This window comes from Erwinia psidii (assembly GCF_003846135.1).
Lineage (GTDB): Bacteria > Pseudomonadota > Gammaproteobacteria > Enterobacterales > Enterobacteriaceae > Erwinia > Erwinia psidii.
The window spans coordinates 1-57671 of record NZ_RHHM01000002.1; the positions used below are offsets into that span (position 1 = coordinate 1).

Below are 57671 nucleotides of genomic sequence, written 5' to 3' on the forward strand. Positions count from 1 at the left end.
AGCATTGCCGCGATGGTTACCACCAAAGGTATAAAACTGAGCCGCTGGCGGGCAACAAAGCTGATGAAAGCGCTCAATATTGTCAGCTGTCAGCAACCTGGGCATCGTTATAAGAAGGCGTCTGAGGAACACTTTGAGGTCCCTAATTATCTGGATCGCCAGTTTACTGTTACCGAGCCTAATCAGGCCTGGTGCGGTGATGTGACTTATATCTGGACGGGCAAACGCTGGGCTTATCTGGCTGTAGTACTCGATTTGTTTTCCCGTAAACCGGTTGGCTGGGCGATGTCATTTTTCCCTGATTCAGCACTGACAGGTAAAGCCCTGTCGATGGCCTGGGAAGCACGGGGAAAACCGGCTAATTTACTGTATCACCCGGATCAAGGCAGTCACTATACCAGCAGGAATTTCAGACAGTTACTGTGGAGATATCAGATAAAGCAAAGCCTCAGTCGCCGGGGAAATTGCTGGGATAACAGCCCAATGGAACGGTTTTTCAGAAGCCTGAAAACAGAGTGGGTGCCGGATAAGGGTTACGTAAATTTTAGCGAAGCCAGCACAGCGATAACGAATTACATCACGGGATATTACAGCCAGCTCAGACCTCATCAATATAATGGAGGTCTGACGCCGAATGAATCAGAGCGATTGTTCTGGAAAAACGCTAAAACCGTGGCCAGTTTTAGTTGACCACTACACATGCCCTCTGACAGCTTAAGCTTTCTGCCCAGCGCCCGCTTCGAAATATCCTTAACGTAATGACTAAATAACAGGTCATACGCATCCGGGCGCTTCTGTTTCATTGGGTTCTGCGATGGCATTATGTCCAGAACTTTCTTGTCGCTGCCATTGAGAGCCTGTGGCCCCTGCTTATCCAACTTGCGCTGCGCCAGCTCGCGTGCCACCGTCATCACGCTATCTGGCATACAGGTTAGTGCACCGGTGCCTTTCATATCCATCTTTCCGGTCGGTACGCACTCATCGGTTTTGCGGCTGTGAGTGACGAGGATGATGTGGCAGTTATGCTCATTCTTAAAACCACACAGGCTATCGATGAACGCCTTCTGGCCGGACGCGTCTTCTTCGTCAAAGCCGCATTTTTCCCGGTAATAATAACAAAAAGTTCAATACCATAGCGATGGCGAACATAAGCGAATATTTCCAGAAGGCGGTCGTACTTTTTAATTTGAACACCCATAATCGGCCTGAACACCACTCGTCAGTTCACTGGATTTCAACAAGCTGTGGCGTTGCCGTGCATATGGCTTGCCGGATCAGTCGGCCAGCATCTTTCCCGCTTTCAGTTCGAGCGAGGCCATACATATTGCGGTATGATTTCGGTAACTTTTTTATACTATTTTGCAGCGGATTTTTTCCGAAGCTAAGGACTGGCGGTTTTCAATCATACTAATGAAAGAAAACCACCTTTAATTTTAATTACTTATAAACAATTTCGCCTTTCGGTGCATAAGCCGCTGCATCCAGTGGTGAGTGCTTCTGGATATACTGTTTCAACACTTCCGCATCGACAAACCCGGTGTTTACATAGCCAGGCAGCAGGTTAACCGCCGGATAGCCATCACCGCCAGTGGCATTGAAACTCAGCGTCGCCATACGATAGGTTTTATCCGCCTGAAGCGGTTCACCCTTGATTTTAACGTCACTGACGCCCTTGCCATCAGCGACCAGACCGACATTGGCAAACTGGGCATAACCGCCTGAATCAACGGTGATGTTGGCAACAACCGCCAGGTATTTTTCCACCTCACTGCCTTTCATATCAACATAGGTCAGCGTATTGCCAAAAGGCTGCACCTTCAGTACATCTTTATAGGTGATTTTACCGGGTTCAACTGAATCACGCACCCCGCCCCCACTCATCACCGCAAAGTCTGCACCGGTGCGTTCGATCTGGGCCATCAGGATAAGCCTGGCCAGATTGGTCTGCACAAAGCGCACCTGGCGGCGCTCGCCCTGCAACTCGCCTTTCACGCTACCTATCTGCAGACCCAGCTGCGATTCACCTTTTTTCTGAAACGGCGTCAGTAATTTCAGCATTGCCGGATGCTTTGCAATCTCCTGGGTGTAATTGACCAGGCTGGTGCTGCCATCGGCATTTTTCACTTTGTGTCGCAGATTGATCGGCACCAGTTCGTAGTGATCCAGGGTCAGCGTCCCGTTTTTGAAGGTGAAGTCAGCCCGGCCAATGTACTTGCCCCATTCGTGAGCCTGCACGATCCAGGTACCATTCTGACGATCCGGTTTACAGGGAGTACCGGGCACGTAATCAATCTGTTTAACGTTCTCTTTCGCCATACAGACCGGATCCTGTGAGTGACCGCCAACAATCATATCCAGATAACCGGCTGGCAGTTCACGCGCCATTTCCACATCACCGGGCGCATTGGAACCGTGATGGCCATTGTCATAATGCCCCATATGCGTAACGGCGATAATCACATCCGGCTTCTCGTTGCGGCGCAACTGTTCCACGACGGCTTTGGCTTCGCTGGCGGGTTTGCGGAACTCCATATCGGTGAAGTATTCAGGATTACCAATTTTTGCCGTGTCGTCGGTAGTCAGGCCAATCACCGCAATATTCAACCCCATACGGTTAAACAGTGCGTAAGGCTGAAAAAGCCTTTTACCGGTGCTTTTCTGGTAAATATTGGCAGACAGCAACGGAAACTTAGCCCACTTCTGCTGCTGACGCAGCACTGACAGCGGATTGTCAAACTCGTGATTGCCTATTGCCATCGCATCGTAACCAACCAGATTCATGCCACGAAAATCCGGTTCCGCATCCTGCAAATCAGATTCAGGTACGCCAGTATTGATGTCTCCCCCCGACAGGATCAGTACCGCACCGCCGTGTGCCTGAACATCGTAGCGAATCTTATCCATCATGGTTTTTTGTGCCGCCAGGCCGTACTCGTCACGTTCGTTTTGCCAGAAACGCCCGTGATGATCGTTGGTATGTAAAACAGTAAATTTATAAACCCGGTCTTTAACCCAAGCGTGCGCGGCCAACGGCGTGGTGAAAATGGTGAGTGCCAGCAGCGCCAGCACGTTTTTTTTCATAACCGACATCATGTTTTCCTTGTAAAAAAACGTCAAAAAATATCAGCGTTAAGTAATATTCAAAATTAACGACAGGTTAACTTAATGGCAAGTGAACAGACTCACCCTTCCTCATCGGTCGCCGTGCGGCGAACGGCTTTTGGCATTCTCGGTGCTATCAGCGTCGCTCATTTGCTTAACGATATGTTGCAATCGCTAATCGTTGCTATCTATCCCCTGTTGCAAAGTGAATTTACCCTTAGTTTTGTGCAGATTGGAACGATCACGCTGACCTTTCAGGTCACCGCCTCTTTGCTGCAACCGCTGATTGGCTATTATACCGATAAATTTCCTCAGCCATGGTCTCTTCCGGTTGGGATGGCCTTTACCCTCTCCGGGCTGGGTCTGTTGGCAATAGCGAGTAATTTCCACCTGGTGCTGCTGGCCGCTGTCCTGGTTGGCACCGGCTCGTCCGTGTTTCACCCTGAGTCTTCCCGCGTAGCCAGAATGGCATCAGGCGGTCGTCATGGCCTGGCGCAATCGTTGTTCCAGGTCGGTGGCAACCTTGGCAGTTCACTCGGTCCGTTGCTGGCAGCGCTGCTCATCGCCCCATATGGCCGCAGTAACGTCGCCTGGTTTACCCTGGCCGCACTGTTGGCTATTGTTTTGTTGTTACAGGTCAGCCGTTGGTATCAGTCTCACTATCAGGTGGCAAAAGCCAGTCAGTCCGCTGCCGGGAAAAGCCCTCTCCCCCGGGGTAAAGTCGCCTTTGCTGTCGTTATCCTGCTGCTGCTGATTTTTTCGAAATATTTTTACCTCACCAGTCTGAGTAGCTATTACACCTTTTACCTGATGAATAAATTTGGCCTGTCGGTACAGAGTGCGCAGCTTCACCTGTTTGCTTTTCTGTTTGCCGTCGCGGCGGGAACCATTATCGGCGGGCCGATTGGCGATAAAGTGGGCCGCAAACAGGTGATCTGGGTGTCGATTCTTGGTGTTGCCCCCTTTGCCCTGCTGCTGCCTCATGCCTCACTGGCGTGGACGGGCATACTGTCAGTTATCATTGGCTTTATCCTTGCCTCGGCATTTTCGGCCATCCTGGTCTATGCCCAGGAACTGATGCCTGGTCGGATAGGCATGATTTCTGGCCTGTTCTTTGGCTTCGCCTTTGGCATGGGAGGGCTGGGTGCCGCCGTGCTGGGGATCGTAGCCGATCATACTGATATCAATTTTGTCTATCAAATCTGTGCTTACCTGCCACTTCTTGGCATTCTTACCGTATTACTGCCAGAGAATAAGGGTAAATAAGCCATACCGGCGTGGATATTTTTTTCACGCCGAACCACTCCCCCTTTATAAACAGGCCTTCCAGCAAGATAATCATTAAAAATCAGCTTTACAGCCCACTTTCTGTGTATTTTCACTTTTTATTGTTATTTTCATCAAAATTTTTGAGCGCCAGATAATATTATGCCCTACAATTAAGCCTTACATTCGGACACATTTTTACACACAGGGAGAGATATGCATCACACCACACCGCTTATTACCACTATTGTTGGTGGACTGGTCCTTGCTTTCCTGCTCGGTATGCTGGCCAACAGACTGCGTATCTCTCCTCTGGTAGGTTATCTGCTGGCAGGGGTGCTGGCTGGCCCTTTCACTCCGGGATTTGTTGCGGATACCAATCTCGCGCCGGAGCTGGCCGAACTGGGCGTTATCCTGTTGATGTTCGGCGTTGGCCTGCATTTCTCCCTGAAGGATTTAATGGCAGTCAAAGCGATTGCCATTCCTGGGGCGATTGCGCAGATAGCCGTCGCCACGCTGCTGGGTATGGGACTCTCCTGGTTGATGGGCTGGTCCTGGTTAACCGGGCTGGTGTTTGGTCTTTGTCTCTCCACCGCCAGTACGGTGGTACTGCTACGCGCACTGGAAGAACGTCAGCTGATAGACAGCAAACGCGGACAAATAGCGATTGGCTGGCTGATTGTGGAAGATCTGGTCATGGTACTGGCACTGGTTCTGCTACCCGCCATTGCGGGTATGTTTGAGGAGGGCAGCGCCAGCGTGAGGATGATACTGCTCGATTTGCTGATCGCCATCGGTAAAGTCGTCGCCTTTATGGTACTGATGATGGTGGTAGGACGCCGTGTCGTTCCGTGGATACTGGCGCGCAGCGCCGCCACCGGTTCCCGTGAGTTGTTTACGCTGTCGGTGCTGGCACTGGCGTTGGGGATTGCATTTGGAGCCGTTGAATTTTTCGATGTCTCCTTCGCCCTTGGGGCATTCTTTGCCGGAATGGTGCTTAATGAGTCCGAGCTAAGTCACCGGGCTGCCCATGACACGCTTCCTTTGCGTGATGCCTTTGCCGTGCTGTTTTTTGTCTCCGTCGGAATGCTGTTTAATCCCATGATCCTGGTGAATGAGCCACTTGCGGTTGCAGGCGTGCTGGCGATTATCATGCTGGGCAAGTCTCTTGCAGCGCTGCTACTGGTGCGTCTTTTTGGTCATTCACGTCGTACAGCGCTGACTATTTCTGCCAGTCTGGCCCAGATTGGCGAATTTGCCTTTATCCTTGCCGGGCTGGGGATTTCACTCAACCTGTTATCAGAGGAGGGACGTAATCTGGTGCTGGCAGGCGCCATTCTGTCTATTACGCTTAATCCGGTCCTTTTTGCCATTTTACAGCGCTATTTTGACAGTGCAGGATCCACTGACGAGCAACACACCGAAGAAGAGCCAGAAGAAGAGGAAAAACAGATCCCGGTGGATATTTGCCATCACGCGGTGATCGTCGGTTTTGGCCGTGTTGGCAGCATGCTGGGGAAGAAACTGCTTGAGAACGGCGTTGCCATTGTGGTGGTCGAGAACAGCCGGGCACGGGTGGAAGCACTCAGGGAACAGGGGATCCGCGCGGTACTGGGTAACGCTGCCAGGGTGGAAACGATGGAGCTGGCACGCCTCGACTGTGCCCGTTGGCTGCTGCTGACGATCCCCAATGGCTACGAGGCCGGGGAAATTGTTACTGCCGCCCGGGAAAAACGACCAACCATCGACATTATCGCCCGCGCTCACTATGACGATGAAGTTGATTATATTATTGAACACGGGGCCAATCATGTGGTTATGGGTGAAAGGGAGATTGCGCACAGTATGCTGAACCTGATGCAAATTGACCCGGATGCCGTGCCGCAGGAGTGCCCTGTGTGATCCTTTCCGCGTGACGTTTATCGTTCCCAGTAAGACTCTTCAAGGCTGTCTTCGCGTTCAGGCAGCCCACGACTCAGGCGCGGCGAATGCTGGTTCAGTACCTGATAGCTGACACGATTAGCATATTTGCACACCTGAGCCAGCGAGGAGTAAGTCAGATACTGACGCCCATGTTTACTGGAATTTGGCACATTCAAACGGTGGTAATTATTTGCCGTAATGTCATGCAGCAGTGCCGCAAGTGCACCGTCTCCCGCGCCGTTGGTGTTCATGATCTTTTCCGGCCCTCCCATATAAGGGGCAATATGCGAGTAGATGCGCGCCGGTTGCTGACAATCATGCCGACGCATAGCGCGACTGAATTCATACTGATTGAACTCTGCTATTGCGCCTGGCAACAAGGGATGTTGCGTTTTACGTTTGCCGTCGTCTTCAGTAAAGCCCGCCATATAAAGTCCGTTTGGTCCGGCAGTACACAGCACCAGGTCAACCCAGTCCAGTGCCATATTGGCGGCCTGGAGCGGATCGTTCAGGCCGGTCAGCGCTTCGGCTTCTTCTTCGTTCATCGCCAACACCGAAACATGCTCACAGAGGAAATCACGCCAGAAAGCGGGAGCGTCGCCAATGATATATTTGGTTCCCAGAGTAAGCACCACAGGTACATCATGCTTTTTAGCAAATGAAACCGCCTGCATGGTCGCTTCAGACATCGGCTCACCGGGTTTGCCTCTCAGCAGATAAGCGCTGAGCACCAGTGCAGCAGCCCCGGCAATCACCTCTTCAGCAATGCTTTCTTTGTGCAACTGATTCATCATTCCCGGACTGATGGCAAAGGTACGTTCCCCCTGCTCACCAATCAGGGTGAAGCAGCGACCTATTGCCCCATCAACGCCTTGCAGGTAGTTCAGATCGGTCCTGCTTGAGGTATTGCAAAGATAGCGATAGGCATAGCCGCCAATCTGCACATTATTGCACATTACCCCTAACAGTACCGATCGGTCATCAGCCAGAACCGAATAGTTATGCAGGGTGTTGCCTATGGTGCCACCGGCAAACTGATGCGAGATTAAATTATTCCGGGTCAGTTCTGCATAAAGGGCTTCCGCCACGTCATCTTCAATTACCACCGAATGACCGATGCTCAGACCATAGCGGGCAATAAAGGCATCATCGACTTTGGCTTCAATATCCACCAGCGTTTGATCGATCCCCACGATCCAGCTACACGATATTTCGGTATTTTCTGGCTGTAGCTGCTGTAACAGTGGATCGCGGGCGCTGACGGGGAAATAGTGCTTTGATTTACGCTGACCGGGAAATTTCATCTGGAGATAACAGGAAAGAAAACAATCGGGCGATGATAGCACAGGAATGCGGCAACATGCGCGCATCCCTGTTAACGAATTAATGCTGGCTGTTAACCAGTTCCACCATCATGTCGATATGCAGCGGGTCATCATTGAGAGCCGGTATATACTCAAATTTGGTTCCGCCAGCATGCAGGAATATCTCGCAGTTTTCTCCGCTAATCTCTTCCAGCGTTTCCAGACAATCGGAAGAGAAACCGGGACTCATTACCTGCACATGTCGGATGCCTTTTGCCGGCAGTGATTTCATCGTTTCGTCAGTATAAGGCATCAGCCAGGGCTCACGACCAAATCGAGACTGGAAGGTGAGCATCGCGTCCTGGTTATTCAGGCCCAGTGCAGATACCAGTGCATCGAAGGTGCTGTGGCAACGCTGCGGATAATCATCCCCCTGATCGGCAAAACGTTGCGGAATGCCGTGGAAAGACGTCACCAGCAGATCGGGTTTGCCGTGCTGTGCGAAAGAACGTTCAACCGAGGCTTTCAACGCAGCGATATAAGCAGGATGTTCGGCATAGTCACGAATAAACTGCACCGACGGCAGGCTACGGTAGCCAGCGAAAACGTTGGTGATACCATCCCAAACGGCGGCTACCGTCGAGCAGGAAAACTGAGGATAAAGTGGCAGGACAATCAGCCGGGTAATGCCCTGAGCCATCAGTTTGTCGAGCGCACTGGCGAGGCTGGGGTTGCCATAGCTCATGCCCAGTTCTACCGGCATATCAAGCCGGGCTGCCAGTGCATCACGCTGGCGCCTGCTGTAAACCAACAACGGTGAACCTTCATCCATCCATACAGAAGCATAGAGTTTGGCCACACGCGGAGAGCGAAGCGGCAAAATGGCACCATTGAGAATTGGCCACCACAGCCAGCGTGGTGTATCCACTACTCGCCGGTCACTGAGGAACTGTTTCAGGTAGCGTTTAACCGCCGGCGCGGTAGGAGCATCTGGGGTGCCAAGGTTAACCAGCAGCACACCGGGTTTGTCTTGCCTCATTGTTATTCCTTATGCGGGCATATCAGATGATGAAAACGAGACTTATTTTAGCGGAAAATGGTGGAGGGAAAACCAATTGTTACAACAGGGCCAGTCTGACCTGGCCCTCCAGGAGCTAGCCGAGGATCTTCGCCAGCTCGGCGCTCACCTCAGACACGTTGCGCGTGCCATCAATTTTGTGATACGCCGTATTACCGGCTGCCGCCTCTTTGCTGTAATAAGCAATCAGTGGTGCCGTCATCTGATGGTATTCAACCAGGCGTTTACGGACAGTTTCTTCCTGATCATCTTTACGGGTCGTCAGCGCTTCGCCCGTCACATCATCTTTGCCTTCCACCTTCGGCGGATTAAAGTTGACATGATAAACGCGGCCCGATGGCGCGTGTACACGGCGACCCACAATACGCTCAACAATAAGTTCGTCCGGGACAGCAAACTCCAGTACGTTGTCGACGTTGATCCCTGCTTCCTTCATGGCATCAGCCTGAGGAATGGTCCGAGGAAAACCATCAAGCAGGAAGCCACTACGGCAGTCTTCCTGAGTAATACGCTCCTTAACCAGCGCAATCACCAGCTCGTCGGTAACCAGTTTACCGGCGTCCATGATCTCTTTAGCCTGTTTACCCAGTTCACTGCCAGCCTTAACGGCGGCACGCAGCATATCGCCTGTAGAGATCTGCGGAATACCGTATTTCTCCATGATGAACTGAGCCTGAGTCCCCTTACCTGCACCCGGCGCACCGAGCAGAATAATACGCATTGCGTAAATCCCCTTGCGAATTGCTTAAATGATCATGTTATCCAGGGCAAGAACATACCATCATGATCCCTTATCCACAAGGAACGCGGCGGTTATCCTTCGCTGTACATTGAGGCAGATTATCGTCAAAAACCCGCTGCGGACGCATTTTATAACGGCTTATATCTGTCAGTAAAAGGAGGATGCAGAATTTTAGTGCGAAAAAAACTGAGCGTGGATCTGAGCGGAAGACATGAGGATAAGGGTCGCCACTTAAGTTCACAGGAAGCAGTATCCTGCACAAAAATGGTAACCCTCATCCAATGGGTGACAGGTTACAACGTCGTATTAGCCAAGCAGCAGCTGATTGAGCCGACGTATAAACAGGTTGGGATCGTCGAGCGTACCACGTTCGGCAAACATCGCCTGGTCCAGCAATACCTCAATCCACTGCGCAAAGCGGTCATCGTCCTGCGTATCCGCAGCGCGTTTAACCAACGCATGCTCCGGGTTCAGCTCAAACAGATACTTCACTTCGGGAACGGACTGGCCCGCCGCGGCGAACAGCTTCGCCATCTGGGTACTCATGTCGTTGGCTTCAGTGGTGACAATCGCCGGAGTATCCGTCAGGCGATGCGTCAGACGCACTTCCTTTACCCGATCGCCCAGCAGCGTCTTCACGCGCTCAACGAATGGCTCAAGGGCCTTCTCTGCCTCTTTCTGCTCTTCGCTCTCTTCCTCATCGGCCAGTTTAGACAACGCCTCATCTGCTTTGCTGACTGACTGGAACGTCTTGCCATCAAACTCGGTGAGATAGCTCATCATCCACTCATCAATGCGGTCTGAAAGCAGCAGCACTTCGATACCTTTCTTACGGAACAGCTCAAGATGCGGGCTGCTTTTCGCAGCGGCATAGCTGTCGGCAGTGATGTAGTATATTTTGTCCTGCCCTTCAACCATACGGCTGACATAATCTTCCAGTGATACCGTTTGCGCCGAACCTTCACTGCTGGTGGAAGCAAAGCGCAACAGTTTGGCAATGGTTTCCTTATTACTGCTATCCTCGGCCGGCCCCTCTTTCAGCACCAGACCAAACTGTTGCCAGAACTGCTGGTATTGTGCTTCGTCGTCCTTTGCCACTTTCTCCAGCATTTGCAGGGCACGCTTGCTGAGAGCATTGCGCAGGTTCTGGGTGATACGGCTGTCCTGTAGGATCTCACGGGAGACGTTAAGTGGCAGGTCGCTGGAGTCAATTAACCCGCGTACAAAACGCAGGTAATTAGGCATAAACTGTTCTGCGTCATCCATGATAAACACGCGCTGCACGTAAAGTTTCAGTCCGTGCTTATGGTCGCGGTTCCACATATCCCACGGTGCCTGGGTTGGGATATACAGCAGGCTGGTATACTCCTGTTTACCTTCCACACGATTGTGGCTCCAGGTCAGGGGATCGGCGAAATCATGGGAAACATGCTTGTAAAACTCTTTATACTCGTCGTCGCTGATATCTGACTTATTACGGGTCCACAGCGCCTGGGCTTTGTTGATTTTCTCCCAGCTGGTTGTGTCGTCTTCTTCGTTGCGGGTTTCGATTTCCACCGGCAGCGCAATATGGTCAGAATATTTGCTGATAATGCTGCGAACGCGCCATGCGTCAAGGAACTCATCCTCACCTTCACGCAGGTGCAGCGTTATCTCGGTTCCGCGATCTTCTTTAGTAATATCCGCAATGGTATATTCACCTTCGCCCGCTGATTCCCAGAACACACCTTCATCGGCGCTGGCACCGGCTGCACGGGTACGTACGGAAACCTTGTCTGCCACGATAAACGCGGAGTAGAAACCAACGCCGAACTGGCCGATGAGCTGGCTGTCTTTCGCCTGGTCAGATCCCAGTGATTCAAGGAAGGATTTAGTGCCGGATTTGGCAATGGTGCCCAGGTTTTCAATGACTTCGTTACGCGTCATCCCGATACCATTGTCGCTGAGCGTCAGGGTCCGGTTTTCCTTATCAACAGAAACCCGCACGCGCAGATCGCCGTCTCCCTGATAGAGATCTGGGGTGGAGAGGGCACGGAAGCGCAATTTGTCAGCAGCGTCAGAGGCGTTGGAGATCAGCTCGCGCAGGAAGATTTCTTTGTTTGAGTAGAGGGAATGGATCATCAGGTGCAGAAGCTGTTTTACCTCTGACTGGAAGCCACGCGTCTCTTGTCCTTTCATGGTCATTACTACCTCATCGGATACGTATTGGTATAGGTTGAGGTGAAGAATGGGGGCTGTTGTCAGGATTTCAAGACGGCACGGGGTAAAGTGCCGTTGAATGACTAAAATTTGATCTTGTGTCGTCCGGCCAGAGAGTGTGACAGCGTGGTACCATCCACCATCTCAAGCTCACCGCCAACCGGTACACCGTGGGCGATGCGGCTGGCATCAATGCCGTATTGACCACACATTTGGGCGATATAGTTAGCGGTAGCCTCCCCTTCCACCGTTGGATTGGTCGCGAGGATAACTTCTTTTATCGGCTCGTTCTCCAGGCGCTGCTCCAGACGATCGAGGCCAATGTCTCCGGGGCCAATACCATCCAGCGGAGAAAGATGTCCCATCAGCACAAAATAGCGCCCGGCAAATTGCCCGGTCTGCTCAATCGCATGGATGTCTGCGGGGCTTTCCACCACGCAGATCAGGCCGTGTTGCTGACGGCGGGGATTGGCGCAAATGGTGCAAATTTCCTGCTCGGTAAAGGTACGACAATCGGCGCAATGCCCAATCTCAGACATCGCGCGTGTCAGAGCCTGAGCAAGGCGCATCCCCCCGCTGCGATCGCGTTGTAACAGCTGAAATGCCATGCGCTGAGCTGACTTTGGCCCAACGCCCGGCAGACAGCGCAACGACTCCATCAGGCTTTCAAGGAGCGGACTGGTTTGCATCAGAATGGCATCTTGAAGCCTGGCGGCAGCTGCATTCCGCTGGATACCGCCGCCATTTTGTCTTTTTGTGCTTCAGCAACACGACGGGCAGCATCATTGAACGCCGCCGCAACAAGATCTTCCAGCATCTCTTTGTCATCTTCCAGCAGGCTAGGGTCAACTTCCACGCGGCGACAATTGTGCGCACCGTTGATGGTGACCTTCACAAGGCCAGCGCCTGATTCGCCAGTGACTTCCATCGCGGCGATCTCTTCCTGTACCTGTGCCATTTTGTCCTGCATTTGCTGGGCCTGTTTCATCAGGTTACCCAGTCCGGCTTTTCCAAACATAGTTTTCTCTCTCTGCTCAGGCTGTGCTCTGAGGCACAGCATTTTAAAGGGGGCGAATACTCTCTTCATCAACATCAGCATCAAAAAACTGACGCAACGTCTGAATGTGACTATCCGCGATAATTGACTGGCGCGCATGCGCCAGCTTCTCTTCGTAAATTTTCTGACGCCATTCCAGCGGGGTTAACACCGCAGGATTATCGTCTTCAATCAGCGTTAATTCAACCGGCTGCCCGGTCGACTGACTTAATGCTTCCGTTAACACCTTATGTGCTGAGGAAGAGTTCAGATGACGCTGGCTGGAACGCAGGTGCAGGACTATGCCACTCTCCGTTGTTTGTTTCCAGGCATTCAGCGCCAACTGCTGCACCAGCTTAGGCAGCGTCAGCGTGGCTATTTCCGCCGCCCAGGCGTCACGCTGCTGCGACTCGGTAGCCAGTTTGGCCATCAGCTCCGGGGTTTTCTCATGCTCCAGCGCGGTGCGTAATAATTTCGGTGTGGCGACCGGTTCCGGCTTCACCTCTGCTGTTTGTGCCTTCCAGCGGTATGCCTCTTTTTTTACTGGCTCGGTGGATCCTGAGGCAACCTGCCGTTTCTGGCCGCGATCGCTGACAGCGGCCAGGCGCTCCAGTGCTGAACCTGCCGGCCGCGCACCCTGCGCCGCCGGCTCACTCTTTTTTGGTTTGGTTACTCCCTGCTGGCGCATTAACTGTGTCCGCGCCTGCAATAGCTGGCTGGTGGTATCGGGTAAATTCGCCACCGGTTGCGCCTGAGAGGCTGGCCGCGGCGCTGCGGGGGTTATCGCTATCGCAGAGGGCGCGTTGGATTCGGGGTCCGCTTCCCCATGCATCATGGCTGGACGCCCGACTGGCTCGGCTATCACCTGTTTGGGATGAAAAGCCAGTGCACGCAGCAATGTCATCTCAACCCCCATACGCCGATCCGGTGCCAGCGTCAGTTCTTTTCGTCCGACCAGTAAGGTCTGGTAGTAGAGCTGAACCTCCGCAGGCGGCAGCACTCTGGCCAGCTCACGCAGGCGCTGTTCAACTGCCACAAACGCCTCACTTAGCGCTGAAGAAACAAGCTGAATCATCGCCACCTGGTGAAGCATGGTCAGCATTTCCACCAGTAAAGCTTCCCATTCGACGCCTCTGGCAGCCGCCTGGTTAAGCAGGGACATCACCTTTTCGCCTTCGGCTGCCACCAGCGCTTCGATAAGTGCAAGTGGCTGTTCATCATCCAGCGTACCAAGCATATCGCTGACCGTGGCGGTGGTCACCTGCCCGGCTCCAATGGCAATGGCCTGATCGGTGAGGCTCAGTGCATCACGCATGCTGCCATCGGCAGCCCTGGCCAGCAGTGGCAGCGCCCTGGCTTCTGCCACAATATTTTCTTGCTGCAAAACGTGCTCAAGCTGCCCGTGGATCTGGGTCGCATCCAACGCCTTAAGATGAAATTGCAAACAGCGCGATAAAATAGTGACGGGCAGTTTTTGCGGATCGGTGGTTGCCAGAAGAAATTTCACATGCTCCGGTGGTTCTTCCAACGTTTTCAGCAGCGCATTGAAACTGTGGCGCGACAGCATATGAACTTCATCAATCAGGTAAACCTTAAACCGACCACGAGCGGGTGCGTACTGTACGTTATCCAACAGCTCGCGGGTGTCTTCAACTTTGGTGCGTGAGGCCGCATCGATTTCAATCAGGTCAACGAAACGTCCCTGCTCGATCTCCCGACAGTTGTCACACTGGCCACAGGGCGTGGCCGTGATCCCTGTTTCACAGTTCAGCCCCTTCGCCAGCAGGCGGGCAATGGTGGTTTTCCCTACGCCACGGGTGCCTGAAAACAGATAAGCGTGATGGATACGACCAAGGGCCAGACCATTAGCCAGCGCGGTCAGTACATGTTCCTGACCGACAACATCTGTAAACGCTTGTGGACGCCACTTGCGGGCCAGTACCTGATAGCTCATTAACACATCATCATTAATTTATAGATAATTCCCTAAATCGCGTGTAGCGCGGTTTAGCCACAGTTCAACATACAGCGACAGTGTACCAGTACGGCTGATACCATTCCTATAATTTTGCGTAAATCCTGCCGTTGAATACCGCCATTAACAACAGAATATGCGGGTTATTTAAAAACAATAACGATAAAACTAAAAACATCCGATCAAAAAAAAACAATATCAGTCATAAAATCGCCGAAATAAATAGTATCAATTTTTATCACCCATAATTAAAATAATGACATTGAAAAGTGTTTATTTCAGACAAAAAGAAAAAAACACATCAATATGGTAATAAAATCTCATAAGAAACTTCAGCTATAACAAAAATCATACTCACATGAATCAATGTTATTGCATGATAAATATAGGTTTTTAATTGCAGGTGCAATGGATGCACTTAACACCTTGTTAACAAAAATAATGGAATATATGAAATGGAAATAAAAAAAAACCCTAAAGCCTTCTCTCTACTCACTGCAACAATCCAGCGTCGCCCTCTGATTAACGTTATCAATTCACTTGCTATTATCAGCCTTCCTTTTTTAGGAACAATGAATATAACTTATGCCAGCGATGATGTTGTTATTGGTATTGACGGTAGCAGTGGAGGCAGTGGCAGCTCAGCGAGCAGTGCGGGAAGTGCAACGAACGGAAGCGATGGTAGCAGTGGCTCGGATGCCAGAACGACCAGTAGCGGAGGTAATGGCAGTAATGGTGCAGACGGTAGTAATGGTGCCAACGGCAGCGCCGGAACAGAAGGGAGTTCCGGCGCAAGCGGTGACGATAAAACGTCCACATTGCGCAACGTAAAAGATCAATTAGGGCTACTGCAAATTGGCGGAAGCGGAGGTGAAGGCGGTACGGCTGGGGAGGCATCTGCGGGCACTGACGGTGGAACGGGCGGCGCTGGCGGCAATGGCGGTAACGGCGGCACCACCGGCACGGGGGGTGATGGCGGAGACGGCGGGAATGGTGGTAACGGCGGGAATGGTGCTGATGGCGGTAGCGGTGGCGACGGTGCAGCAGGCGGAAATGGGACGCTGACCATTAACCAAAGTAATTTCACCATCACTAACGGTGTCATTGGGGCTTCGGGTGGTAATGCCAGTGACGGCCAGGACGGTCAGAGTGGTGGTAACGGTGGTGCAGGCAACAGTGGTGGTATAGCCGGAACCAACGGCACCCGCGCATCAGGTGGACTTCCCGGTAATGGCGGTAACGGTGGCAAGGGGGGAACCGGCGGCAATGGCGGTGACGGCGCCTTAGGAGGTGCCGGAGGCAGCGGCAGCATGACGCTGGATAACACCAAGATGAGCGTCAAAAGTGCGTTAACCGTTGGCGGCTCGGCAGGATCTGGTTCCTCAGGTGGAGAGGGTGCTGCGGGTGGCCAGGGAGGTGATGCCTGGACCACATCTGACAGTGCCAGTTCCACGGGTGACAATGGTAGTGGTGGTAACAGTGGCACCGGTGGTAAAGGTGGCCAGGGCGCAAATGGCGGGGATGGCGGTACAGGCATCCTTACACTGACCAACAGTATCGTGAGTGCACAGTCTGTCGCTATTGGCGGTAACGGTGGTAATGGCGGGGACGGTGGCAACAGCGGTGCTAACGGCATATCAGGTACAACCAGCACCTCTGGTTCTGTGGGTGTAGGATCAGCAGGTGGCCAGGGAGGCACCGCTGGTGATGGCGGTTCAGCTGGCGCGGGTTCGATCGTACTTGAAAACAGTACGCTTACTGTTACCTCCGACATTCAGATTGGTGGTAATGGCGGCAACGGAGGTAATGGCGGCGATCTGCAAGGGAGTAACGCTGCTGGTGCCGGGGGCAATGCCAGCGATGGCGCATCCGGCACACTCACTTTCACCTCCAGTGTTATTAACAATAAAGGAACGCTGACGCTGGGAGGCCAGGGGGGTGATGCTGGCGATGGCGGGATCAACAACAGTGCCAAAGGTCGCTCTGGTAATGGCGGTGAGGCAGGCAATGGCGGTACAGGAACGGCTATTTTTATCAGTGGAAGCGGTCAGATCGCCAGCGATATTCAAATCGGTGGACAAAATGGCAACCATGAAGGAGCGCTGAATAACAGTTCTCTGGCGCAAACTGTCGGTGAGGGTGGCGCTGGTATTCTGGATATCCGCGGGGGCACGTTTACAGCAGGAACACTGACGCTGGGCGTGGCAAATATCTGGAGTAGCTTAACGGATACGCTTACCACCATAGAAAATCAGTTTCTACAGAGTGGCGGAACATTCCAGGTCGATAGTTCAGTACTGAATAATGGCAGTATGGCCATCAGTGATGGCATCTTTGCCAGTGAGACCCTGGAAGCAAATCAGGGTACCCTGACGATAAGCGGTGACGGTACTGCCATATTTGGTTCGACAGAACTAAACGAAAATAGCTGGCAGGAAAAGGTCGCGCTGTTACAAGAGGATCTGGCGGTAACGTTCAACGGTAAGCTGGTATTGAGTGGAGACACCACGCTGGATCTCTCCAGCACCGATCTCAACTGGCGCGTAGGCGGAAATGAATATACATCAGGATTAGGCGCGTCCTCCCTCACGGTATTGAATGCCAGATCCTGGATCGATTCTGGTAACGCTGCTCTGGCAATGGGTTCGGCACAGATTGATTCCGGTGCCTATTTGTTGATTCTGACGGATGACAGCATTACCGCTGGAGAATCCTTTACCGCCGTAACCAGCTCAGGTGTGTCAGAGTCGGCTACATGGCAGGAAGCCAATATCAGCACGACCAGCAGGCTACTTACCGCCACACAGACAGCGAGTACAGACTCCACATTAATTACGATTAACAGCGCCAACCTGAGCAGCGCACTTCCCGCCGTTTCTAAGGGGACGACCACCCTGCTCAGTGCAATGAGTGACCAGATTGGCGTCAACGTAACCTCAGACAACGCGGCCCAGCAATTCATCTCGAAAGCGATGGATGTTCGTTACGTCAGCGATGCTGATACGTCAGCCCGACTGGTAGAATCAGCGATTAATCTGGCTTCAATAGCCAATGTTGCCGGCACCAGCTTCCGGGTAATGTCCGCGACCGCTAAAACGCTGTCACACCATCTGTCTATGGGACAGCATTTCTTTCAGGGAACCCCTGTGGAAGAAGGTTTCAACCTGTGGACATCCCTGTTGTATGACAACAGCAGGCTGTCAGGATATAACGCCGGTGGCTTTAACGCTAAAACCAAAACCTGGCTTGGGGGGATCTTCATAGGCGGGGAAGATACGCTGCTCACCAACCTGGGTGGCATTCTGAAAACAGGAGGCGCACTGAATGTCGGTAAAGGTAAGAGCCGATCCATGGGTAACCTCTATCCGGTGAAAAACGATGTCGATTTCTGGGGTGCTTCTCTGTATGGCAGTTGGATCAATGGAAGCTGGAATCTGCTCGGCGATATTAACTACGCGAAAGTCAGCCACAGCATGAAGCAATCGCTTGATCCAATCACCGGCTACTCAAATTTGTCCGGGGACGCTAAATCAACCATTATCAGCGCTGGCCTGACCCGCGAGTACGTCTTTGAAACCGATACCGTTGATATTATGCCTCACGTCGGAATCCGGTATACCCAGTTAAAAAACAACGCCTTTAACGCTAAAAGTGAAGGAAAAGTGCTGTTTAAAAATGGCTCAAACTCTCAGTCATTGTGGTCTGTTCCATTGGGTGTTCGCTTTTCCAAAGAGTATAAGAATGACTCAGGTTACACCCTGAAACCCGCGTTGGATTTATCATGGACTGCCACCGGTAGTGATACCATTAGCGGGACACAGGTGACCATGGCAGGTGTGACAGGCCATGCTCAGGGAGAATCCCGCATAGCTGACAGTTCAGCATATGGCGCAAATGCAGGCTTTTTGCTGCAAAAAGATAATCTCACTTATGGCCTGAACTACGGCATCCAGAAGTCGTCAAATGAAACCTCTCAGACAGTGGCCGCTTCATTTAATCTGAAGTTCTGACCTATAAAGCCGCCTCACAAAAGGCGGCTTTAATTACCGCTTCAGAAAACGCTCAGAGTCCCGACGGACAGCGCCGCTCTTTGCTCCTTTAAGGCGAGAGCACCCTGCCCTTCGCTCCCTTTTTTCCTGATGGCTGGCGTCTTTACGGATCATCCCTGCATTCATACCCAGGTTATCTTCACCCTATCCCTTCATCCGACAGTGAGCCACAGAAGGCATGCTTGCTGCCCATCTTGACAATGCTACAAGGCGGTGGTTTTGATTGAACATTAAAAAGGCTGGTTACAGACAAAATGTAACCAGCCTTTCCAGTCAGGGTCAGGCACTGACGTTGGTGAAATCCGGCTCAGTGGCCCGGAAAATTCACCAGACTGAAGCATTCAATTCCCACAGCATTGAGACGCGCCTCACCGCTCAAATCGAACAGGTTGATAATGAAGGCGGCGTGTTTCACTTCGCCACCAGCACAGCGGATCAGCTTTGCCGTCGCCTCTATTGTGCCACCCGTAGCAAGCAAATCGTCCACTACCAGCACGGTGTCAGCTGAAGTAATAGCATCACAGTGCAGCTCAAGCCGGTCTGTGCCATATTCCAGCTCGTAGCTTTCAACAAACGTTTTACGTGGAAGCTTTCCTGGTTTACGCACGGGAACAAAACCCACGCCCAGTCCTAATGCCACGGGGGCACCAAACAGAAATCCACGCGCCTCGGTACCCACCACTTTAGTGATACCAGCATCACGATAACGTTCAACCAGCAGTTCAATGCTAAGAGCAAAGGCTTCAGGATCTTCCAGTAAGCTGGTAACGTCACGAAACAGAATGCCTGGCTTGGGATAATCAGGGATACTTTTGATGCTGTTTTTAAGGAATTCAAGCTGCTGCGCTGTTGCGGTCATAATTTTATGCCTGGTAAATACAAATCTGACTCACGCAGCTTCAGCGGCTCTTACCACATCGGTTCACAGAGCCTGGCGTTCATTCAGGGGGGAAGCTACGCACGAAAGCGGACAAATTTATGCAAACCCACGGGTAATTGCAACCTCAGAAAGCAAAACATCCTTCGTTAAGGCTATCATAAGCGGCAGAGTAAAGGAGTGAGTAAAATGAAAAGAGGACGTCTGCTGTCACAGTTAGAAGTAAAACTGCAAGAACTGGCGCTGGCTGTCGCACCTCACGTAAACGAAAGAACCGCCAGCGCGCGTTTTGACGGTCAGCTGTTTCACTGCAACAGCACCCGCCTTGGGGATTATCTTAAGGAGGTGCACCAGAGTCTGGATATGCTCAAACAAAGCATTAATGGCCATCATAATGAGAGCGTGGCATGGGTAGCCGAACGGATGGTACTACAGATTGGCGCGTTGCAGCGCGAGATAGCGACCCGGACGTTACGTAAAGCCGAGATCCGTTCAGAACCTGAAAGTGACAGTCTGTATGAGAAACTGGCAAAACATCAGGATTACGCAAGACGGCTACGCGCCATGATTTCTGACCGGGAAAGTCAGCTTGAGCAACAGGATACACTGGCGCAACAACAACACCTGCAACGGGAAATTGCAGCACAGGAAGGACGTTTACAGCGTTGCCTGCAAGCATTAAAACGAATTGAACGGGCAATAGAAAAAAGTGAACAGTAGCGCCCGTATTTTAATGGCGATAAGCAGTGGTGTTTTTCTCTGAGAAGCCATTATTGACCTGTTCAAGGTGTTCCACCGCTCTTTCGATTGTTACCCCGGTGGCTGGTCGCTACGCTGATAACTGCTACGGTTGGTGCATTGCCAGACGGCGATATCACCTCCTTTGCGGTTATGGCACACTGGCCAGAACGCTGCCGGTTTCATTTCCCAACAGGCTGATTATGGTGCTGGTGATAAGAAAACGACGCATCTGAATATTAATAAGGAACACTATGTCACTTGATACCGCTTCGGAAGAAATAAAGCTGGCCGTTGATTTGATTATGCTGCTGGAAGAAAACGCCATCCCACCGCACACCGTGCTGGCGGCTCTGGCGATTGTTCAGCGTGATTTTGAAAAAAAACTGACGGTAGCAACGGTAGCAGAGGATCGCTAACCGCTGGCAAGACGCAGGGACTGACTGTGTTTCAACATATCAATTAACACTTCCACCAGTGGTGGTGCATCAGCGGCCAGATCAAAGCTTTCAGGCATAAACAGCCAGTTCTCTATCAGCCCGGTAATGTAGCCTCGCATCACTATCGCCGCACGACGCGTATCCAGATTGGCAGGCAGCTGTCCTGACTGTATGCACTGACGCAGGACATCTTCAATTTTTTCGTAACACTCAAGGTACAAGGTTTGCTGCATCATCTGCAAAGAGGCCATTTCACCCACAAACTCACATTTGTGGAAAATAATTTCCATCAGTGCGCGTCGACGTGTATCTCTCACTGTCGCTTCAAGGACATAGGAAATCATTGAACGCATAACTGACAGTGGATCGAAAGGATATTTTGATTGATACTCAAGTTCTAAGACTTCCAGCACCGACTGCGATTGGCCCCATATTTCATCGAGTAAGTCGGTCTTGTTTTTGAAATGCCAGTAAATTGCACCTCGCGTCACCCCTGCCGCATTAGCGATATCGGCGAGTGACGTTTTAGACACACCGTATTCGGAAAACCTGTCAATTGCCGCATCAATAATTTGATTGCGCGTTTCTAACGCCTGTTGTTTGGTTTTTCGTGCCATATGCGGTTTTTTACAATGAGGTGTGCTTACATACATTTTCGAATGTATGTAACATAGCACGGCCATAATTTAAACACAGCAACAGGTTTATGGGTTTGGGATCCACTGGACAATCGACATCGGACACTCGAGGTTTATTTATGAAAAAAAACAGAGGGTTGACTCCTCTGGCGGCCATTCTGATGCTTTCAGGAAGTATGCTGCTGACAGGATGTGATAATAAAGGAGCACAGCAGGCCGGCCAGCAGCAATCGCCTGAAGTGGGTGTTGTTACGCTAAAAACCGTTCCTCTAACCGTAACTACCGATCTGCCAGGACGAACCTCTTCATTCCGTATTGCAGAAGTTCGCCCACAGGTTTCGGGTATTATTCTGAAACGTAATTTTGTTGAAGGTAGCGATATTAAAGCCGGAGAGTCGCTGTACCAGATTGATCCCGCCACATATCAGGCTGCATACGACAGTGCGAGGGGTGATTTAGTGCAGGCACAGGCCAATGCACAGATTGCCGCACTGACCGTCAAACGTTATAAGCCTCTGCTCGGTACTAAATATATCAGCCAGCAGGATTATGATACTGCCGTTGCCACGGCAAGCCAGACTGCCGCAGCGGTGCAGGTTGCTAAAGCCAGTGTCGAAACCGCTCGCATCAACCTCGCCTTTACTAAAGTGACATCACCTATTAGCGGCCGTATCGGCAAATCTTCGGTGACCGAAGGTGCGCTGGTACAAAATGCCCAGACCACCGCAATGGCGACGGTTCAACAGCTTGACCCCATTTATGTCGATGTCACTCAGTCCAGTGAAGATTTTATGCGCCTGCGCGCTGAGCTGAACTCCGGTAAATTGCAACAGGCGGGTGGCAAAGCTCAGGTTACGTTACTGCTTCAAAACGGCAACGAATATGCCCAGAGCGGCACCCTTGAGTTCTCCGATGTCACCGTGGATGAAACCACTGGTTCTATCACCTTGCGTGCTGTGTTTCCCAACCCTGAACACGCATTGCTGCCAGGCATGTTTGTTCGCGCCCGCCTGACGGAAGGGACCAATCCAAACGCACTGTTAGTACCTCAACAAGCTGTTACCCGTTCACCAACCGGTCAGGCAACCGCAATGGTGGTGGACGCCGACAACAAAGTTGTCATGCGTAACCTGACAACCGAACAGGCTATTGGTGACAAATGGCTGGTCACTGACGGTTTGAAAGCGGGTGAAAAAGTGATCACGACAGGTGTTCAGCGGGCAAAACCGGGTATTCAGGTTACCCCACAAGAAGTGAGTACCGACGATGCCGGCAAGGCAAAATCTGTACAACCGCAGTCCTAAAACGGAGGCGCTGATACATGGCTAAGTTCTTTATCGATCGCCCCATTTTTGCGTGGGTTATCGCCATCATCATTATGCTGGCGGGCGTGCTGTCGATTCTGAAACTGCCGATCGAGCAATATCCCAATGTTGCTCCAACGGCGGTACAGATTCACGCCACCTACCCTGGTGCCGATGCAAAAACATTGCAGGACTCAGTGACGCAGGTTATTGAGCAAAATATGAATGGCATTGATGGCCTGATGTATATGTCATCAAACAGTGATTCTTCCGGTACGTTACAGCTGACCCTGACCTTCCAGTCAGGCATCGATCCTGATATCGCTCAGGTGCAGGTGCAGAATAAACTGCAACTGGCAACGCCGTTACTACCACAGGAAGTACAACAGCAGGGAATTCAGGTTCAAAAGTCGTCCAGTAGCTTCCTGATGGTGGCTGGTTTTGTCAGTGACGATGGTAGCATGACGCAGAACGACATCGCAGACTATGTGGCTTCTAATATCAAAGATTCTATCAGCCGTACTCCCGGCGTGGGCGATACGCAGATATTCGGTGCACAGTACGCAATGCGCGTCTGGATGGACCCACACAAGCTGAATAACTATCAGTTAACTCCCGTCGATGTGATCAGTGCCATCACCGCGCAGAATGCTCAGGTGGCAGCAGGGCAACTGGGTGGCTCTCCTCCGGTTCCTGGTCAACAGTTAAACGCCTCAATCATTGCGCAGACCCGTCTGACGTCAACCGATGAATTTGGCAAAATTTTGCTGAAAGTGAGCGCCGATGGCTCGCGTGTGTTGCTGAAAGACGTAGCAAAAATCGAGCTTGGCGGAGAGAACTATGAGGTTATCGCACGATACAACGGTAAACCGGCGTCCGGTATCGGTATTAAACTGGCAACGGGTGCCAACGCTCTGGATACTGCCGAGGCGGTAAAAGCAGAACTGGGCAAACTGCAACCGTTTTTCCCATCGGGCCTGAAGGTAGTTTATCCGTACGACACCACGCCATTCGTTAAAATTTCCATTATGGAAGTGGTGAAAACGCTGATCGAGGCGATCGTGCTGGTGTTTATCGTGATGTACCTCTTCCTGCAAAACTTTCGCGCCACGCTGATCCCAACGATTGCCGTGCCGGTTGTGCTGCTTGGTACCTTTGCGATCATCAGTGCCTTTGGCTATTCGATAAACACGCTGACCATGTTTGGGATGGTTCTGGCGATAGGTCTGTTAGTCGATGACGCCATCGTGGTAGTGGAAAACGTTGAACGTGTCATGGCAGAAGAAGGCCTGCCGCCGAAAGAAGCGACCCGCAAGTCAATGGAACAAATCCAGGGGGCACTGGTCGGTATTGCGCTGGTACTCTCCGCCGTGTTTATCCCAATGGCTTTCTTTGGTGGCTCTACCGGGGTTATTTATCGCCAGTTCTCGATTACGATAGTCTCTGCGATGGTGTTGTCCGTCGTTGTGGCACTGATCCTCACGCCCGCCCTGTGCGCCACCATGCTTAAGCCAATCAGCAAAGGCGACCATGGTAAAACCACCGGATTTTTCGGTTGGTTTAATCGCATGTTTGACAAGAGTACTCATCACTATACCGACAGCGTTGGCCATATTATTCGCAGCACAGGTCGCTATCTGATTATTTATCTGGTGATCGTACTTGGAATGGCGTGGCTGTTTCTCAAGCTTCCTACCGCCTTCCTGCCAGAGGAAGACCAGGGGTTACTGCTGGCTCAGGCTCAATTGCCCGCTGGTGCGACACAGGAACGTACGCAGGCCGTATTGAATAAGGTCACCGATTACTTCCTGAACGATGAAAAAGACAATGTGCAGTCGGTCTTTACCGTTAATGGGTTTGGTTTTGCAGGTCGCGGTCAGAATACGGGTATCGCCTTTGTTAGCCTGAAACCGTGGAGCGAACGTAGCGGTGCAGCCAACAAAGTTGACGGTATCGCCGGGCGGGCCATGAAGGCATTCAGTGCCATAAAAGATGGAATGGTTATTCCGTTTAATCTGCCTGCGATTATTGAGCTGGGTAATGCCACCGGTTTCGACTTCGAGCTAATTGATCAGGCTAACCTTGGTCACAATGCGCTAACACAGGCCCGTAACCAGCTTTTCGGTATGATCGCTCAACATCCAGATACACTGGTCGGTGTCCGTCCGAATGGTCTGGAAGACACACCACAGTACAAGCTGACGATCGATCAGGAGAAAGCAGAAGCACTTGGTGTCTCAATCTCCGACATCAATACCACGCTGGCAGCAGCCTGGGGTGGCTCTTATGTCAACGACTTCATTGACCGCGGTCGCGTGAAGAAAGTATACGTAATGGGCATGGCCGATTCCCGTATGCTGCCAGACGACATCAATAAATGGTTCGTGCGTGGTTCATCTGACCAGATGGTGCCATTTTCAGCCTTTGCTTCAGCGAAATGGCAGTACGGTTCACCTCGTCTGGAGCGTTATAACGGTTTGCCATCGATGGAGCTGCTCGGCCAGGCTGCACCGGGTAAAAGCTCCGGTGAAGCAATGGCGTTGATGGAACAGCTGGCGTCCAAACTGCCTCAGGGGGTCGGCTATGACTGGACTGGAATGTCCTATCAGGAACGCCTGTCCGGTAACCAGGCGCCGGCACTCTATGCCATTTCATTGATTGTCGTGTTCCTTTGTCTGGCAGCGCTGTATGAAAGCTGGTCAATACCGTTCGCGGTTATGCTGGTTGTGCCGCTTGGCGTAATTGGTGCGCTGCTCTTCACCACTGTTCGTGGGCTGAGTAATGACGTCTATTTTGTGGTTGGCCTGCTGACGACCATTGGCCTGTCGGCGAAAAATGCCATTCTGATTGTGGAATTCGCCAGGGATCTGATGGAGAAAGAGGGCAAAGGCCTTGTGGAGTCAACGCTTGAAGCGGTGCGAATGCGTTTGCGCCCGATTCTTATGACCTCACTCGCATTTATACTCGGCGTACTGCCGCTGACCATCAGTACCGGCGCAGGCTCAGGGGCACAGAACGCAGTGGGAACCGGAGTAATGGGTGGCATGGTCACTGCTACCGTGCTGGCCATTTTCTTTGTTCCGGTGTTTTTTGTGGTCGTTCGTCGACGCTTCAGCAACAGCAAAGATGAACCGGATCACGGATATCCATCCGAGCATCCTCAACATTAATCTCTGCTATTAAAGATGAAAGAGCAAAGAGGCCTCTTTCAGACTGCTGACGAACCCCACTTTTTCAGGTGGGGTTTTTCTTTGTTGCATCCGCAGGACAGGATCGCGATATTTTTATCTGACGCCCCATTATCACTTCCGGCCCTTCATTTTCCTCTCCCCGTAACGTTATCAGGCTCTTTATCGCCTTTATCAGGCCACGAAGAAGCGCCGGCAGCGCCATCTTCTTCATAGTCTGCGCCGTCGCCGCCAGCAGAGACTGCATCTGCACTTTCATCACACCGCGGAACCGCGCATGGCGGTGACCATGATGCTGTTTCGCATCCGCGAGGCTCCGCTCCACCGTCTCCTTCCGGCGGGCATACACCTTTTTGCCCCACTTCGTCAGCCGCAGCGCGTTCGCTGTCCCCGGCGCCTTTTCCCACACGTGCCGCGTCACCGTTTTTTGCCCGTTTTTATTCTGGCGTACACTTCTCACGCTCCGGGCAAAGCACGCATACCGCCGCATCCGAACGGTAATGACGGTAGCCGTTGCGGCCCGTGGTGCCGTAGCTCTGCAATTCTCCCGCCGGACACGCGTAAACATCACGCGCCGGGTTATACGTAAAGTGCTTTTTCTGGTACTCATTCTGCCCGCGCTGCGGCCTTCTGTAACCCCGCACCAGCGCACGCCAGGCTCCTGCGTCAGGTGGCACACCGCAGCCGTGAAGTAGCCCGCTTCCATGCCCGCCGCCACCGCCTCCTGCCCGAAGCGCTCCATCTGGCACATGAGACGTCCGGGAAACGGCAGGCTGTCGTGCACGTTGCCCGGCGTGACGAAGGCGTCGGTGATCATGCCATGTTTGCGCGGTGGTCTACCCTTCGGCTGGTTGTCGCGGTGCATGAAGCCGCTTACGGGTCGGTGGTGCTGACTTCAATGTTTTTACAGGCGACCGCGCTTTCTGGCGTCTTTTTTACGACGGGCAGCGGCTTTTTTTCGTGCGACTTCCTGTCGACCTCCACGGCCGCATTCAGCTCAGCAAGGTACTCGCTAATGCCCTCCAGGGCTCAGCTCATTCGTTGCCTTACGCGGGTTGGCATCGGCTTTCAGATGAGTGCTGTCGGTATACAGCACGCGCCCGTTTGCCATGCCCCACTCAGCACCGGCTCCACAACGTGGTCAAAAATTTGCTGAAAGACGCCGCTGTTGTTGAAGCGGCGGATGCGGTTCTGGCTGAGAGTGGAGACGTCCGGCACCTTCTCAGTGAGGCCCATCTTCAGGAACCAGCGATAATGGATTTCTTTCACCAGGGGCGCTCAGAAGGGATGCCGAAGAGGTAGCCCGGCAGCATCATCTTAATCAGGCGAACGGGGTTAACGGCGGATCGGCAATTATTATGGCAATAAAGATGGTCTTCAGGAACCAGCTCACCCAGGGTAATAGTTTCAAAATGGTATTACTGAGTGGGAGGATTCTTTGAGCATCGCGGTCAGTCCCTGAGTTGCACTGACCTTATTAGATCAAAGTCTGAAGCCACGTTAGCGGCCTTTTTTTTCTCTTCGGAAAGTTATTGATCAGCCGCAGCTCCTTCCCTGCCCACTTTTCCGGTTGCAATCTGTGCATACTGAACGCATAATAAATGTTACGTTATAACATAACAAAACGAGCGAAGATCTATGAAAAAAGGAATCCATCCCACCTACCGTACCGTGGCGTTTCACGACACCAGCGCCAACACCTACTTTGTCATTGGTTCAACGATCGTGAGTGACAGGACGGTGGAACTCAACGGCGAAATATTGCCATACGTGGCACTCGACGTCTCTTCAGCTTCCCATCCTCATTATACCGGCAAGCAAAAAGAGTTTACGAAAGAAGGGAGCGCACACCGTTTTAATCAGCGCTTCGGCCGCTTCTTCCCATCAGCAAAATAAGGAGTCAATGATATGCAGGTGCTGAGCTCACTGGCTTCGGCCAAAAAACGCCATAAAGATTGCAAAGTCGTGCGCCGCCACGGCCGCGTCTATGTTATTTGCAAAAGTAATCCACGTTTTAAAGCAGTGCAGGGAAGAAAGAAAAAGCGATAACGTCCGTTATGTCCTGAGGCGGACAGAGAGCAGGATATATCGCCCATTGCCATAACAGCGTAACTCCTGCCATCGCGCGCCGTGGAAACACTTCTGCCCGTCTCAGCCACTTGTTAACCAGCACGTTGCATTATTCCACCATCTTTTCTGGCAGCTGAAAAGGGCATCCCTGCCCTCCCGGCCTATTTCATACTGGCAAGCATGACATTTACGTTGTGCCTGAATGCGGCAATATAACTCTCCGCCTCTCCTCCTTTTCTGGTCAGTGCTTCGGGATAGAGTTCTCCTCCCGGCTGCGCACCGGTCGCAGTAGCAATCTGTTTTACCAGACGGGGATCGGTCTGATTTTCAATAAAATAGCTGTGGATTTTTTCTTTTTTCAACTGAGTAATCAACCCGGCAACATCCGAAGCTGTGGCTTCTGACTCGGTAGAAAATCCAACGGGAGATAAAAAGCTGACACCATAACGCTGGCCGAAATAGCCAAAGGCATCATGGCTGGTCAATACCTTACGTTTCACTGCCGGCACAGCGGCAAAACGACTTTCCGCCCACTTATCCAGCTTCTGTAACTGGCTGAGGTAAGCAGAACCCCGCTGCCGGAAATAATCAGCATCCTGCGGATCGGCAGCTATCAGTGCATTCATCACATTGGTCGCATATACCTCACCGTTTTTCATGCTGTTCCATGCATGTGGATCGGTGATAGTTTTGCCATCTTCTTCCATACTACGGGTAGCAATTCCTTGCGAGGCTACAATCACTTTGCCTTTATATTCAGAAGCAGAAATCAGACGATCCATCCAGCCCTCAAGACCAAGCCCACTGACAAACACCACATCAGCTTTTGCAAGCGACTCAGAATCCTGTGGCGTCGGCTCGAAACTGTGCGGATCGCCATCAAAACCAACCAAACTTTTTACCTTCACATGTTCTCCGCCCACCTCACTGACAATGTTGGCCAGAACCGAAAAGCTGGCTACCGTGTTGACGGTTTTGGCCATCGTGAAGGGGGAAACAAAAAACGCCGCAACTGCCAGCGCAACGGGCATCATTTTCATACTTTATCCTTACCAACTGAAAAAGGGCGTTGGCGGAGAATTCCGCCACAGGGACCAACTAAAACCGAAATAAAAAACAGTATGGCGGCACTGAGCACCACTGCAGGGCCGGCAGGTAATGAATGGTAATAAGACACAATCAGTCCGCTGAAGCTGGCAATAAGCGCAAAGCACATTGCAAAAGAAATCATCCCGGACAGCGTTACAGCCCAGAAACGGGCAGCGGCAGCGGGCAGCATCATTAATCCGACACACATCAACGTACCAAGCACCTGGAAACCAGCAACCAGATTAGTTACCACCAGCGTGAGAAAAATACCGTGTACCAGCGGAGGGACCCAGCGGCTCTGCGCCCGTAAAAAAGTGGGGTCGAAAGCATCGATCACCAGTGGGCGATAAATCAATGCCAGTACCAACAGGGTGACAGCAGCGATGCCACTGACCAGCAAAATCGACGGATTATCCACCGCCAGTAAAGACCCAAAAAGGACATGCAACAGATCGACACTGGAGCCACGTAATGAAACCAGTGTTACCCCCAATGCCAGCGACCCCAGATAAAATCCGGCGAAACTGGCATCTTCCCGCAGGGGTGTATAGCGGCTCACCGCACCAGAAAGCAGCGCTACCGACAAACCGGCGATCACCCCTCCTGTCCCCATAGCAACCAGTGACAGACCCGATATCAGATAACCAATCGCCGCGCCCGGCAGCACTGCATGAGAAAGTGCATCACCGACCAGGCTCATTCTGCGTAGCAACAGAAAAACACCAAGAGGTGTTGCACTGAGCGACAGCGCAACGCAGGCCACCAGTGCCCGGCGCATAAAACCAAATTCAACAAAGGGAGCTGTTAACAGGAGGCTCATTGACACTCCCGGATAGTGCTGAAATTGGGTTGAATGAGTAACTCCCCTGGTGCTGACCATTCAGCATGATTACGCTTAAGCCGAAGCGTTTGTGGAAAGTGCTTTTCCACCGTAGCCATATCGTGCAGCACGACAATAAGGGTACAACCGGCCTGATATCTCTCTTCCAGTAAGGCAAGCAATATGGCTGTGGTTTCACTGTCGATACCGGTAAAAGGCTCATCGAGTAATAAGAGAGAGGCGTTCTGAACCAACAGACGGGCAAAAAGGACGCGTTGCAACTGGCCACCGGAAAGTTCACCCGGCTGAATAAAGGCAAAGTCCTGCATATGGACCCTTTCCAGCGCATGCATTACCGACTGACGCATACTACGATTAATTGCTCCGAACCAGCCACAACGCTTCCAGCATCCCATTGCAACAAGATCAAATACACTGATCGGAAAGTTTTTTTCAATTTCAGATTGCTGTGGGAGCCATGCCACGCCGATCCGGGATTTATCACAAATGACAGAACCGGATACAGGAGGCAACAATCCCGCCAATGTTTTCAGCAAGGTGGACTTTCCTGAACCGTTAGCACCAACCAGAGCGGTCATCGAACCCTGCAAAAATGTCCCTGTCAGTGCAGGTGCCACCGCCCTCCCCTGATAGCCAACGGTCAGACTCTTCAGTGAAATCATTGGTGCACGGCCCAGGAGGTGAATAGCAGAAGAGACGAGACCAGCAAGCAGGCAAGAAGCAGGCGAGCGATAGCACAATGGGTCAGTAACGTTCCCCGCTGAATTAACGATGAATAAGAAGGCATGACATACAAACCTATACGTTATAACATAACAACATTCTACGATGAGTAATGCCAGCGTGTCTGAACAAAGTGTATCTAAGTATGTCCGATTTCTGACGGATAACGCGCTGGTGTTATATAAATAATTTTCAACACCACGTTTTTTCCTATCGCAGAAAGTGACATTGCCTGTCAAAATAAATAACTGTTAAATCATAAAGATAGTGAAATGTTAATTTTAGGCACTTGATAATTTAGCTGTCAGGAACAATCATCATTATAAGCATCTATTAACTCTGTGTAGAAAAAACGTGCAGACTTATTCATTTATTCGTCAACGTTAAAGATAAGAAGCCTGTGTCTTCAATGAAAATATTCAGCAGATAATTCCCAAAATGGAAGTTATGCAGAAAAAGTTTTGTTCTCACAGTAACAAAATACACATTATCTATCCGAAATATTGAAATTATTCCGATAGAATATTCGTCTGAATCGCGTTATAACATGTCATTCTGTTCAGACTGGTATATCCTCAATATTGACGTAGGGGGGTGAATATCAAAAAATGAATTTAAGATTTTTGCCTGCTGTTCTGATTTTTTGATTTCATTACTACAATTTCATTCAGTCACTGATAAACTGTAACTTTGTGAGGGTACAAACACCATCTAAGCAGATTATATTTATTTATGTCTGAGTAGGGCTTTAATATCGCTTCCTGGCAGATCATTAGCAGAACAGCTGAACTAATGGCACCTTTCACTCGCTATGGAGGGGAAAAAGATGGACGAGTACTCACCAAAAAGGCATGATATTGCACAGCTAAAATTCTTATGTGAAAATTTGTATGATGAAAGCATGGCAACGATAGGCGACAGCCATCATGGCTGGATAAACGATCCGACTTCAGCCACCAACTTGCAGCTCAACGAGCTGATCGAACATGTCGCCGCATTCACCATGAATTACAAAATTAAGCATATTGAAGATAGCGATCTGATTACTCAGATTGATGAATATCTTGATGATACCTTTATGCTCTTTAGCAATTACGGCATTAATGTTCAGGAACTGCAACGCTGGCGAAAATCAGCAAAAAGGTTGTTTAACATTTTTGCAGAGGAATGTGCTCTGATTGTCGATCAAATGAGCCATTCGTTTTAAAACCCTTTATTTTTTCAACGGCTTAACAATGACAGATAAACTTCTGACCAAAACTGATTATCTGATGCGTTTAAGAAAGTGTCGTTCTATCGATACTCTTGAACGTGTCATAGAAAAGAACAAATATGAATTGTCCGATAATGAACTGGCAGTTTTTTATTCTGCCGCAGATCATCGTCTGGCTGAACTCACAATGAATAAGCTCTACGATAAAGTACCGGTTTCCGTATGGAAGTTTATACGCTAGAAAAAAGTGTGTGCTGCGGGGTTCTTAATGTGGTGGAGGCCCTGCCAGCTACATCCCGGCACACACGACGTCTGCTGCGGCTGCTTCCTTCCGGATCTGACCGAGTTCACAGATTAGTGTTGCGGGAGAACCAACCGGGCCCCCATTGATAAGCCCCATCTGCTGGAGCGAGTGCATTATCAATGAACACTCACTCAATTTCAAGTCCGTGGCGGATAACCGTTTATTTATTATACATTCTTACTATCTGCCTGTTTTACAGGCTTATCTGACATTCTGCTATTTCTTCGATATAACCGCATGAAATCAATCCAGATATTGCGCCCTTTCGCTTATTATCAATACTGAAAGAGGTGAAGATTATGACAGACCAGGATAGTTTCCGGCAGCGTATCTGGCACATTGTTGCTGCCATTCCCTGTGGCAAAGTGGCCACTTATGGAGATATAGCCCGTCTTGCCGGTTCTCCCCGAGCAGCCAGACAGGTGGGCGGCGTGTTAAAAAGATTGCCGCCTGGCAGCATGTTGCCATGGCATCGGGTGATAAACCGGATGGGGGAAATTTCATTGTCAGGCGGCGATCGCCATCGCCAGCGTGAGGCACTGCTGGCAGAAGGCATTGAAGTAACTCCTGAGGGCAAAATTGCCCTCAGTCGCTACCGCTGGAAAGCTACAGAGAAGAAGGAGCAGGAACAGTAGAAGAAGGCGTGACCTGCGTTGGTGAAGTGGAAGGTACGGTAGTTGTTGCCCCACTCAGCGTTGGCAACGCAACAGAAGGAACAGGTACCAGTATCAGATCCTGCTTTGTTGTGCCATTCACAATGACCGGTTTCACCGCGTCAGTAATAAAAATTATTTTGCCGTTAACAGTAATAGCCGCACTCAGCAAAATGCGCGCATTGGGCTGAATATCAGTCGGGTTATACGGCAATATAAAACTGAAAGGGGCCTGCTTACCATCAGTTCTTACCGCTCGCTGCGAAATAACCTTAGACGGCGCATTAGCAAGCGAAGCATCTGACAGTGTTACCGTGAGCGCCGCATCAGGAGGTAAAGCAACCTTCTGGCGGATATAAACAGAACCACTTACATTTGGCTGGCGTAGCGTCGATTGTTGCCCCGCTACCTGCGAAGCCAGCGTGGCTGTTGGAACATATTGCCCTTTATCAGCACAGCCTGCGAGCGCTACGGTCAGAACAGTACCAGTAAGTATTGGCCAGAATTTCATCGATTAATTCTCCATGTGGTCAATTTACAAAGGGTTATATCATCGAGTCGAAACAGACAGAGATCCCTGCCACCCAGGCTCTAATTCTGGCACAGGTTGCTGATATTTTCCTGGAAGCCAGCTAATCTCCTTCCCCGGTAACGAATCGCGCTGTGGCCCGTTGACGAAAACTGGTCGGATCTCCAGACTGTTTTCAGAATCAATTACTGAGAACAATATGATGAGCCGTGCACTGCTAAAACTGCTAACTCTTTTGGAACTGGAAAAGCTGGAAGAAGGTTTGTTTCAGGGCCAGAGTGAAGATATAGGTCTGCGTCAGGTATTTGGTGGTCAGGTGATTGGACAGGCTCTTCATGCAGCAAGGCAAACGGTACCCACGGGACGGAGTCCCCACTCCTTCCACAGCTATTTTTTACGTCCCGGTGACAGTCGGAAAACGATCGTTTATGAAGTTGAAACGTTACGGGATGGGCAAAGTTTCAGTGCAAGGCGCATCATTGCAGCACAGGACGGACAACCGATTTTCTTTATGATCGTCTCATTTCAGCTAGCCGAGACTGGTTTTGAACATCAGAAACCAATGCCTCATGTCGCGGGTCCCGACCAGCTGCCAAATGAAAGCGAGCTTGCCAGACAGCTTTCGCCCTTAATCCCGCCACAGAGCAGAGAAAAGTTCCTTGCTGAAAAGCCGCTGGAAATACGCCCGGTGAAATTTCACAATCCGCTGAAAGGAGAGGTTGATCGGCCCGAACGTTCTGTCTGGCTTCGCGCAAATGGCTCGTTGCCGGAGACACCTCATCTACACCAATATTTGCTTGCCTACGCCTCCGATCTCAATTTTCTGCCCGTCGCCTTACAACCTCATGGTAAAGGTTTTCTTGAGCCAGATATGCAGGTGGCAACCATCGATCATGCAATGTGGTTTCACCGACCGGTTAACTTAAACCAGTGGTTACTCTACAGCGTTGAAAGTACCTCAGCCTCAGCGGCCAGGGGCTTTGTGCGGGGAGAATTCTATTCCCAGGATGGCACGCTCGTTGCGTCAACGGTTCAGGAAGGTGTGATACGTAAACGTCAGCGATCGCCAGACGTAAACTGAAACGGCCCCTTCCGGGGCCGCTTTTTTCTGACGCTCTGACATCAGACTTACTGATTATAGGCATTCTCACCGTGGCTGTTTACATCCAGGCCCTCACGCTCCTGATCTTCAGGAACACGCAGACCAACCATCATATCCGCCACTTTAAAAGCAATGAAGGCGACCACGCCAGTCCAGATAATGGTCACGCCCACGCTTAACAATTGGATCCATACCTGATGGCCCATGGTCACACCCTGAGCATAACCCACGCCGCCCAATGAAGAGGATGCAAAGACACCGGTCAGGATACAGCCCACAATCCCGCACACGCCGTGTACGCCAAATACATCACAGGGATCATCCACCCGCAGCCATTTCTTCAGTGAGGTGACGCCCCACAGGCCCGCAAGACCACCGACGATGCCAATAATCAGCGCACCGCCAACACCTACATAGCCACAAGCCGGGGTAACGGCCACCAGGCCAGCAATCGCACCGGAACAGACACCCAGCAGCGAAGGTTTACCACGCAGCGCCCATTCACCAAATGTCCAGCTAAGCATGGCACCCGCCGTTGCCATCACAGTGTTCAGGAATGCCAGACCAGCGATTTCGTTGGCTGCACTTGCAGAGCCGGCGTTAAAGCCAAACCAGCCTACATAGAGGATTGCAGTCCCGGTGAATACCATAGGCAGGTTGTGCGGTTTAAATGCTTCTTTACCGAAACCGGCACGTTTGCCCACCAGATAGGCACCTACAAGACCGGCCACCGCTGCGTTAATATGTACAACAGTACCACCGGCAAAGTCGAGCGCGCCATCCTGCGCCAACAGGCCGCCAGACCAGACCATGTGTGCGATTGGCAAATAGGAGAAAGTCAGCCAAATCGCCACAAAAATCAATACCGCAGAGAAACGAACACGTTCAGCGACAGAACCAACAATCAGTCCGACAGTGATGCAGGCGAAAGAAGCCTGGAAAGCAACGTGAATATACTGATAAAACGATCCCACCAGAGCAGTGAGCTGAATATTTTTCAGCATCGCCATGCTGAAACCACCAAAAAAGGCGTTGCCCTCACTGAAGGCCAGTGAATAGCCATAGACCATCCACAGTACGCATACCATTGCGAAGGTAACAGATACCTGGGTCATCATTGAAAGAACGTTTTTGGCCCGGATTAAACCACCGTAAAACAGGGCAATGCCGGGCAAAGTCATAAACAGCACCAGCGCGGTGCAAATCATCATAAAGGCATTATCAGCTTTATCTACCACTGGTGTTGCTGCGGCCATCGCGAGCGACGGTAACAGGGCCAGGCTGGCAAGGCCAAAAACAGCAAGTTTTTTATTCATTTTATCCCATCCCATCACAATTCTTAGCCCACAAAATTACAGTGCGGCTTCATCAGTTTCGCCAGTGCGAATACGGATAACTCGCTGTAGCTCTGCAACAAAGATTTTGCCATCACCGATTTTTCCGGTATAGGCAGCCTTGCTGATAATATCAATCACTTCATCAAGTTGATCGTCTGCAATGGCAATATCGATTTTTACTTTTGGCAGGAAGTTCACGCTGTATTCAGCACCGCGATAGAGCTCTGCATGCCCTTTCTGGCGGCCAAAACCTTTTACTTCGGTTACGGTCAGCCCTTGAATACCTATAGAAGACAGCGCTTCGCGCACATCCTCTAATTTAAACGGTTTGATTACCACGGTAACCAACTTCATACGATCCCCTCCAGGTATGGAAAATGGTTGTTTTATCCGACACGGAATCAATAAAGCAAAGGCTGTGCCATAAATTAAAAAGTAGAATTTTTCAGAAGATTAGTCAGTCCTGCTGTACTTCAACCTTGAGTGTTGAAATTATCTGATGAGGGTCGACCACCAAAAAAACGCACCAATTTAGCGCAAAACGATTCAGGCATGTGCAAAATGCGCTTTTACAGCCCCTGAATGCTTTATTTTGGTGCATTGACGGCCGGAGTTCAGTGTTTAACCTGCTTCCAGCTCTTCACCGGCCAGCTGCAACTGATACATTTGCGCGTAACGCCCCCGCTTTTCCAGTAACTGCCGGTGGCTGCCCTGCTCAACCACACGGCCACGCTGCAGAACAAAAATGCTATCTGCTTCAGTAATGGTGGAGAGCCGATGAGCAATGACCACCAGCGTAGTTTGCTGACGAACCACCCGTAACGCTTTCTGAATCGCCTGCTCGGTACCTGAGTCAATATTGGCAGTGGCTTCATCAAGGATCAAAAGCTGTGGAGATGTCACCAGCACACGTGCTATTGCCAGCAATTGCTTCTGACCAACAGAAAGCGTATTGCCCTGCTCACCCAACCGGGTATGGATACCCTCAGTCAGACTTCTGGCCAGCTCTGCCAGCTGAACCGTCTCCAGAGACTGCCACACCGCATCCTCACTGATATCACGCCCAAGGGTGACATTGGCAAAAAACGTGTCCGCCAGCACTACCGGATCTTGCTGAACAATTGCCATCCCATGTCTCAGAACGCGATGAGTAAGCGAGCTAATGGGCCTGCCGTCAAGACGAATTTCCCCCTGGGTTATGGGGTAATAGCCCATCATCAGATTGGCAAGCGTACTTTTTCCGCTGCCAGTGTGCCCGACAAAGGCGATAAAGCGGCGGGACGGAACAGAAAGGTTGATGTCGCTGAGAACCGGGCGATCGTCACGATAGGAAAAGGTCAGGTTCTCGATCTCAACCTGGCCAGACTTCAATGGCCGATCGTCGACACCATAAGGCTGTTGCCGCGCATCCATCAACTCAAAAATTCGCTCACCGGCTACTACCGCCTGTTGTAACAGCGACTGCTGGGTCGTCAACGCGATTAATGGCTCATTCAGACGGCCAAGATAGCTGATAAAAGCATAAAGTACCCCAACTTCAATGCTTCCATGGTCTGAAAAACCAAATAACATCATCAGGCCACAGAGGATAAGAGCGGAGAACAAACTGAGCAACGGACGCAGAAGAAAACCATCCAGCCGTAACGTTTCCATTCTGGCCAGATAATGTGAACGACTGGCCTCGCCCAACCGTTCACCAAACCGGGCCTGCTGGCGAAATTGCTGGATGACGCCCATCCCGTTAATCACTTCATTAAAACCATTGTTGATATCAGCCAGATAACTGCGTACCCGCCGAACAATAGGCGTACTGTAATGCTGGTAAATCAGCATGACAATGATAACGGCTGGAAACATGGCAAGGGCAATCAGCGCCATTTTCCAGTCGAGGCTGAACATGGCGACCAACATTGCGCCAACGAGAGCAGAGCTGCGTAACACGGTCCCCACCACGGTGACATAGAGATCGCGGACCACTTCCGTATCATTGGTTACCCGCGAGATGATGTGTCCTACTGGCTGGGTGTCAAAAGCACTCATAGGCTGTCGCAGGGCGGCATCCATCACATCAGCACGCAGTCGCTGGACAACACCGACAGCCGCCCGATTAAACAGTAACGACTGCGAGTAATGCAATATAGCCGCAAGCACCTGCAACAGAATATAACTGGCCGCCAGCCCCGCCACCAGCCCCGCTGGCATTCGCTGTTTCGTTACCAGATGATCGATAAAATAACTAATGAGAACCGGCCCGAGCACCTCCGCCGCCGCTGAGATCCACAGCAACAGCACAGCCAGACCAAGGGTCTTTCGCCACGGCTGTCCGTAGCTCAACAACCTTTTTAAGGTCGGCCAGAGTTGAGTCAGATTAGCCATGAGGAACACCCTTCTCCGTTTCATCATCCAGTGCGGCTTCAAGCTGCTGATAACGATACATATCCTGATACCAGCCGTTTTGCTCCATCAGTTCACTGTGTCGACCACGTTGCACCACCGTGCCATTTTGCATCACCAGAATCTCACTGGCTTCGTTCAGGGCAGAAAGGCGGTGAGCACTAATGATCACCGTTCTTCCCATCCCCCACCGGCGAAGATTCTGCAAAATCTGATATTCAGTTCGACCATCTACCGCCGACAGCGCATCGTCCAGAATCAATATTTCAGCATCAAGCAACAATGCTCTGGCAATGGAGATACGTTGCTTTTGGCCACCTGACAGCATCACACCACGCTCACCTACCTCGGTCCCATAACCCTGCGGCAGTTGCAAAATGTCTTCGTGCACGTTAGCGAGTCGGGCAGCCTGTTCTATATCACACGGGCTGGCCGTTGGCCGCCCCAGCGCAATATTGTTCGCCACCGTGTCGGAAAACAGAAAAGGTGTCTGGCTCACTACCGCGATACGGCTACGCCAGCTATCAAGCCTGAGCCGTGACAGAGGAATACCGTTATAGCGAATATCTCCCAGGCCGAGATCAAAATGTCGTTGAAGCAGACTCAGTAAGGTGCTTTTACCGGAGCCCGTCGGGCCACACACCCCCAGCATCTGCCCGGGGTTCAGACTGGCATTCAACTGGCGTAGCGAAGGTTGCTGAGCACCCGGATAGCAAAATTCACGGATGGCAATCTGCAACTGTCCCGGCTCTTTCGGCAGCGTTATATCACCGTCTTCCACGGCGGGTGGCTCTGCCAGCAGAGAACGAATTCTTATCCAGGCCGCGCTGCCGCGCTCAACAATGTTGAACATCCATGCCAGCGCCAGCATAGGCCAGATCATCAGGCCCAGATACATGACAAAACTGGTTAACTGCCCCAGCGTCATTTCCCCATGCAGGACCAGCCAGCTACCGCCGCCAACCGCCAACAGATTGGACATGCCGATAGCTATGTAGATAGTGGGGTCGAAACGGGCGTCGACACGCGCCACCCGTAAATTCTTCCTGCCGGTATCGCCAGCAATATCGGCAAACTTACCGGACTGGCGATCTTCCAGCCCAAAGGCTTTGATCATACGAATACTGGTCAGACTCTCCTGAGTATGATCATTCAGTGACGAGAAGGCGGCCTGGGCCAGCCTGAAACGCTGATGTAATTGTTGCCCGTAGCGTTTGATCACCAGCGCCATAACCGGCATGGGTAACAGCGCCAGCAGGGTAAGTTGCCAGCTGATTTGTGTACTCATCACCACCAGCACTGCCAATCCCATGACCAGCGAATCCACCAACGTCAGCACTCCTTCCCCGGCGGCAAACACCACGCGATCCACATCGTTGGTGGCGCGGGCAATCAAATCACCGGTACGGTGACGAAGATAGAATTCAGGATGTTGGCGACTCAGTTGACGATAGAAATCCTGGCGGAGTTCAACCGCCAGTTGATATGATGCGCCAAACAACAGCACACGCCAGACATAACGCAGCAGATAAATCGCTACTGCGGTGAACAGCATCAGGCCAATCCACATCATCAGCCGTGTCCCACTCATCTGCTGATGAGTGACGCCATCTACAATGACGCCAACCACTTTTGGCGGCAGCAATTGCAGCAAGGCTATGATTACTAAAAGAAATATAGCGCCAAAATAGCGCCGCCATTCACGAATAAAAAACCAGCTTAATTGGCTAAACAGTCGCACAGTAAACATCCTGGTTATAATTGAGCGAAGTGATTACAAGGTAGTTATCAGCTCAGCGGCAATGCAGTGGTGTATTTTATCTCTTCCATTGCAAAACTTGACGTCACATCCAGTAACCCCGGCATGCGGTTCACCAGACGCTTGTAAAATGCATCATAGGTTTTCATATCAGCCACCTGAACACGTAGCAGATAGTCATATTCTCCTGCCATGCGATAGCATCCCATCACTTCCGACATATCCTGAACTACCTCAACAAACTGCTGATACCAGTCGCTACTGTGCTGTTGCGTTTTGATCAGCATAAAAGCAGTGAGCGACAGGGACAGTTTTTCTGCATCCAGCAGCGCAACACGACCGCGAATATATCCCTCATCTTCCAGCCTTTTCAAGCGTTTCCAACATGGCGTGGTAGTGAGATGCACCGCATCAGCCAGCGCTTGTAACGATAATGTACAATCCTGCTGTAATAAAGCCAGCAACTTAAGGTCTGTTTTATCTATCATGAGTTTACCTAAGAGAATAATTTTCTCTTTAAAGACCACCATAAAGCAAAAATAGAAATTTTTTTTCCCACTAATACCGTATTCTTTAACAAATTTACACAGGGCAAAGCAGATGAACGACTTATGGGTTTCCAGGGCTGTACAGGAAATAAACGCAGATATTCAGCGTTCGGCAGATACACATCTTATCCGTCTGCCGTTACCGGATTATCCTGGGATCTGGCTTTATCTGAAAGATGAAAGCACCCATCCAAGCGGCAGTTTGAAACATCGTCTGGCGCGTTCGCTGTTCCTTTATGGCCTGTGTAATGGCTGGATCAAAGAAGGCACACCGATTATTGAGGCCTCTTCCGGCAGCACCGCCGTTTCGGAAGCCTATTTTGCCAGACTGCTCGGCCTGCCATTTATTGCCGTTATGCCGGCAACCACGGCAAAACGCAAAATTGAACAAATCACTTTTTACGGCGGCCGCTGCCACTTCGTCAGCGATCCCTGCCAGATGTATGCTGAATCTGAGCGGATGGCCCGGCAGCTTAACGGCCATTTTATGGATCAATTCACTTATGCTGAACGCGCCACTGACTGGCGTGGCAACAACAATATTGCTGACAGCATCTTTCAGCAGATGAAAAATGAGCCATACCCTATTCCTGAAACCATTGTTATGAGTGCGGGTACGGGCGGTACTTCAGCCACTATTGGGCGCTATCTTCGCTATCAGGGCTATCCAACCCGGCTGATGGTGGTCGACCCGGAAAACTCGGTTTTTCTTGACTACTGGCAGCAACGCGACAGGTCGCTGCAAAATAGCACAGGCAGCAAAATTGAGGGAATTGGTCGTCCGCGCGTGGAGCCTTCCTTTATTGTCGATGTAGTGGACGACATGATGCGGGTGCCCGACGGTGCCAGCATCGCCACCCTGCTCTGGCTGGAGAAGCAACTGGGACGCAAAGTGGGGGGATCTACAGGGACCAACGTATGGGGTGCCCTACAGGTGGCACAAAGGATGCGCGAAACCGGACGCAGCGGCTCAATTGTCACATTATTATGTGACAGTGGCGAGCGCTATCTGGAGACGTATTACCATCCTGAATGGGTTGCGGAGCATATTGGTGATATCAGTAAATGGCAGCAGTCAGGCACGTTTGGATGAGCAAAACTACCCTTCAACCTCGTCAGCAAGTAATATACGACGCAGCAAATCAGGAAGGTGAACAGAATGAAGCGTGCAGTAGTGGTATTTAGCGGCGGCCAGGATTCAACGACCTGTCTGGTTCAGGCATTACAGCAGTACAATGAGGTAGACTGCATCACCTTTGATTACGGCCAGCGGCACCGTGCAGAAATTGATATTGCACGTCAGCTTAGCCAGTCACTGGGAGCCAGAGCACATAAGACACTGGACGTGACTATGCTCAACGAACTGGCCATCAGCAGTCTGACCAGAGACAGTATTCCGGTTCCGGCTTACGATCCTTCTGCCAGCGGCCTGCCCAGCACCTTTGTGCCGGGACGTAATATTCTTTTTCTGACGCTTGCCTCAATCTATGCTTATCAGATTGAAGCTGAAGCAGTGATTACCGGCGTGTGCGAAACCGATTTTTCAGGTTATCCCGACTGTCGCGATGAGTTTGTTAAATCACTCAATCAGGCGATAGTGCTGGGTATGGCCCGAGAGGTTCGCTTTGAAACACCGTTAATGTGGCTGAACAAAGCGGAAACCTGGGCGCTTGCCGACTACTGGCATCGGTTATCACTGGTGCGCGATGAAACACTCACCTGCTATAACGGTATTAAAGGCGAGGGTTGTGGCGAATGTGCTGCCTGCAACTTGCGGGCTAACGGACTGCGTGAATATCAGAGCAACCCTGTCGATGTCATGCAAAGCATGCAGCGTAAGACCGGCCTAAGTTGACAGCAACTGCGTCATTCTGTACTTCAGTTCCCCTGCAATGGCCTGAGCTTTCTGTGTCAGTAAATCGATACAAACAAAGGTCAGACGGGCATCTGCCACCGTTTCCCCGCCCGGTGCCAGCGTTACCGTCTGCGCAATCACGCCACTTTTCCCCCCCAACTCCAGCATCTGGCTGTTAATATCAAGCACGTCGCCCAGCACCGCCGGGCGACGATAGTTAATGTTGATATTGACCACCACAAAAGCCAGCCGGTTTTTCTGCATCCAGCTAAATGTTTCAAGGCGTTCCAGCCATGCCCAACGCGCTTCCTCCAGAAACTCAAGATAGCGGGCATTATTAACATGTTGATAAACATCAAGATGATAGCCGCGAACCTTGATTGTGGTCGGCATCATAAATATGCTCCTTTAAGCGAGGGTCATGGCAGCTGGTATGACCTCATAAAGGTAGCAAAACAACGGCAGGAGTGGACTGCCTGATGACGGACTCAAGAGAGCGATCACAGTTTTAATCGGGACATATTGCGTTCCACCAAGGCATTGCCAATTCCCGGCACTTCTTTCAACTGCTCAACACCGGTAAAATGGCCATATTCCTCGCGATAGCTAACGATAGCCTGCGCTTTTTTCAGGCCGACGCCATTGAGTGCAGCAGCGAGTTCCTCTGCCGTCGCCTGGTTAATACTCACCCTGTCAGCCTGAGGAATACCTGCCTCCTCGCCTGATCCAACCTCGCTGCCTGTTAAATGGCGCAACGCTGACTGACTGACAGGTGAGGAACTGACCTGATCTGACTGCGTGACTGTTGCCACCGTACTGACAGATTCTGCCTGAACGTTATACGCCACGACGCCCATCAGGAGCACCAGACCTGTAACTGAAAAAAACCTGTTTCGCATGCTGTTTTCCTCCATGTGTTTGACAGCATGCTGAAGCTACTCCGGCAAAGTCAAAGTCGCAAAGGGTAGTAAACAGAAATGGAAAAGGCCGCAGAAGCGGCCTTTAATTTTAGGTAACGTTGCAGAAAAATTGCGAGCCTTACTGCATCTGCGCTGCCGCACCGTATTTAATTTTAGCTTCTTTACGCAGGTTACTGAGCAGTGCAGCAAAAGCGATCTGGGCATTATTCTGCGTCACGCCTTTCACCATGGCTTTTTTCTGCTCTTCCGGCATAGTGCCGCTGTTTACCTTATCCAGCGCCACCAGAACCACATTACCCTCAGCATCTTCACTGACCGCGAAGGCAGGCTGATCCTTCTGCGGTAGCGGCATCGCAAATGCTGCCTGGGTAATGGCATCCTGCCCGGCACGGGTCAACGTTTGCTGAGCGCTGAAGCTAACTCCTGCCGCTTTCATCGCTTCATCACCTTTACCGGCTTTAAAAGCGGCCAGCAGTTTATCCGCCTGGTCGTGTGCTTCTTTCTGTGCCTTTTCGGTTTTCAGGGTAGCGGATATTTGTGCACTGACTTCGCTAAGCGGTTTTACCGCTTCAGGCTTATGCTCGCTAACGCGAAGGACAAACGCCCGATCGCCATCAACGGTAATCATGTCAGAATTACTGCCTGGCGCACCGTTCTCTCCAACCAGACCTCCGCTGAAGATTGCCTGTTCAACCGGTTTAAAATTCAACTCTCCCGGCAGCGTATCGTGGCTGAACCAGCCGGTCTCAACGGCTTTAGTGCCTGCGACCTCTTCAGCTCCTGCAAGCGACTCGTTGTCGTTACTGGCTGCATCACGCACTTTTTGCTGCAATTTATACCAAGCATCAAGAGCTTTTTCCTGCTTCACCTTCGCGGCAATATCATCATGCACCGCGGTAAGGGGTTTAATTTGCTGCGGCTGCACATCATCCAGACGAGCAATAATAAAGCCCACAGACGAGCCGATCACCCCGGAGAGCTGGCCTTTTTCAGTCAGCGCGGCTTTTTTCAGTTCGTCAGGCGTGGTATCCGGTTCCAGCCAGCCCATATCACCACCGTTACGTGCAGAGATAGGGTCGGCCGATTTCTGCTTAGCCAGAGCAGCAAAGTCTCCGCCTTTATGCAGTTCGTCCAATACTGACCTTGCTTCAGCTTCGGTTTTCGTCTGAATAATGCTAAAACGACTGCGCTGAGGCTGGGTGTAATCCTGCGGGTGCTGATTGTACCAGCTCTCAATATCGCTTTCACTGACAGGTTCCTGTAAAGCAGCAGCATCCAGCTTGATGTAGCTGACACGGAACTGTTCAGGCGACATGAAATTATTTTTGTTTTGCTGATAGTAACTATTAATCTCTTCGTCACTGACAGTCTGCTTACCCGTCAGCGCGGCAACATGGATGGTCGCTTCACGCACCAGACGTTGTTGAGAAACCAGCGCCGCCAGCCCATCGGTCTCGCCGGCCAGCATAAAATCTGTGCCGGTTACCGCAGTAATAAGTTGTTGCGTCGTCAGTTGATTGCGCAATGCTTCAGCATAACGATCGGCAGTGAAGCCCATGTTATTGATAATGGCCAGATACTTACCGTTATCAAATTTGCCGTCGGTTTGAAAAGCAGGCTGGCTGAAAATGGCCTGTTTTACCTGGTCATCGCTGATTGCCAGCCCCAATTCTTTTGCATATTGATCCAACAGGCGTTCATCGATCAGCTGGGAGAGCGCCTGTTGGCGAATTTGCTGCATATAGCCGGGGTTACTGGCCAGAACAGAGAACTGTTCACCCATCATTTGCTGTTGTCGGCTACGCTCATTGGAAAACGATCTTTCAAGCTGTGCACGGCTGATTTCCTGCCCGTTAACTTTGGCAGCATAATCGCCATTGCCGCCGATCAGGTAGTTGCCCACCCCGGTCAAAACGAAAGACAGGATGATCAGACCCAGTATAATTTTGAGCACGACATGGTTCGACGCCGCGCGTAAATTGTCCATCATGTTGTGACAACACTCCGCTGTAGTGTGAATGTAAACCTTGAGCTTCGTCCCACATTCCCAGGAACGCTCCACGCTGCTGCGTATCAGGCTCGTTTGTCAAAAACGTAAAAAGGGCACATCAGTATCCTGACGTGCCCGTATGGTACATGAGAACACCTGAACAGTCCTCACTACGACCCGATAAATTGCTCAGAATGCCTCAATTAACGGCATCTTTCAGTGCTTTACCCGCACGAAAGCCGGGTACTTTACCCGCAGGAATGGTAATTTCTTTACCGGTTTGTGGGTTACGCCCGGTGCGTTCTGCACGCTCACGCACAGAAAACGAGCCAAAACCCACCAGTGCAACTTCATCACCCGCTTTCAGAGATTCAGAAACAGAGTCCATGAACGCATCCAGAGCACGTCCCGCGGCTGCTTTCGAGATATCAGCATTAGCCGCGATTTTGTCGATCAACTGTGACTTATTCACTCAATCATCCCCTCTTCAATTATTCACCTCGCGATAAGGCATCCCCACCGCGAATGTGCGCCAATTATGTTTATTTTACGTCTGTTGAGCCATAGTAACTGCCGCCAGTTCAGGCCTTCACTGGCTTAACAGCACTCTAAATTAGCGGCCCCAAAAAAAGCTGGCAAGTCCGAATTTACTTGCCAGCTGCCGTTTTAAGGTCTTTTTGTCTTAAATCACTATTTTGCAGTGGCGACCTGCATGCCATACGGCGCATTTTGCAACGCCAGCCCCAGCACTTCTTCAATACGCTTCACCGGATGGATCTCCAGATCGGCGATCACGTTATCCGGGATCTCCTCCAGATCGCGTTTATTTTCGTCCGGGATTAACACGGTTTTGATGCCGCCACGATGTGCCGCCAGCAATTTCTCTTTCAGACCACCGATAGGCAGAACCTGACCACGCAGTGTAATCTCGCCGGTCATCGCGACATCCGCCCGCACAGGGTTCCCTGTCAGACAGGAAACCAGCGCGGTGCACATGGCGATACCGGCACTGGGGCCATCTTTCGGCGTCGCGCCTTCCGGCACGTGCACGTGGATATCACGTTTCTCGTAGAAATCGCCGTTAATGCCCAGCTTCTCCGCGCGTGCACGCACCACAGTCAACGCTGCCTGAATCGATTCCTGCATCACTTCACCCAGTGAACCGGTGTAAGTCAGCTTGCCTTTACCAGGCACACAGGCGGTTTCAATGGTCAGCAGATCGCCACCCACCTCGGTCCATGCCAGCCCTGTCACCTGACCGACCCGGTTTTCGCTATCGGCACGGCCATAGTCATAACGCTGAACGCCAAGATAATCTTTCAGATTGTCGGCATTGATCTCAATATGTTTGCGCTTTTTGTCCATCAGCAGAGTTTTCACCGCTTTACGACACAGTTTTGACAGTTCGCGCTCCAGGCTGCGCACACCGGCTTCACGGGTGTAGTAACGAATAATGCCCACAATCGCGCTGTCATCCACGGTCAGCTCGCTTTCTTTCAGCGCGTTACGCTCAATTTGCTTGGGTAGCAAATGCTGTTTGGCAATATTGAGTTTTTCGTCCTCGGTGTAACCCGACAGGCGGATCACCTCCATACGATCGAGCAACGGAGCCGGGATATTCATGGAGTTAGACGTCGCCACAAACATCACATCCGAGAGGTCGTAATCCACTTCGAGATAGTGGTCGTTGAAGGCATTATTCTGTTCAGGATCGAGAACCTCAAGCAGAGCGGAAGCGGGATCGCCACGCATGTCCGAGGACATTTTGTCGATTTCATCGAGCAGGAACAGTGGGTTTTTTACGCCAACCTTTGCCATTTTCTGGATAAGTTTGCCCGGCATTGAGCCGATATAAGTCCGACGATGACCGCGGATCTCTGCTTCATCACGCACGCCACCAAGCGCCATACGGACATACTTTCTGCCTGTCGCTTTGGCAATAGACTGCCCCAGAGAGGTTTTACCCACCCCCGGTGGCCCCACCAGACACAGGATTGGGCCTTTAATTTTGCTGACGCGGCTTTGGACGGCTAAATATTCAAGGATGCGGTCTTTCACCCGTTCCAGACCAAAGTGATCGATATCCAGCGTTTCCTGTGCTTTAACCAGATCCTTCTTCACTTTACTGCGCGCGTTCCACGGCACCTGCACCATCCAGTCGATGTAACCACGCACTACCGTCGCTTCTGCCGACATTGGTGACATCATCTTCAGCTTCTGCAACTCAGCTTCGGTTTTATCACGGGCCTCTTTTGGCATTTTGGCCGCATCAATTTTGCGTTTCAGCGCTTCATTTTCATCAGGCGCATCGTCCATTTCGCCCAGCTCTTTCTGAATCGCTTTCATCTGTTCGTTCAGATAATATTCGCGCTGGCTTTTTTCCATCTGTTTTTTGACACGATTACGGATCCGTTTTTCAACCTGTAGCAGATCAATCTCCGATTCCATCATCGCCATCAGATATTCCAGACGTTCGTTAACATCTGACATTTCCAACACCGACTGCTTATCTGCCAGCTTCAGCGGCATATGGGCCGCCACAGTGTCGGCCAGACGTGCTGCGTCCTCAATACTGTTCAGTGACGTCAGCACCTCCGGTGGGATTTTTTTATTCAGTTTGATGTAACCCTCAAACTGATTTATCGCCGTGCGCACCAGGACTTCCTGCTCGCGCTCGTCAATTTCCATGGAAGCCAGGTATTCAGCCTGAGCGGTAAAGTGATCGCCATTATCAGCAAGGGTAGTGATATGCGCACGTTGCAGCCCCTCCACCAGCACTTTTACCGTCCCATCAGGCAATTTCAACATTTGCAAAATAGACGCTACTGTCCCTACAGCGAAAAGATCGTTAATACCAGGTTCATCCGTTGAAGCCTCTTTCTGAGCGACCAGCATGATCTTTTTATCATGATCCATGGCAGCTTCAAGGCAGCGAATTGATTTCTCACGGCCAACAAACAACGGAATTACCATGTGCGGATAAACCACTACGTCACGCAACGGCAACACAGGGATTTCAATGCGTTCGGAACGCTCAGCATTCATAGAGCTCTCTCTCAGTTTAATTTCCGCCAGGGTGATGGGAACTGCCACAAACCACTCAAAAGGCAGTTTTACCCACAGGTGTCTGAGTATATGGGGATGGATGCAGCACATTCAACGTTATGTGCGCGAGAAAAACAAAAGGGGAGACATTTCTCCCCTTTTTTGAAATAACTGACTGGAAATACTTGGTTAATTATTCACCAGAAGCCTGTTGCGCTTCATGTTTTCCATAAATCAGCATTGGCTCGGTCTGACCATCGATCACCGAATCATCAATCACCACTTTTTCCACATCGTCCATTGAAGGGAGGTCATACATGGTGTTCAACAGCGCCCCTTCCACAATAGAACGCAGGCCACGCGCCCCGGTTTTGCGCGACATCGCTTTTTTGGCAATCGCCGTCAACGCCTCATCACGGAATTCCAGCTCGACACCTTCCAGATTGAACAACGCCTGATACTGTTTGGTCAGCGCATTCTTCGGTTCACGCAGAATCTGGATCAACGCTTCTTCGTTCAGCTCATTCAATGTGGCAACAACGGGCAGGCGGCCAATGAATTCAGGGATGAGACCAAATTTGATCAGATCCTCAGGTTCCACCTGTTCCAGTAGCTCACCTTCAGTCGCTTTTTGCGATTTGCCTTTTACCGTGGCACCAAAACCAATACCCGTTCCGGTTTCCACACGCTGAGAAATCACCTTATCCAGGCCCGCAAAGGCACCCCCACAAATAAACAGAATTTTGGAGGTATCTACCTGTAAGAATTCTTGCTGCGGATGCTTACGGCCTCCCTGCGGTGGGACCGCAGCAACGGTACCTTCAATCAGCTTCAGTAATGCCTGCTGCACGCCCTCACCCGATACATCGCGGGTAATAGAGGGGTTATCAGATTTGCGGGAAATTTTATCAATTTCATCGATATAGACGATACCGCGCTGCGCTTTTTGCACGTCATAATCACATTTTTGCAGCAGCTTCTGAATAATATTTTCGACGTCCTCACCCACATAACCGGCTTCGGTAAGTGTGGTAGCATCGGCCATGGTGAACGGCACGTCCAACAGGCGGGCCAGGGTTTCTGCCAGCAGTGTCTTACCGCTACCGGTAGGCCCGATCAGAAGAATGTTACTTTTGCCAAGTTCAATGCCATTACTGGTATCGCCATTGCGCAAACGCTTATAGTGGTTATACACCGCCACTGCCAGCACCTTCTTCGCTCTTTCCTGGCCGATAACATAATCGTCGAGATGATGGCGGATTTCGTGCGGGGTAGGTAACGCACTACGCTCACGATGCGGAGCAACTTCTTTAATCTCTTCGCGAATGATGTCGTTACATAGATCGACACACTCATCGCAGATATACACTGACGGGCCGGCAATCAGCTTACGCACTTCATGCTGGCTTTTGCCGCAAAAAGAGCAGTACAGCAGCTTTCCTGAACCGTCTTTGCGCTTATCTGTCATCAGTTAACCTCTTCTGTTATCTTCGTCCGCGTTATTCACGGCGATGATACCGCAGTGCGGTATCCTCATTCGTCGCTGGTTCCCCTCTCTGACTATAGACGACAGAAGAGGGATGGGGTCAGGTGCGATGCGTCAGAATTGAATCGACAAGACCATACTCTACAGCTTCACTGGCGGACAGGAAACGATCACGTTCAGTGTCACGCTCTATTTCTTCAAGAGTTTTGCCCGTATGCTCCGCCATCAACTCGTTCATACGCTGTTTCACCTTCAGGATTTCACGCGCGTGGATTTCAATGTCCGTCGCCTGTCCCTGATAGCCTCCCAGCGGCTGATGGATCATGACACGGGAGTTAGGCAGGCAATAGCGTTTACCTTTAGTACCGGCCGTCAGCAAAAATGCCCCCATTGAGCACGCCTGCCCCATACAGATGGTGCTCACATCAGGCTTGATAAACTTCATCGTGTCGTAGATAGACATGCCTGCGGTAATCACCCCACCTGGCGAATTAATATAAAGGTGGATATCTTTCTCAGGATTTTCTGCTTCCAGAAAAAGCATCTGGGCGACGATCAGATTCGCCATATGATCTTCAACCTGACCAGTCAGGAAGATGATTCGCTCCTTGAGCAGGCGAGAAAAAATGTCGTAAGAACGCTCTCCACGAGAGGTCTGTTCAACCACCATCGGCACTAAAGCCATATGAGGTGCCGTTTGTTCACGTTCGCCGCTGTATGACATTATCTGTCTCCTGAAAATTTCGTTTGGCCGGATTCCTATCTGGGGGTGCTGCCCCACTGATTCAAGCATAACAACGTTTTTATCAACTGCTAACCAGGAAAAACAGCTTAGTTGATAATTTGCCGGTTTAATGAACAAACAGAGTTCGGAATGTCGCTCAGAACAATCAATAAAACAAAAAGCCCGCAGTCATAATAACCGCGGGCTTTTATTTTCCTTAAGAATCAGCAAATCAGGCAGTCTGGGCCTGGTTCATCAATGCCTGGAAATTCGTTGCTTTTTCCGTCACTTTGGCTTTTTCCAGTACGGCTTCCACCGCCTGTTCTTCCAGAGCCACATTACGCATGTTGTTCATCAGTTCGTTGTTTTTACTGTAGAACTCCAGTACTTCGGCCGGATCTTCGTAAGCAGAAGCCATTTCTTCAATGAGCACTTTAACACGCTCTTCATCGGCTTTCAGCTCGTGAGTACGAATAACTTCACCCAGCAGCAAACCGACTACAACACGGCGTTTAGCCTGTTCTGCGAACAATTCACGTGGCAGTTCAAGAGCCTGCTTCTCATTGCCACCGAAACGCTGTGCCGCCTGGCGTTTCAGCACTTCGATCTCACTGTCGATCAGGGCGACTGGCACATCGATGTCGTTGGCATTCACCAGGCCGTCAATCGCCTGCGTCTTCACTCGGTTACGCACTGCACCTTTCAGCTCGCGTTCCATGTTCTTACGCACTTCGGTGCGAAGGCCGTCCACTGAACCATCTTCCACGCCGAAACGTTTGATAAACTCTTCAGTGAATTCTGGCAGTTCGCGCTCCTCAACTTTCTTCAGCACGATGTCGAACTTAGCCGCTTTACCTTTCAGGTTTTCAGCGTGGTAATCATCCGGGAAGTTCACGTCGATAGTGAAGGTTTCGCCTGCTTTGTGACCCACGACGCCTTCTTCAAAGCCTGGGATCATGCGCCCCTGGCCCATTGCCAGAACGAAGTCAGAGGCCTTTCCGCCTTCAAACTCTTCACCATCCACAGAGCCGGTAAAATCGATAGTGGCACGATCTTCCGCTTCTGCTGCACGATCGGTTTCTTTCCAGGTGGCCTGCTGCTTACGCAGCGTCTCCAGCATGGTATCAACATCAGCATCGGTCACTTCCACCAGCGGTTTTTCAACTTCAATGGATTCCAGACCCTGCAATTCGACTTCCGGGTAGACTTCAAACTCAACGGAATAGGTAAAGTCTTCACCCATTTTGTATTCACCCGGCACATAAGCTGGCGCACCCGCCGGGTTAATTTTTTCTTTGATGATAGCGTCAACAAAGTTGCGCTGCATCAGGTCACTCAGAACATCCTGACGAACAGAAGCACCGTAACGCTGTGCCACAACATTCATCGGCACTTTCCCTTTACGGAAACCGTCGATGCGGACTTTTTTCGCTACGCTGACCAGTTCACTTTTTACCGCGTTTTCGATTACATCTTTCTCAACGGTAATCGTAACGCGACGGCCCAGGCCCTGAGTTGTTTCTACTGAAGCTTGCATCTTAATTACCTCAAAAAAATCACGTGCTCGTTCAACTTCAGACCCTACCTGCTTAACAAGAAACACAGTAGAGGCTAAGAACCGGGGCGGTCTCTGCTAGCATAACCGCACTCCCTGTACCAGAAGCGTCCCGAAGACATTCAGGAAAAAAATAGACGCGGCATTATAGCGGCAACCTCAAAGCGAGTCGAGGCCGCACCTGTCCCCGATTTCAGTAACCTGAAAGTTTTATCCGATAAAGCCATCGAAAACCCAAACCAACGCCATTTCTCGAATAAACAAAAAAAGCGGCTCGCAGGCCGCTTAACTTAACGACAGGTTTCAGGCCAGCGTGCTGGCTCCGCGGCAGTTTGGTGAGGCCGGGACCGTATCCTGCAATCCCTCCCACTCTTTCGTGGTGTATGTGTGCAATGCCAGTGCGTGTACGCTACCCGCCAGCTCATCAGCCAGCACGCCGTAGATAGCACGATGGCGTGTCAAAAAACGCTGATGACTAAAACTGTCGCTGACGATCACCACTTTGAAATGGCTTTCTGCGCCGGCAGGAACATTGTGACGATAACTTTCGTCATGAACGTCCAGATGCACAGGCGCAAACGCTGTTCTTAACTTTATTTCTATTTGTTCGCGGACCATACCTTTACTCCTCATGACCGTGAAAAACCGCCTTAAAAAGGCACCGATGGCTTAATACACAACGCAATGAATTTACGTCTTATCAGGCTTCAACTTGTTAAAACCGATGTTATGATGACCACCTTACTGTCTGCACCACACCTTTTAGTCACTGAGAAAATAAGCATGCTGAAAAAAATCATATTCCCTCTGCTGGCGCTGTTCTTTCTGGCCAGTTGTGCAAGCAACAACAACACCCTGACTATTGCGCCTAAAATCCAGCTGCCTCAACAGGACCCAAGCCTGGGCGGCGTCACCGTCAGCATTAACGGTGCCGATCAGCGTAGCGACCAGGCGCTGGCAAAAGTGAATCGCGATGGCCAGTTGGTCACACTGACAGCAACACGCGACCTCCGGTTCCTGCTTCAGGAAGTGCTGGAGAAGCAAATGGGTGCCCGTGGGTACATGATTGGACCAAACGGACAGGCGGATCTGCAAATCGTTGTTAACAATCTGTACGCCGATGTTACTCAGGGCAACGTGCGATACAGTATCACCACTAAGGCGGATATTTCTATTATCGCCACCGCCAAAAATGGCAACAGACAGGTTAAAAATTACCGCCAGACCTACAGCGTTGAAGGCGCGTTCAACGCCACTAACGATAAAATCGCCAATGCCGTTAACTCCACGCTGAGCGATGTAATTTCCGATATGGCTCAGGATACCAGCGTAAGTCAGTTCATCAGACAGAACGCACGCTGAATAAGAAGACAGGCACAGTGCACATATGGGGTAACCGCTGTTGCCCCATCCGCAAACAATAGCGTTCTGGATGCGCGTTTTTTCTTTATATAACTGTCGCATATCCCAGCAGATTCATTATCTTACCGGTGCTCCCTGTTTAAGGTTTTTATGACCCGTAATTATCTGCATATTTTTACCCAACGTAAGGCAGCGCTACTGCTGCTGCTTGGCTTTGCCTCCGGTTTGCCGTTGGCACTCAGTTCCGGCACCCTGCAGGCATGGATGGCCGTGGAAAACATTGATATTAAAACCATCGGCTTTTTCTCGCTGGTTGGGCAGGCTTACGTTTTCAAGTTTCTCTGGTCTCCGCTGATGGACCGCTACACGCCACCGTTTTTAGGACGGCGTCGTGGCTGGCTGCTGATGACGCAAATCCTGCTTATTGTCGGTATTGCGCTGATGGGTTTTATGCAACCGTCCCGCGATCTGACCCTGCTGGCAGCTCTTGCTGTACTGATCGCTTTCTGCTCCGCATCGCAGGATATTGTTTTCGATGCCTGGAAGACGGATGTGCTGCCGGCGGAGGAACGCGGTAGCGGTGCGGCCATTAGCGTACTGGGCTATCGGCTGGGAATGCTGGTTTCCGGCGGTCTGGCGCTGTGGATTGCCGATCGCTATATCGGCTGGAATGCCATCTGGTGGGTAATGGCCGCAATGATGCTTCCGGGAGTTATCGCCACGCTTATCGCCAGCGAGCCGGATGATACCGTTCTGCCACCCAAAAACCTGGAAGAGGCGGTCGTTGCCCCGCTGCGTGATTTTTTTAACCGCAATAACGCGTGGCTGATCCTTTCTTTGATCGTGCTTTATAAACTGGGCGACGCCTTTGCGCTCAGCCTGAGCACCCTGTTCCTGATCCGTGGCGTTGGATTTGATGCCGGGGAGGTCGGGCTGATTAACAAAACCCTGGGGCTGACCGCGGCCATTCTGGGCGCGCTGTTTGGCGGCATGCTAATGCAACGCCTTAGTCTGTTTCGTGCGCTGATGCTGTTTGGCATCCTGCAAGCCGTATCCAATCTGGCTTACTGGGGACTGTCGGTGACAGACAAACATCTCTACAGCATGGCAGCGGCCGTGTTTGTTGAAAATCTTTGCGGCGGCATGGGCACGGCAGCATTTGTCGCGCTGCTGATGACGCTGTGCAACAAGTCCTTTTCGGCTACCCAATTCGCCCTGCTCTCGGCGCTTTCGGCAGTCGGCCGGGTGTATGTCGGCCCTCTTGCAGGCTGGTTTATTGAGGCCTGGGGATGGCCAACCTTCTACGCCTTTTCGGTTGTTGCAGCCCTACCGGGGCTGCTCCTGCTGGCCGCATGCAAAACCACGCTGGAACGGGCGCAAAGCGGCGAAGATTTTGCCATGCGCACTCAGTTCACTGGTGGCTACCGTTGGGCATTACGGGCGCTGAAAACAGGGGCGGCGCTGATTGCCGTTGGGTTGATCCTGTTGGCACTCCGGGCATCAGGTCTGCCGGAAACCGGTTTGCAACCGGGTCTGTTATGGCAAGGCGGTATGGCGTTGGTGACGCTTGGCATCGTCTGCGGCAGCCTGCTGGATTACCTGGCACTGCAAAAATCACCGGTTCGCTAGCGAGCGGCTGGCGGCGGTGAAACGCTATTTACTGCCGCGCTATCGGATCGCACCAACATCAGGCCTGCGGCGACGGCAGGCCTTGCAGAGTCTTATCAGACTCGCCTGGGCGGGCCGTTCGCTCAGGTGACCGGTGTCACCGCTATACCTGTTTATCGGATCTGCTGTTCAACGCCTGCATTTTCTCTGACGGCAAGACATTATCCGGCATCCGCCTCAGTCATGTTTGTGCCTGTGAAGTCATTTATTGCCAGTACATTAGCCATTTTTAACCTCATCTGCAGCCCTGAAATCACAATTCGCTGCGTTATTTCTTAAAAGATTTTACACGCTGACTCACCCCACCAGGGATACTAAAAAACCGTGCGTTATTATTTTCGTATAATATGCATCACCCAAATGATAAATTTATGTTAAATGCTTGAGTGGTAAATTCGCTGTTTATAGCAACCGCGTTTTCTGAAGACGCTTTCACGTCATTTTTGTTATATTCACCCTAACATCCTACCGTTATTAATAATTTGTCACCTTCAGCAACATTTGTGACAACGTTCGAATATGGCGTCAACACAGCACTGACACAAGTTGCTGCTGGTTTACAGTAAACAAACCTTCCCGTAAAATGCTGCCACACTTAAACGACAATAGAGCCCTTGTCATTGAGGTCGTTAAATGAGACTCAGTAAATACAATAAAAGTTTGGGGATTTTGTCATTAATTGCAGGCACCTTATTGTTAAGTGGCTGTGATAGTGCATTGTTAAATCCCAAAGGACAGATTGCACTGGAGCAACGTTCGCTGATACTGACAGCCTTTGGCTTGATGCTAATCGTCGTAATTCCGGCAGTCTTGATGGCCGTGGTGTTCGCCTGGAAATATCGTGCATCCAATACGAATGCAAAATACAGCCCGAACTGGTCCCACTCCAACAAAGTGGAAGCAGTGGTCTGGACCGTTCCCATCTTGATCATCGTTTTTCTTGGCGTACTGACATGGAAATCAACCCATGCGCTGGAGCCAGCAAAACCGCTTGCCTCCGATGTCAAACCGATTGAGATCGATGTGGTGGCACTTGACTGGAAATGGCTGTTCATCTACCCGGAACAGGGTATCGCCACCGTGAACCAGATCGCGTTCCCGGCTAACACGCCAGTGAACTTCAAGATCACCTCAAACACCGTGATGAACTCATTCTTCATTCCAACTCTGGGCAGCCAGATTTACGCAATGGCGGGTATGCAGACTAAACTGCATCTGATTGCCAATGAACCCGGTACCTTTGATGGTATTTCCGCTAACTTCAGCGGTCGCGGTTTCTCCGGCATGAAGTTTAAAGCGATTGCCACACCTGACCAGGCTTCATTTGATCAGTGGGTTGCAAAAGCCAAAGCCTCATCCAATACGCTTATGACAATGGATGACTTTGAGAAAGTGGCTGCGCCGAGCGAAAACAATCCGGTTGAGTTCTTTTCTACCGCTAATCCTGAACTGTTCAGGCAGGTTATTGGTAAGTTCAAGATGAGCCACGGGAAAATGGACATGTCTGGGCATGAAGGCATGAACATGAGCGAAGCCTCACACGCGGGAGCCGAGGAATAATACGATGTTGGGAAAATTAACCCTTGATGCAGTACCGTACCATGAACCCATTATCGTGGTTACGGTAGCCGCCATCATTCTTGGTGGACTGGCTGTTACTGGAGCAATCACTTATTTCGGTAAGTGGCAATACCTGTGGTCAGAATGGCTGACGTCTGTTGACCACAAAAAGCTTGGTATCATGTATATCATCATGGCTTTCGTCATGCTTTTGCGCGGCTTTGCCGATGCGATAATGATGCGTAGCCAACAGGTGCTGGCTTCCGCCGGTGAAGCAGGATTCCTTCCTCCTCATCACTACGATCAGATTTTTACTGCTCACGGCGTAATCATGATCTTCTTCGTAGCGATGCCGTTTGTTGTCGGCTTGATGAACATTGCTGTTCCTCTGCAAATTGGCGCTCGCGACGTCGCCTTTCCATTCCTGAACAACCTGAGCTTCTGGTTCACGGCGGTGGGCGTGGTGCTGGTTAACCTGTCACTGGGTGTGGGCGAATTCGCCCAGACCGGCTGGCTGGCCTACCCTCCTCTCTCCGGTGCGGAATACAGTCCGGGCGTTGGCGTGGACTACTGGATATGGAGTCTGCAACTTTCGGGGATCGGCACGACATTAACCGGGATTAACTTCTTCGTGACTATCCTGAAAATGCGCGCCCCTGGCATGACCATGTTCAAAATGCCGGTGTTCACCTGGGCCTCTCTGTGTACTAACGTACTGATCATCGCCGCATTCCCGGTTCTGACCGTTACGCTGGCACTGCTGACCCTTGACCGTTATCTGGGCTTCCATTTCTTCACCAATGAAATGGGCGGCAACATGATGATGTACGTCAACCTGATCTGGGTCTGGGGCCATCCTGAAGTGTACATTCTGGTTCTGCCGGTTTTCGGTGTCTTCTCCGAGGTGGTAGCGACCTTCTCCAAAAAACGTCTGTTTGGTTATACCTCACTGGTGTGGGCAACGGTGGTTATCACCATCCTGTCCTTTATCGTGTGGCTGCACCACTTCTTCACCATGGGTGCGGGTGCGAACGTCAACGCCTTCTTCGGCATCATGACGATGATTATCGCCATCCCGACGGGTG

49 protein-coding genes, 1 other RNA gene, 1 pseudogene and 1 other annotated feature (1 of these 52 running past the window's edge) are annotated in these 57671 nt (G+C 51.1%); of the genes and pseudogenes, 20 read left to right on the forward strand and 31 right to left on the reverse strand.

From position 1 onward, the window contains the following. A partial coding sequence (locus EB241_RS02655) for an IS3 family transposase (protein WP_124231685.1) occupies positions 1-690 on the forward strand: 690 nt, incomplete at its 5' end. On the opposite strand, the gene EB241_RS21840 is transcribed toward EB241_RS02655, so the two are convergent. Both EB241_RS21840 and ushA read right to left on the reverse strand, forming a co-directional pair. After that, the gene (locus EB241_RS21840; RefSeq protein ID WP_124231686.1) at positions 609-959 is read right to left on the reverse strand and encodes an antiterminator Q family protein; all 351 of its coding nucleotides are present in this window, start codon (positions 957-959) and stop codon (positions 609-611) included. The genes EB241_RS02655 and EB241_RS21840 overlap by 82 nt on opposite strands. A gap of 478 nt (positions 960-1437) precedes the next feature. Then, complete coding sequence (gene ushA, locus EB241_RS02665; RefSeq protein WP_407644253.1) at positions 1438-3081, reverse strand: bifunctional UDP-sugar hydrolase/5'-nucleotidase UshA; 1644 nt, start codon at positions 3079-3081, stop codon at positions 1438-1440. An 84-nt stretch (positions 3082-3165) separates the two neighbouring features. Here ushA and EB241_RS02670 point away from each other — a divergent pair, with 84 nt between their 5' ends. Both EB241_RS02670 and ybaL read left to right on the forward strand, forming a co-directional pair. Further along, entirely contained in the window at positions 3166-4368 is a 1203-nt protein-coding gene (locus EB241_RS02670) for an MFS transporter (RefSeq protein ID WP_124231687.1), read from the forward strand. Between the two features lie 216 nt (positions 4369-4584). Next, positions 4585-6270: a YbaL family putative K(+) efflux transporter gene (gene ybaL / locus EB241_RS02675; RefSeq protein ID WP_124231688.1), complete on the forward strand. Its 1686-nt coding sequence runs from the start codon at positions 4585-4587 to the stop codon at positions 6268-6270. Between the two features lie 17 nt (positions 6271-6287). Here ybaL and EB241_RS02680 read toward each other — a convergent pair whose 3' ends face one another. The 7 genes from EB241_RS02680 to dnaX all read right to left on the reverse strand — a co-directional run bounded on the left by EB241_RS02680 (position 6288) and on the right by dnaX (position 14604). Next, positions 6288-7595: an inosine/guanosine kinase gene (locus EB241_RS02680; protein ID WP_124231689.1), complete on the reverse strand. Its 1308-nt coding sequence runs from the start codon at positions 7593-7595 to the stop codon at positions 6288-6290. 79 nt (positions 7596-7674) lie between these two features. Beyond that, positions 7675-8634, reverse strand: a complete 960-nt coding sequence (gene hemH / locus EB241_RS02685; protein ID WP_124231690.1) for a ferrochelatase — start codon at positions 8632-8634, stop codon at positions 7675-7677. A gap of 115 nt (positions 8635-8749) precedes the next feature. Beyond that, positions 8750-9394, reverse strand: a complete 645-nt coding sequence (adk, locus tag EB241_RS02690) for an adenylate kinase (RefSeq protein WP_124231691.1) — start codon at positions 9392-9394, stop codon at positions 8750-8752. 327 nt (positions 9395-9721) lie between these two features. Then, positions 9722-11599 carry a molecular chaperone HtpG gene (gene htpG / locus EB241_RS02695; RefSeq protein WP_124231692.1) on the reverse strand — a complete coding sequence of 626 codons (1878 nt, stop codon included), beginning with the start codon at positions 11597-11599 and terminating at the stop codon, positions 9722-9724. Between the two features lie 98 nt (positions 11600-11697). After that, entirely contained in the window at positions 11698-12303 is a 606-nt protein-coding gene (gene recR / locus EB241_RS02700) for a recombination mediator RecR (protein ID WP_124231693.1), read from the reverse strand. Then, positions 12303-12632, reverse strand: a complete 330-nt coding sequence (locus EB241_RS02705; protein ID WP_124231694.1) for a YbaB/EbfC family nucleoid-associated protein — start codon at positions 12630-12632, stop codon at positions 12303-12305. Before EB241_RS02705 ends, recR begins: the two co-directional genes overlap by 1 nt. 43 nt (positions 12633-12675) lie before the next feature. Next, positions 12676-14604 (reverse strand): DNA polymerase III subunit gamma/tau, encoded by a 1929-nt coding sequence (dnaX, locus tag EB241_RS02710; protein ID WP_124231695.1) that lies wholly within the window; start codon positions 14602-14604, stop codon positions 12676-12678. Then, positions 13270-13331, reverse strand: a sequence feature (DnaX frameshifting element). Its footprint overlaps the gene before it by 62 nt. A gap of 476 nt (positions 14605-15080) precedes the next feature. Between dnaX and EB241_RS20800 the strand changes: the two genes are divergently transcribed. After that, the gene (locus tag EB241_RS20800) at positions 15081-18635 is read left to right on the forward strand and encodes an autotransporter family protein (RefSeq protein WP_158612369.1); all 3555 of its coding nucleotides are present in this window, start codon (positions 15081-15083) and stop codon (positions 18633-18635) included. Positions 18636-18981: 346 nt separating this feature from the next. Here the strand turns inward: EB241_RS20800 and apt are convergent, their stop codons facing one another. Then, positions 18982-19533: an adenine phosphoribosyltransferase gene (gene apt / locus EB241_RS02720; RefSeq protein WP_124231696.1), complete on the reverse strand. Its 552-nt coding sequence runs from the start codon at positions 19531-19533 to the stop codon at positions 18982-18984. Between the two features lie 207 nt (positions 19534-19740). Here apt and priC point away from each other — a divergent pair, with 207 nt between their 5' ends. Both priC and rsmS read left to right on the forward strand, forming a co-directional pair. Continuing rightward, the gene (priC, locus tag EB241_RS02725) at positions 19741-20271 is read left to right on the forward strand and encodes a primosomal replication protein PriC (RefSeq protein ID WP_124231697.1); all 531 of its coding nucleotides are present in this window, start codon (positions 19741-19743) and stop codon (positions 20269-20271) included. A gap of 272 nt (positions 20272-20543) precedes the next feature. After that, a complete protein-coding gene (gene rsmS / locus EB241_RS02730; protein ID WP_124231698.1) occupies positions 20544-20708 on the forward strand; it encodes a pleiotropic regulatory protein RsmS in 165 nt (54 codons plus the stop codon). Here the strand turns inward: rsmS and acrR are convergent. Beyond that, positions 20705-21346, reverse strand: a complete 642-nt coding sequence (gene acrR, locus EB241_RS02735; RefSeq protein ID WP_124231699.1) for a multidrug efflux transporter transcriptional repressor AcrR — start codon at positions 21344-21346, stop codon at positions 20705-20707. The two genes, rsmS and acrR, sit on opposite strands and share 4 nt — an antisense overlap. A 140-nt stretch (positions 21347-21486) precedes the next feature. On the opposite strand from acrR, the gene EB241_RS02740 reads away from it, so the two are divergent. Both EB241_RS02740 and EB241_RS02745 read left to right on the forward strand, forming a co-directional pair. Continuing rightward, positions 21487-22671: an efflux RND transporter periplasmic adaptor subunit gene (locus EB241_RS02740; protein ID WP_124231700.1), complete on the forward strand. Its 1185-nt coding sequence runs from the start codon at positions 21487-21489 to the stop codon at positions 22669-22671. Positions 22672-22688: 17 nt separating this feature from the next. Further along, positions 22689-25841: an efflux RND transporter permease subunit gene (locus EB241_RS02745; RefSeq protein ID WP_124231701.1), complete on the forward strand. Its 3153-nt coding sequence runs from the start codon at positions 22689-22691 to the stop codon at positions 25839-25841. A 64-nt stretch (positions 25842-25905) separates the two neighbouring features. Here EB241_RS02745 and EB241_RS02750 read toward each other — a convergent pair. Continuing rightward, positions 25906-27305: pseudogene (locus EB241_RS02750) on the reverse strand (IS1182 family transposase). A gap of 192 nt (positions 27306-27497) precedes the next feature. Here EB241_RS02750 and EB241_RS02755 point away from each other — a divergent pair. Both EB241_RS02755 and ykgO read left to right on the forward strand, forming a co-directional pair. After that, positions 27498-27755: a type B 50S ribosomal protein L31 gene (locus tag EB241_RS02755; protein ID WP_124231702.1), complete on the forward strand. Its 258-nt coding sequence runs from the start codon at positions 27498-27500 to the stop codon at positions 27753-27755. 12 nt (positions 27756-27767) lie between these two features. Beyond that, a complete protein-coding gene (gene ykgO, locus EB241_RS02760; protein ID WP_034912820.1) occupies positions 27768-27908 on the forward strand; it encodes a type B 50S ribosomal protein L36 in 141 nt (46 codons plus the stop codon). Between the two features lie 182 nt (positions 27909-28090). Here the strand turns inward: ykgO and EB241_RS02765 are convergent, their stop codons facing one another. The 3 genes from EB241_RS02765 to EB241_RS02775 are packed head-to-tail and all read right to left on the reverse strand — an operon-like array spanning position 28091 to position 30521. Further along, the gene (locus EB241_RS02765) at positions 28091-28969 is read right to left on the reverse strand and encodes a metal ABC transporter substrate-binding protein (protein ID WP_124231703.1); all 879 of its coding nucleotides are present in this window, start codon (positions 28967-28969) and stop codon (positions 28091-28093) included. Continuing rightward, positions 28966-29838, reverse strand: a complete 873-nt coding sequence (locus EB241_RS02770; RefSeq protein WP_124231704.1) for a metal ABC transporter permease — start codon at positions 29836-29838, stop codon at positions 28966-28968. The genes EB241_RS02765 and EB241_RS02770 overlap by 4 nt, the downstream gene beginning before the upstream one ends. Next, entirely contained in the window at positions 29835-30521 is a 687-nt protein-coding gene (locus tag EB241_RS02775; RefSeq protein ID WP_124231705.1) for a metal ABC transporter ATP-binding protein, read from the reverse strand. The genes EB241_RS02770 and EB241_RS02775 overlap by 4 nt, the downstream gene beginning before the upstream one ends. Before the next feature lie 887 nt (positions 30522-31408). On the opposite strand from EB241_RS02775, the gene tomB reads away from it, so the two are divergent. Together tomB and EB241_RS02785 are read left to right on the forward strand one after the other, a co-directional pair. Then, on the forward strand, positions 31409-31789 hold the full coding sequence (gene tomB, locus EB241_RS02780) for an Hha toxicity modulator TomB (RefSeq protein WP_124231706.1): 381 nt from the start codon (positions 31409-31411) through the stop codon (positions 31787-31789). Positions 31790-31817: 28 nt separating this feature from the next. Further along, entirely contained in the window at positions 31818-32036 is a 219-nt protein-coding gene (locus tag EB241_RS02785) for an HHA domain-containing protein (RefSeq protein ID WP_124231707.1), read from the forward strand. Positions 32037-32075: 39 nt separating this feature from the next. On the opposite strand, the gene ffs is transcribed toward EB241_RS02785, so the two are convergent. After that, positions 32076-32172: signal recognition particle sRNA small type (gene ffs / locus EB241_RS02790), an RNA gene on the reverse strand. 226 nt (positions 32173-32398) lie between these two features. Between ffs and EB241_RS02795 the strand changes: the two genes are divergently transcribed. After that, positions 32399-32734 carry an MGMT family protein gene (locus tag EB241_RS02795; RefSeq protein ID WP_148089637.1) on the forward strand — a complete coding sequence of 112 codons (336 nt, stop codon included), beginning with the start codon at positions 32399-32401 and terminating at the stop codon, positions 32732-32734. Here EB241_RS02795 and EB241_RS02800 read toward each other — a convergent pair. Beyond that, positions 32706-33263 (reverse strand): YbaY family lipoprotein, encoded by a 558-nt coding sequence (locus EB241_RS02800; RefSeq protein ID WP_124231708.1) that lies wholly within the window; start codon positions 33261-33263, stop codon positions 32706-32708. The two genes, EB241_RS02795 and EB241_RS02800, sit on opposite strands and share 29 nt — an antisense overlap. Positions 33264-33483: 220 nt before the next feature. Here EB241_RS02800 and tesB point away from each other — a divergent pair, with 220 nt between their 5' ends. Then, positions 33484-34362: an acyl-CoA thioesterase II gene (tesB, locus tag EB241_RS02805; protein WP_124232014.1), complete on the forward strand. Its 879-nt coding sequence runs from the start codon at positions 33484-33486 to the stop codon at positions 34360-34362. A 47-nt stretch (positions 34363-34409) separates the two neighbouring features. On the opposite strand, the gene amtB is transcribed toward tesB, so the two are convergent. The 5 genes from amtB to EB241_RS02830 form a co-directional block, all read right to left on the reverse strand. Then, the gene (gene amtB, locus EB241_RS02810) at positions 34410-35699 is read right to left on the reverse strand and encodes an ammonium transporter AmtB (protein ID WP_124231709.1); all 1290 of its coding nucleotides are present in this window, start codon (positions 35697-35699) and stop codon (positions 34410-34412) included. 36 nt (positions 35700-35735) lie between these two features. Next, positions 35736-36074 (reverse strand): P-II family nitrogen regulator, encoded by a 339-nt coding sequence (glnK, locus tag EB241_RS02815; RefSeq protein WP_124231710.1) that lies wholly within the window; start codon positions 36072-36074, stop codon positions 35736-35738. Positions 36075-36341: 267 nt separating this feature from the next. Further along, entirely contained in the window at positions 36342-38096 is a 1755-nt protein-coding gene (locus tag EB241_RS02820) for a SmdB family multidrug efflux ABC transporter permease/ATP-binding protein (protein ID WP_124231711.1), read from the reverse strand. Continuing rightward, entirely contained in the window at positions 38089-39855 is a 1767-nt protein-coding gene (locus EB241_RS02825) for a SmdA family multidrug ABC transporter permease/ATP-binding protein (RefSeq protein ID WP_124231712.1), read from the reverse strand. Before EB241_RS02825 ends, EB241_RS02820 begins: the two co-directional genes overlap by 8 nt. A 47-nt stretch (positions 39856-39902) precedes the next feature. Beyond that, entirely contained in the window at positions 39903-40361 is a 459-nt protein-coding gene (locus EB241_RS02830; RefSeq protein ID WP_124231713.1) for an Lrp/AsnC family transcriptional regulator, read from the reverse strand. Positions 40362-40473: 112 nt separating this feature from the next. Here EB241_RS02830 and EB241_RS02835 point away from each other — a divergent pair, with 112 nt between their 5' ends. Both EB241_RS02835 and queC read left to right on the forward strand, forming a co-directional pair. Then, a complete protein-coding gene (locus EB241_RS02835) occupies positions 40474-41514 on the forward strand; it encodes a PLP-dependent cysteine synthase family protein (RefSeq protein WP_124231714.1) in 1041 nt (346 codons plus the stop codon). Between the two features lie 66 nt (positions 41515-41580). Further along, the gene (queC, locus tag EB241_RS02840; protein ID WP_124231715.1) at positions 41581-42276 is read left to right on the forward strand and encodes a 7-cyano-7-deazaguanine synthase QueC; all 696 of its coding nucleotides are present in this window, start codon (positions 41581-41583) and stop codon (positions 42274-42276) included. Here queC and EB241_RS02845 read toward each other — a convergent pair. The 9 genes from EB241_RS02845 to bolA all read right to left on the reverse strand — a co-directional run bounded on the left by EB241_RS02845 (position 42268) and on the right by bolA (position 52614). Then, on the reverse strand, positions 42268-42669 hold the full coding sequence (locus EB241_RS02845) for a YbgC/FadM family acyl-CoA thioesterase (RefSeq protein WP_124232015.1): 402 nt from the start codon (positions 42667-42669) through the stop codon (positions 42268-42270). The genes queC and EB241_RS02845 overlap by 9 nt on opposite strands. A 107-nt stretch (positions 42670-42776) precedes the next feature. Next, positions 42777-43175: a helix-hairpin-helix domain-containing protein gene (locus EB241_RS02850; protein WP_324129411.1), complete on the reverse strand. Its 399-nt coding sequence runs from the start codon at positions 43173-43175 to the stop codon at positions 42777-42779. A 139-nt stretch (positions 43176-43314) separates the two neighbouring features. Next, positions 43315-45186, reverse strand: a complete 1872-nt coding sequence (ppiD, locus tag EB241_RS02855) for a peptidylprolyl isomerase (protein WP_124231716.1) — start codon at positions 45184-45186, stop codon at positions 43315-43317. A gap of 199 nt (positions 45187-45385) precedes the next feature. Beyond that, on the reverse strand, positions 45386-45658 hold the full coding sequence (hupB, locus tag EB241_RS02860; protein ID WP_124231717.1) for a nucleoid-associated protein HU-beta: 273 nt from the start codon (positions 45656-45658) through the stop codon (positions 45386-45388). Positions 45659-45876: 218 nt separating this feature from the next. After that, on the reverse strand, positions 45877-48231 hold the full coding sequence (gene lon / locus EB241_RS02865; protein ID WP_124231718.1) for an endopeptidase La: 2355 nt from the start codon (positions 48229-48231) through the stop codon (positions 45877-45879). A gap of 193 nt (positions 48232-48424) precedes the next feature. Further along, positions 48425-49699: an ATP-dependent protease ATP-binding subunit ClpX gene (gene clpX, locus EB241_RS02870; RefSeq protein ID WP_124231719.1), complete on the reverse strand. Its 1275-nt coding sequence runs from the start codon at positions 49697-49699 to the stop codon at positions 48425-48427. A 118-nt stretch (positions 49700-49817) separates the two neighbouring features. Then, positions 49818-50441 carry an ATP-dependent Clp endopeptidase proteolytic subunit ClpP gene (gene clpP, locus EB241_RS02875; protein ID WP_124231720.1) on the reverse strand — a complete coding sequence of 208 codons (624 nt, stop codon included), beginning with the start codon at positions 50439-50441 and terminating at the stop codon, positions 49818-49820. Between the two features lie 232 nt (positions 50442-50673). Beyond that, positions 50674-51978 (reverse strand): trigger factor, encoded by a 1305-nt coding sequence (tig, locus tag EB241_RS02880; RefSeq protein WP_124231721.1) that lies wholly within the window; start codon positions 51976-51978, stop codon positions 50674-50676. Positions 51979-52299: 321 nt separating this feature from the next. Then, positions 52300-52614 carry a transcriptional regulator BolA gene (gene bolA, locus EB241_RS02885; RefSeq protein ID WP_124231722.1) on the reverse strand — a complete coding sequence of 105 codons (315 nt, stop codon included), beginning with the start codon at positions 52612-52614 and terminating at the stop codon, positions 52300-52302. Between the two features lie 165 nt (positions 52615-52779). Between bolA and EB241_RS02890 the strand changes: the two genes are divergently transcribed. From EB241_RS02890 to cyoB, 4 genes are all read left to right on the forward strand, one after another. Then, positions 52780-53358 carry a lipoprotein gene (locus tag EB241_RS02890; RefSeq protein WP_124231723.1) on the forward strand — a complete coding sequence of 193 codons (579 nt, stop codon included), beginning with the start codon at positions 52780-52782 and terminating at the stop codon, positions 53356-53358. A 150-nt stretch (positions 53359-53508) separates the two neighbouring features. Further along, entirely contained in the window at positions 53509-54987 is a 1479-nt protein-coding gene (gene ampG / locus EB241_RS02895; RefSeq protein WP_124231724.1) for a muropeptide MFS transporter AmpG, read from the forward strand. Between the two features lie 672 nt (positions 54988-55659). Beyond that, the gene (cyoA, locus tag EB241_RS02900; RefSeq protein ID WP_124231725.1) at positions 55660-56586 is read left to right on the forward strand and encodes a cytochrome o ubiquinol oxidase subunit II; all 927 of its coding nucleotides are present in this window, start codon (positions 55660-55662) and stop codon (positions 56584-56586) included. 4 nt (positions 56587-56590) lie between these two features. Next, on the forward strand, positions 56591-57671 hold the 5' portion of the coding sequence (gene cyoB / locus EB241_RS02905) for a cytochrome o ubiquinol oxidase subunit I (RefSeq protein WP_124231726.1). 911 nt of this gene lie beyond the right edge of the window; 1081 of the gene's 1992 nt are visible here — the first part of the coding sequence; its start codon is at positions 56591-56593; the stop codon falls past the right edge of the window.

Coding starts and splice junctions, on each gene's coding strand:
- priC (WP_124231697.1), top strand. CDS start 19,741: ATGAAAAGAGGACGTCTGCTGTCACAGTTAGAAGTAAAACTGCAAGAA.
- EB241_RS02670 (WP_124231687.1), top strand. CDS start 3,166: ATGGCAAGTGAACAGACTCACCCTTCCTCATCGGTCGCCGTGCGGCGA.
- recR (WP_124231693.1), bottom strand. CDS start 12,303: ATGCAAACCAGTCCGCTCCTTGAAAGCCTGATGGAGTCGTTGCGCTGT.
- EB241_RS02830 (WP_124231713.1), bottom strand. CDS start 40,361: ATGATAGATAAAACAGACCTTAAGTTGCTGGCTTTATTACAGCAGGAT.
- EB241_RS02770 (WP_124231704.1), bottom strand. CDS start 29,838: ATGAGCCTCCTGTTAACAGCTCCCTTTGTTGAATTTGGTTTTATGCGC.
- EB241_RS02680 (WP_124231689.1), bottom strand. CDS start 7,595: ATGAAATTTCCCGGTCAGCGTAAATCAAAGCACTATTTCCCCGTCAGC.
- rsmS (WP_124231698.1), top strand. CDS start 20,544: ATGTCACTTGATACCGCTTCGGAAGAAATAAAGCTGGCCGTTGATTTG.
- hemH (WP_124231690.1), bottom strand. CDS start 8,634: ATGAGGCAAGACAAACCCGGTGTGCTGCTGGTTAACCTTGGCACCCCA.
- ykgO (WP_034912820.1), top strand. CDS start 27,768: ATGCAGGTGCTGAGCTCACTGGCTTCGGCCAAAAAACGCCATAAAGAT.
- ybaL (WP_124231688.1), top strand. CDS start 4,585: ATGCATCACACCACACCGCTTATTACCACTATTGTTGGTGGACTGGTC.
- cyoA (WP_124231725.1), top strand. CDS start 55,660: ATGAGACTCAGTAAATACAATAAAAGTTTGGGGATTTTGTCATTAATT.
- tesB (WP_124232014.1), top strand. CDS start 33,484: ATGAGCCGTGCACTGCTAAAACTGCTAACTCTTTTGGAACTGGAAAAG.
- tig (WP_124231721.1), bottom strand. CDS start 51,978: ATGCAAGCTTCAGTAGAAACAACTCAGGGCCTGGGCCGTCGCGTTACG.
- adk (WP_124231691.1), bottom strand. CDS start 9,394: ATGCGTATTATTCTGCTCGGTGCGCCGGGTGCAGGTAAGGGGACTCAG.
- lon (WP_124231718.1), bottom strand. CDS start 48,231: ATGAATGCTGAGCGTTCCGAACGCATTGAAATCCCTGTGTTGCCGTTG.
- EB241_RS02705 (WP_124231694.1), bottom strand. CDS start 12,632: ATGTTTGGAAAAGCCGGACTGGGTAACCTGATGAAACAGGCCCAGCAA.
- EB241_RS02765 (WP_124231703.1), bottom strand. CDS start 28,969: ATGAAAATGATGCCCGTTGCGCTGGCAGTTGCGGCGTTTTTTGTTTCC.
- EB241_RS02890 (WP_124231723.1), top strand. CDS start 52,780: ATGCTGAAAAAAATCATATTCCCTCTGCTGGCGCTGTTCTTTCTGGCC.
- apt (WP_124231696.1), bottom strand. CDS start 19,533: ATGACCGCAACAGCGCAGCAGCTTGAATTCCTTAAAAACAGCATCAAA.
- acrR (WP_124231699.1), bottom strand. CDS start 21,346: ATGGCACGAAAAACCAAACAACAGGCGTTAGAAACGCGCAATCAAATT.
- EB241_RS21840 (WP_124231686.1), bottom strand. CDS start 959: ATGGATATGAAAGGCACCGGTGCACTAACCTGTATGCCAGATAGCGTG.
- EB241_RS02755 (WP_124231702.1), top strand. CDS start 27,498: ATGAAAAAAGGAATCCATCCCACCTACCGTACCGTGGCGTTTCACGAC.
- EB241_RS02800 (WP_124231708.1), bottom strand. CDS start 33,263: ATGAAATTCTGGCCAATACTTACTGGTACTGTTCTGACCGTAGCGCTC.
- EB241_RS20800 (WP_158612369.1), top strand. CDS start 15,081: ATGGAAATAAAAAAAAACCCTAAAGCCTTCTCTCTACTCACTGCAACA.
- clpX (WP_124231719.1), bottom strand. CDS start 49,699: ATGACAGATAAGCGCAAAGACGGTTCAGGAAAGCTGCTGTACTGCTCT.
- ampG (WP_124231724.1), top strand. CDS start 53,509: ATGACCCGTAATTATCTGCATATTTTTACCCAACGTAAGGCAGCGCTA.
- tomB (WP_124231706.1), top strand. CDS start 31,409: ATGGACGAGTACTCACCAAAAAGGCATGATATTGCACAGCTAAAATTC.
- queC (WP_124231715.1), top strand. CDS start 41,581: ATGAAGCGTGCAGTAGTGGTATTTAGCGGCGGCCAGGATTCAACGACC.
- glnK (WP_124231710.1), bottom strand. CDS start 36,074: ATGAAGTTGGTTACCGTGGTAATCAAACCGTTTAAATTAGAGGATGTG.
- ppiD (WP_124231716.1), bottom strand. CDS start 45,186: ATGATGGACAATTTACGCGCGGCGTCGAACCATGTCGTGCTCAAAATT.
- ushA (WP_407644253.1), bottom strand. CDS start 3,081: ATGAAAAAAAACGTGCTGGCGCTGCTGGCACTCACCATTTTCACCACG.
- EB241_RS02775 (WP_124231705.1), bottom strand. CDS start 30,521: ATGATTTCACTGAAGAGTCTGACCGTTGGCTATCAGGGGAGGGCGGTG.
- EB241_RS02845 (WP_124232015.1), bottom strand. CDS start 42,669: ATGCCGACCACAATCAAGGTTCGCGGCTATCATCTTGATGTTTATCAA.
- clpP (WP_124231720.1), bottom strand. CDS start 50,441: ATGTCATACAGCGGCGAACGTGAACAAACGGCACCTCATATGGCTTTA.
- amtB (WP_124231709.1), bottom strand. CDS start 35,699: ATGAATAAAAAACTTGCTGTTTTTGGCCTTGCCAGCCTGGCCCTGTTA.
- bolA (WP_124231722.1), bottom strand. CDS start 52,614: ATGGTCCGCGAACAAATAGAAATAAAGTTAAGAACAGCGTTTGCGCCT.
- EB241_RS02745 (WP_124231701.1), top strand. CDS start 22,689: ATGGCTAAGTTCTTTATCGATCGCCCCATTTTTGCGTGGGTTATCGCC.
- EB241_RS02740 (WP_124231700.1), top strand. CDS start 21,487: ATGAAAAAAAACAGAGGGTTGACTCCTCTGGCGGCCATTCTGATGCTT.
- EB241_RS02850 (WP_324129411.1), bottom strand. CDS start 43,175: ATGCGAAACAGGTTTTTTTCAGTTACAGGTCTGGTGCTCCTGATGGGC.
- EB241_RS02820 (WP_124231711.1), bottom strand. CDS start 38,096: ATGGCTAATCTGACTCAACTCTGGCCGACCTTAAAAAGGTTGTTGAGC.
- dnaX (WP_124231695.1), bottom strand. CDS start 14,604: ATGAGCTATCAGGTACTGGCCCGCAAGTGGCGTCCACAAGCGTTTACA.
- EB241_RS02785 (WP_124231707.1), top strand. CDS start 31,818: ATGACAGATAAACTTCTGACCAAAACTGATTATCTGATGCGTTTAAGA.
- EB241_RS02795 (WP_148089637.1), top strand. CDS start 32,399: ATGACAGACCAGGATAGTTTCCGGCAGCGTATCTGGCACATTGTTGCT.
- EB241_RS02835 (WP_124231714.1), top strand. CDS start 40,474: ATGAACGACTTATGGGTTTCCAGGGCTGTACAGGAAATAAACGCAGAT.
- htpG (WP_124231692.1), bottom strand. CDS start 11,599: ATGACCATGAAAGGACAAGAGACGCGTGGCTTCCAGTCAGAGGTAAAA.